At 34.8% G+C, this 57,671-nt stretch carries 49 protein-coding genes (1 of these 49 only partly in view); 20 read left to right on the top strand and 29 right to left on the bottom strand.

From position 1 onward, the window contains the following. Positions 1–63 precede the first annotated feature (63 nt). The 18 genes from Q0893_RS10235 to Q0893_RS10150 all read right to left on the bottom strand — a co-directional run bounded on the left by Q0893_RS10235 (position 64) and on the right by Q0893_RS10150 (position 19,373). Entirely contained in the window at positions 64–1,443 is a 1,380-nt protein-coding gene (locus Q0893_RS10235; RefSeq protein WP_299275120.1) for an endonuclease, read from the bottom strand. A gap of 159 nt (positions 1,444–1,602) precedes the next feature. Beyond that, on the bottom strand, positions 1,603–2,256 hold the full coding sequence (locus tag Q0893_RS10230) for a hypothetical protein (protein WP_299275117.1): 654 nt from the start codon (positions 2,254–2,256) through the stop codon (positions 1,603–1,605). 166 nt (positions 2,257–2,422) lie between these two features. Then, the gene (locus Q0893_RS10225) at positions 2,423–3,019 is read right to left on the bottom strand and encodes a hypothetical protein (protein ID WP_299275114.1); all 597 of its coding nucleotides are present in this window, start codon (positions 3,017–3,019) and stop codon (positions 2,423–2,425) included. Between the two features lie 154 nt (positions 3,020–3,173). Beyond that, positions 3,174–4,625, bottom strand: coding sequence for a thioredoxin-like domain-containing protein (locus tag Q0893_RS10220; RefSeq protein WP_299275111.1), 1,452 nt, complete (start codon positions 4,623–4,625; stop codon positions 3,174–3,176). A gap of 71 nt (positions 4,626–4,696) precedes the next feature. Further along, entirely contained in the window at positions 4,697–5,815 is a 1,119-nt protein-coding gene (locus tag Q0893_RS10215; protein ID WP_299275108.1) for a serine hydrolase, read from the bottom strand. A 239-nt stretch (positions 5,816–6,054) separates the two neighbouring features. Beyond that, a complete protein-coding gene (locus Q0893_RS10210) occupies positions 6,055–6,396 on the bottom strand; it encodes a hypothetical protein (protein ID WP_299275105.1) in 342 nt (113 codons plus the stop codon). Between the two features lie 130 nt (positions 6,397–6,526). Next, positions 6,527–7,645: an aminotransferase class I/II-fold pyridoxal phosphate-dependent enzyme gene (locus Q0893_RS10205; RefSeq protein ID WP_299275102.1), complete on the bottom strand. Its 1,119-nt coding sequence runs from the start codon at positions 7,643–7,645 to the stop codon at positions 6,527–6,529. Between the two features lie 4 nt (positions 7,646–7,649). Next, complete coding sequence (locus Q0893_RS10200) at positions 7,650–8,612, bottom strand: hypothetical protein (protein ID WP_299275099.1); 963 nt, start codon at positions 8,610–8,612, stop codon at positions 7,650–7,652. A gap of 184 nt (positions 8,613–8,796) precedes the next feature. Next, complete coding sequence (locus Q0893_RS10195; protein WP_298902179.1) at positions 8,797–9,255, bottom strand: tellurite resistance TerB family protein; 459 nt, start codon at positions 9,253–9,255, stop codon at positions 8,797–8,799. Positions 9,256–9,498: 243 nt separating this feature from the next. After that, entirely contained in the window at positions 9,499–10,023 is a 525-nt protein-coding gene (locus Q0893_RS10190) for a hypothetical protein (RefSeq protein ID WP_299275096.1), read from the bottom strand. A gap of 133 nt (positions 10,024–10,156) precedes the next feature. Next, positions 10,157–11,125, bottom strand: a complete 969-nt coding sequence (locus Q0893_RS10185; RefSeq protein ID WP_299275093.1) for a hypothetical protein — start codon at positions 11,123–11,125, stop codon at positions 10,157–10,159. Positions 11,126–11,329: 204 nt separating this feature from the next. After that, positions 11,330–12,667 carry a S41 family peptidase gene (locus tag Q0893_RS10180; RefSeq protein WP_299275090.1) on the bottom strand — a complete coding sequence of 446 codons (1,338 nt, stop codon included), beginning with the start codon at positions 12,665–12,667 and terminating at the stop codon, positions 11,330–11,332. A 4-nt stretch (positions 12,668–12,671) separates the two neighbouring features. Further along, positions 12,672–13,112 (bottom strand): MarR family transcriptional regulator, encoded by a 441-nt coding sequence (locus Q0893_RS10175; protein ID WP_298902171.1) that lies wholly within the window; start codon positions 13,110–13,112, stop codon positions 12,672–12,674. An 81-nt stretch (positions 13,113–13,193) separates the two neighbouring features. Then, positions 13,194–14,225 carry a serine hydrolase gene (locus Q0893_RS10170; protein ID WP_299275087.1) on the bottom strand — a complete coding sequence of 344 codons (1,032 nt, stop codon included), beginning with the start codon at positions 14,223–14,225 and terminating at the stop codon, positions 13,194–13,196. Between the two features lie 229 nt (positions 14,226–14,454). Then, a complete protein-coding gene (locus Q0893_RS10165; protein WP_299275084.1) occupies positions 14,455–14,988 on the bottom strand; it encodes a DUF5946 family protein in 534 nt (177 codons plus the stop codon). Between the two features lie 191 nt (positions 14,989–15,179). Continuing rightward, positions 15,180–15,977: an alpha/beta hydrolase-fold protein gene (locus Q0893_RS10160; RefSeq protein ID WP_298902165.1), complete on the bottom strand. Its 798-nt coding sequence runs from the start codon at positions 15,975–15,977 to the stop codon at positions 15,180–15,182. Positions 15,978–16,187: 210 nt separating this feature from the next. Next, a complete protein-coding gene (locus Q0893_RS10155) occupies positions 16,188–17,384 on the bottom strand; it encodes an alkaline phosphatase (RefSeq protein WP_299275080.1) in 1,197 nt (398 codons plus the stop codon). Positions 17,385–17,555: 171 nt separating this feature from the next. Further along, the gene (locus tag Q0893_RS10150; RefSeq protein ID WP_299275077.1) at positions 17,556–19,373 is read right to left on the bottom strand and encodes a hypothetical protein; all 1,818 of its coding nucleotides are present in this window, start codon (positions 19,371–19,373) and stop codon (positions 17,556–17,558) included. A gap of 363 nt (positions 19,374–19,736) precedes the next feature. Here Q0893_RS10150 and Q0893_RS10145 point away from each other — a divergent pair, with 363 nt between their 5' ends. Both Q0893_RS10145 and Q0893_RS10140 read left to right on the top strand, forming a co-directional pair. Next, positions 19,737–21,398, top strand: a complete 1,662-nt coding sequence (locus tag Q0893_RS10145) for a hypothetical protein (protein WP_299275074.1) — start codon at positions 19,737–19,739, stop codon at positions 21,396–21,398. A gap of 57 nt (positions 21,399–21,455) precedes the next feature. After that, a complete protein-coding gene (locus tag Q0893_RS10140; protein ID WP_299275071.1) occupies positions 21,456–22,430 on the top strand; it encodes a T9SS type A sorting domain-containing protein in 975 nt (324 codons plus the stop codon). A 291-nt stretch (positions 22,431–22,721) separates the two neighbouring features. On the opposite strand, the gene Q0893_RS10135 is transcribed toward Q0893_RS10140, so the two are convergent. Together Q0893_RS10135 and Q0893_RS10130 are read right to left on the bottom strand one after the other, a co-directional pair. Beyond that, the gene (locus tag Q0893_RS10135; protein WP_299275068.1) at positions 22,722–23,657 is read right to left on the bottom strand and encodes an endonuclease/exonuclease/phosphatase family protein; all 936 of its coding nucleotides are present in this window, start codon (positions 23,655–23,657) and stop codon (positions 22,722–22,724) included. A gap of 78 nt (positions 23,658–23,735) precedes the next feature. After that, positions 23,736–24,773, bottom strand: coding sequence for a hypothetical protein (locus Q0893_RS10130; protein WP_299275065.1), 1,038 nt, complete (start codon positions 24,771–24,773; stop codon positions 23,736–23,738). A gap of 88 nt (positions 24,774–24,861) precedes the next feature. Between Q0893_RS10130 and Q0893_RS10125 the strand changes: the two genes are divergently transcribed. From Q0893_RS10125 to Q0893_RS10095, 7 genes are all read left to right on the top strand, one after another. After that, the gene (locus tag Q0893_RS10125) at positions 24,862–25,980 is read left to right on the top strand and encodes a DUF2891 domain-containing protein (RefSeq protein WP_299275059.1); all 1,119 of its coding nucleotides are present in this window, start codon (positions 24,862–24,864) and stop codon (positions 25,978–25,980) included. After that, positions 25,973–27,187 (top strand): Nramp family divalent metal transporter, encoded by a 1,215-nt coding sequence (locus tag Q0893_RS10120; protein WP_299275056.1) that lies wholly within the window; start codon positions 25,973–25,975, stop codon positions 27,185–27,187. Before Q0893_RS10125 ends, Q0893_RS10120 begins: the two co-directional genes overlap by 8 nt. After that, a complete protein-coding gene (pxpA, locus tag Q0893_RS10115; RefSeq protein ID WP_299275054.1) occupies positions 27,187–27,921 on the top strand; it encodes a 5-oxoprolinase subunit PxpA in 735 nt (244 codons plus the stop codon). The genes Q0893_RS10120 and pxpA overlap by 1 nt, the downstream gene beginning before the upstream one ends. 6 nt (positions 27,922–27,927) lie before the next feature. After that, a complete protein-coding gene (pxpB, locus tag Q0893_RS10110) occupies positions 27,928–28,662 on the top strand; it encodes a 5-oxoprolinase subunit PxpB (protein ID WP_299275051.1) in 735 nt (244 codons plus the stop codon). Next, positions 28,655–29,503, top strand: coding sequence for a biotin-dependent carboxyltransferase family protein (locus Q0893_RS10105; protein ID WP_299275048.1), 849 nt, complete (start codon positions 28,655–28,657; stop codon positions 29,501–29,503). The genes pxpB and Q0893_RS10105 overlap by 8 nt, the downstream gene beginning before the upstream one ends. A 91-nt stretch (positions 29,504–29,594) precedes the next feature. Further along, the gene (locus Q0893_RS10100; RefSeq protein WP_298902145.1) at positions 29,595–30,110 is read left to right on the top strand and encodes a hypothetical protein; all 516 of its coding nucleotides are present in this window, start codon (positions 29,595–29,597) and stop codon (positions 30,108–30,110) included. A gap of 673 nt (positions 30,111–30,783) precedes the next feature. Beyond that, on the top strand, positions 30,784–31,605 hold the full coding sequence (locus tag Q0893_RS10095; protein ID WP_298902143.1) for a histidine kinase: 822 nt from the start codon (positions 30,784–30,786) through the stop codon (positions 31,603–31,605). Here Q0893_RS10095 and Q0893_RS10090 read toward each other — a convergent pair. The 3 genes from Q0893_RS10090 to panB are packed head-to-tail and all read right to left on the bottom strand — an operon-like array spanning position 31,602 to position 33,639. After that, on the bottom strand, positions 31,602–32,309 hold the full coding sequence (locus Q0893_RS10090) for an RluA family pseudouridine synthase (protein WP_299275044.1): 708 nt from the start codon (positions 32,307–32,309) through the stop codon (positions 31,602–31,604). The genes Q0893_RS10095 and Q0893_RS10090 overlap by 4 nt on opposite strands. 6 nt (positions 32,310–32,315) lie before the next feature. Then, positions 32,316–32,816, bottom strand: a complete 501-nt coding sequence (locus Q0893_RS10085) for a cupin domain-containing protein (RefSeq protein ID WP_299275041.1) — start codon at positions 32,814–32,816, stop codon at positions 32,316–32,318. Between the two features lie 4 nt (positions 32,817–32,820). Continuing rightward, positions 32,821–33,639 (bottom strand): 3-methyl-2-oxobutanoate hydroxymethyltransferase, encoded by an 819-nt coding sequence (gene panB / locus Q0893_RS10080; protein WP_298902140.1) that lies wholly within the window; start codon positions 33,637–33,639, stop codon positions 32,821–32,823. A 105-nt stretch (positions 33,640–33,744) separates the two neighbouring features. On the opposite strand from panB, the gene Q0893_RS10075 reads away from it, so the two are divergent. Next, complete coding sequence (locus Q0893_RS10075) at positions 33,745–34,209, top strand: nuclear transport factor 2 family protein (RefSeq protein WP_299275036.1); 465 nt, start codon at positions 33,745–33,747, stop codon at positions 34,207–34,209. 17 nt (positions 34,210–34,226) lie between these two features. Here Q0893_RS10075 and Q0893_RS10070 read toward each other — a convergent pair whose 3' ends face one another. Together Q0893_RS10070 and Q0893_RS10065 are read right to left on the bottom strand one after the other, a co-directional pair. After that, positions 34,227–35,648 (bottom strand): L-serine ammonia-lyase, encoded by a 1,422-nt coding sequence (locus Q0893_RS10070; RefSeq protein ID WP_298902137.1) that lies wholly within the window; start codon positions 35,646–35,648, stop codon positions 34,227–34,229. A gap of 73 nt (positions 35,649–35,721) precedes the next feature. Further along, on the bottom strand, positions 35,722–36,303 hold the full coding sequence (locus Q0893_RS10065; protein ID WP_298902136.1) for a Crp/Fnr family transcriptional regulator: 582 nt from the start codon (positions 36,301–36,303) through the stop codon (positions 35,722–35,724). A 184-nt stretch (positions 36,304–36,487) separates the two neighbouring features. On the opposite strand from Q0893_RS10065, the gene dnaK reads away from it, so the two are divergent. The 4 genes from dnaK (at position 36,488) to Q0893_RS10045 (ending at position 41,194) form a co-directional block, all read left to right on the top strand. After that, positions 36,488–38,395, top strand: a complete 1,908-nt coding sequence (gene dnaK, locus Q0893_RS10060) for a molecular chaperone DnaK (protein WP_298902134.1) — start codon at positions 36,488–36,490, stop codon at positions 38,393–38,395. Positions 38,396–38,495: 100 nt separating this feature from the next. Next, a complete protein-coding gene (locus Q0893_RS10055; protein ID WP_299275029.1) occupies positions 38,496–39,725 on the top strand; it encodes a class I SAM-dependent rRNA methyltransferase in 1,230 nt (409 codons plus the stop codon). Positions 39,726–39,784: 59 nt separating this feature from the next. Continuing rightward, the gene (locus Q0893_RS10050; protein ID WP_299275026.1) at positions 39,785–40,732 is read left to right on the top strand and encodes a nitronate monooxygenase; all 948 of its coding nucleotides are present in this window, start codon (positions 39,785–39,787) and stop codon (positions 40,730–40,732) included. A gap of 141 nt (positions 40,733–40,873) precedes the next feature. Further along, on the top strand, positions 40,874–41,194 hold the full coding sequence (locus Q0893_RS10045; RefSeq protein ID WP_298902131.1) for a YtxH domain-containing protein: 321 nt from the start codon (positions 40,874–40,876) through the stop codon (positions 41,192–41,194). Between the two features lie 56 nt (positions 41,195–41,250). Here Q0893_RS10045 and Q0893_RS10040 read toward each other — a convergent pair whose 3' ends face one another. Then, entirely contained in the window at positions 41,251–42,111 is an 861-nt protein-coding gene (locus Q0893_RS10040) for a GyrI-like domain-containing protein (RefSeq protein WP_298902130.1), read from the bottom strand. Between the two features lie 156 nt (positions 42,112–42,267). Here Q0893_RS10040 and Q0893_RS10035 point away from each other — a divergent pair, with 156 nt between their 5' ends. From Q0893_RS10035 to Q0893_RS10025, 3 genes are all read left to right on the top strand, one after another. Continuing rightward, positions 42,268–42,615, top strand: coding sequence for a YciI family protein (locus tag Q0893_RS10035; protein ID WP_299275021.1), 348 nt, complete (start codon positions 42,268–42,270; stop codon positions 42,613–42,615). Further along, a complete protein-coding gene (locus tag Q0893_RS10030) occupies positions 42,615–43,859 on the top strand; it encodes a sigma-70 family RNA polymerase sigma factor (protein WP_299275018.1) in 1,245 nt (414 codons plus the stop codon). The genes Q0893_RS10035 and Q0893_RS10030 overlap by 1 nt, the downstream gene beginning before the upstream one ends. A 333-nt stretch (positions 43,860–44,192) precedes the next feature. Continuing rightward, positions 44,193–51,122 (top strand): hypothetical protein, encoded by a 6,930-nt coding sequence (locus Q0893_RS10025; protein WP_299275015.1) that lies wholly within the window; start codon positions 44,193–44,195, stop codon positions 51,120–51,122. A gap of 76 nt (positions 51,123–51,198) precedes the next feature. Here the strand turns inward: Q0893_RS10025 and Q0893_RS10020 are convergent, their stop codons facing one another. After that, positions 51,199–51,831, bottom strand: coding sequence for an esterase (locus Q0893_RS10020; protein WP_299275012.1), 633 nt, complete (start codon positions 51,829–51,831; stop codon positions 51,199–51,201). A 39-nt stretch (positions 51,832–51,870) separates the two neighbouring features. On the opposite strand from Q0893_RS10020, the gene Q0893_RS10015 reads away from it, so the two are divergent. Beyond that, a complete protein-coding gene (locus Q0893_RS10015; protein ID WP_299275009.1) occupies positions 51,871–52,299 on the top strand; it encodes a PaaI family thioesterase in 429 nt (142 codons plus the stop codon). Beyond that, positions 52,299–53,411 (top strand): chorismate-binding protein, encoded by a 1,113-nt coding sequence (locus tag Q0893_RS10010; RefSeq protein ID WP_298902121.1) that lies wholly within the window; start codon positions 52,299–52,301, stop codon positions 53,409–53,411. The genes Q0893_RS10015 and Q0893_RS10010 overlap by 1 nt, the downstream gene beginning before the upstream one ends. On the opposite strand, the gene Q0893_RS10005 is transcribed toward Q0893_RS10010, so the two are convergent. Together Q0893_RS10005 and Q0893_RS10000 are read right to left on the bottom strand one after the other, a co-directional pair. Then, on the bottom strand, positions 53,408–53,758 hold the full coding sequence (locus Q0893_RS10005; RefSeq protein ID WP_298902118.1) for a ribose-5-phosphate isomerase: 351 nt from the start codon (positions 53,756–53,758) through the stop codon (positions 53,408–53,410). The two genes, Q0893_RS10010 and Q0893_RS10005, sit on opposite strands and share 4 nt — an antisense overlap. Before the next feature lie 67 nt (positions 53,759–53,825). Next, on the bottom strand, positions 53,826–57,056 hold the full coding sequence (locus tag Q0893_RS10000; RefSeq protein ID WP_299275004.1) for a S41 family peptidase: 3,231 nt from the start codon (positions 57,054–57,056) through the stop codon (positions 53,826–53,828). A 96-nt stretch (positions 57,057–57,152) separates the two neighbouring features. Here Q0893_RS10000 and menD point away from each other — a divergent pair, with 96 nt between their 5' ends. Next, positions 57,153–57,671, top strand: the start of a protein-coding gene (menD, locus tag Q0893_RS09995; RefSeq protein WP_299275002.1) for a 2-succinyl-5-enolpyruvyl-6-hydroxy-3-cyclohexene-1-carboxylate synthase. Its footprint extends 1,242 nt past the window's final position; the window shows 519 of its 1,761 coding nt (coding positions 1–519); its start codon is at positions 57,153–57,155; its stop codon lies beyond the right edge, outside the window.

Raw genomic sequence — 57,671 nt, 5'->3', positions numbered from 1 at the left:
ATAGCAAATTCCGAAACAATGAATAAAATTTATCGTTGACTAAGAGATGAGATGTTCTAATTTTTAGTCTGTAACATTATCGAGGTATTCCTTCCCGAAATCGGTTCGCAATTCGATCCACATTGGTAAATGGTCAGACATTTTATAAGTACGCCAATCATTAAAAGAGGTCTTGTCTTTTAGCCCATTATTATTTTCGGCTCTATAAGTTGCTTCATCCTCTTTCTTAAATACATGCTCAAAAAAGTCAAATACATTAGCACCCATAACGTCTAATTTGGCGTATTCTGTGTTTCTTTTTGGATTCCAGAAGGCTATTTGGTCATAGGCTCTGTCCTTTTTTACGTTGCTACCAGGAATTGATTTTAAGGCCTCGGGAATTACAAAACCGTTTGACTCTAAAGCCTCCATAGTAGGATGTCCTTTACCAACAATATTGAAATCACCTAAAACACCCATAAACGCTTCTTTATCTTGTTTAAATTCTGTTTTGGCCTTGTTAGCAAGAGCTTTGGTAAGCATTTCTATTTCACTTCTACGCTGTTCTAATTTTCTTTTGCCGTCATCTCCATAATAAATGTGTACTGTACAGAGGTTTAATTTAAGCCATCCTGCTTGAAAGGATATTAGAAATGGTGTTCTAGCAAATTGCCTAAGCGAGTCATCAAAAATATTGTTCATAAAGCGCAGTCTATAATCATCTCCTGAAATAGTATTTGGTATGGTTACGTTGGCTTTTCCTCTTCCTGGGCTGGTGACTACTGTGTTTTTGACTAGTGTTAAATGTGTGCCTTCAGGAAGTTCTAATAGTGTTTTGTTTGGCAAAGGGATTTCTAAATCTGCATCGAGTTTCTTTTGTCCGCCTGACGTTTTCAATCTTGCTCCATAGGTCCCCGAAAGATCGCTACCCGTTGGTAGTTTTAATTTTAACCCTTGTTCTAGTTTTATACGTTCTCCAAAGTGAGCCTTAATTTTGACGCCTTCTTTCAATGTAAGTTCGCCAGCTATATTCTTGAAAAACACTTTTTTGCGGTTGTACAAAAAGACCATCCGTTCTTTGTTTCCTGCGCTACCATCGGTGACATCTGTGGCAATGAATGACCAACTCGGACCGAGAATTCTCAAAAGGTTATCAAAATCATCATAGTCGTCGGTATCAATTCTAATTTCCTGTAAGGCCACTAAATCGAAATGAGATATTATTTCAGCAATGTAATAGACACATTCATAATCGCGCCCGTTATATTTAGAACCACCATACTCCCTTAAATTCCAAGTCGCTATTCTAACAGATTCTGATGGATTATCTCCAACGGAAGACTCCTTAAAATGATCTATGAGCGCTTTTTTGAGATTTTTAATACGTTGAGCAGTGCGCTTTTTCTTAGCTTTTTGTTGACTAGAGTTTGAAGCACTAATTTTGAGTGCAGGATAGAACGGCATAATTACAATGATTTAAGTTGTTTATATTATGCTATTAATTATTCTAATAGGGATATGTATAAAGTTACGATATATTTTAGACACAATTATCTGATTATTAGGATTTTTGTTGTAATGTATTTGCTGGTTTGTTTACGTTTTTACTTTCAAAGCTAATATTTATGTGACTAAGACAAATGTATTTAGTTGCGCATTGTATTTGCAAACTCTTCGACTAGAATTTTTATCAAATTCGATTACAGTGGGAATGGCAGATATTTCCTTTATATCTATAATTTCATTAGTTTTTAATGATTCCACATTTGTCCAAATTGTTAAGTTAGTAGATGGTATCATGAGCATTACGCTTTTAAATACTGCTGTGTTAGCAGATATAATATTGTTTTTTATGGTTGACCCATTAACAATTGCACTTTGATACAAACCCATAGTCATACTAGGCTCATGCGAATAGTTATTTTTAAACGCATATCCAGAGTAAGATGCTGCTTCACTTTCAGTTGGATTGGTTATCGTTATCTCTCCGTTATTTGTAAGTGTATAGAGCTGGTTAGGAAGTGAAGGGGTTTTAGTTTTGGTGAGGACGTCTACAACATCATATCTTGTGGTTTCTTTTGCGGCATAAACGCCAAGAACTTCGTCAAATTCGATTAAATTTGCTTCAAATGGTGTGATGAGTTGCCATACAACCGTTGAAGTTTTTCTTCCAGTATTTTCTACCACTAAGGTAGGTTTCGCAACTACAATCGTAGCATACTTTGACTTAAATATCTCTAAGTCTTTAAGTTCGAAAATGATGTCTAATTGAAACATACAACCTTATAATTTTAATGAAGTAAGATTTTATTGTATTTGTATCAATAGAATCCTCAATTTTTGAGAAATCCTAAAGGTTAGTATTGATTTTTCTAAATTACACTCAATATATTGGTGTGCGTATAGTTGTGTAGGTCTTGTCTAGGATGACCTTGTGCAGTTATTACTCAGTTGTCCATTTACCATTGGAATAAAGTCTAGTTGCCGAATTGGTCCCTGTAAGATCTATTTCAGTTGGTGTTCCAATGATCTGAGAAATCATTGTTGAAGTTTCTATGAGTTGTTGAAACCAAACAAGTATGTTTTCTATTGGAATCATGCTTGCATTTCCTTGAATAGATGTCTTCTTCTCTACGTAAATTGGATCGGATGAGACCCTTCCATCGATACCTGTCGCTGTTTGATTAAGTCCAGGGTGAATATTACCGTAATCATTTTCCATGGTTATGCCAATACTGGGACCTCCAGATATGGGATTTTCTAACACTCCACTTGCATTTAGTGTTGACGTTTGTCCTAAACCAATCTTTACAATGTTAGTTTGTGCTTGAACTCTAATGTCATGTTGGAACGTATTGATTCCAAATAGTTCATATTGAGGTGTCCAACTAAATGTATTTTGAGAAAGATAATTATCAAAGGCATGCCATACTACATTGTATGAATTATCTCCTACTTTCTTAGCAAAACATAGCTTGTAGCCATTTCCTTTTAGACTAGCAAGCTCTTCTGAAGAAATTTTAATCTGAACTGTTTTCATTTTGACTTGAATTAAATAATGTTCTTACTCTGTTGAATTGGCTTTTCAGAATCTGCCGTTGTTTATTAATTAACTTCAATAAATGAAATTGTCTTGTATCATTTTAGCGCAGAATTACTCGATTGTATTTCAGGTATTAATACGGGATATTGTCTTATAAGCTGGTCTTTATTAATTTTATAAGTTCTGTTTCGCTTGGCCTTGGTGCATCGTCATTGATTATTTTTCCGTCTTTTCCAAAAAGCAAGTACCTTGGAATGGTCTTAATTTTATAGGTCTTGTATAGACTCGATTTTTCCCAATTTGAAATGATATAATTATCTTTTTCTTTTGAAAGATTTTCTAATTCGGATGCTCTTACCCAAGCCGCATAATCTTTGTCAATGGAAATCTCAATGATTTTAAGTTTATCTTCATCAAACTTTGATTTTAAATCCTCTAAATGAGGCATTTCTTTTCGGCAGGGCGAACACCAACTAGCCCAGAAATCAACAAGAACTACCTTGCCTTTATAATTTAAAAGAACCTCTTCAAAAGTTAATTCATTTTCATTCACAAGATTGGTTAAAACACCAATATTTCTATCTGTTTTGTTGAGCTTATCGGTGTTTAGTTCTTGTTTATGTAGTACATCCTTCCATTTGTTTTTTAGTTCTTCATTTGTGTTTATAGTATTGAACGTTTTTAGATACTTTTTAAATTTTGATTTCTCAATGAAAAAAATACTCTTGAGGTAAGCATCCAACATAACGTTCTTAGTGTCGTTCCTTAAAAAGGTTTCATTGTTGGCAATGAAGTCGAATAGAACAGAATTTAAAACTCTTTTGTTTTTATTGAAATATTTATAGAGAATTAACGCTCTTAAAAACCCGATGTAATTTATGTTAGTAAATAAGGCTTCATTGTTGAGTTCAACACCTAAGTCATCAATATCGATTTCTGTTTTATGATACCTCGCTTCTCTTAGTTTTGAGGTGGCAAATTTCAATTTTTGAATGATTTTATTTGTTGAGTGAAACGCATTCGAAATACTATTACTTGCCTTTAAGCTATCTAATAGTTTGATTGCATTTTGATAAATTTTATCGTAATCATAACTATTGTTTCGAAAGTTTTGCCCATCATCTACTACTATTGCACTCTTCTCAATGTTGTAAGTGTATAATAAATAATCAAAATTGATTTCGCTCCATGTTTTATCACTATTTGATATACTGAAAACAGGGTACTTTGCTTTTGTGGACTTGTTAATGGATATATCTAGCACATCAATGAGCAGGCTATCTCCTTTTTGAAGTTTTAGTTCATAAAAAAGTGAAATAAATGGATCACCACCTATTATCCTGATTGCATTTTGAGTTGGAATAACAACCGATGTTTTCTGCTCTTTTTTTCCTAGATACAACATATCAGGTTTGTCTTGCAGGTCATCAACAAAAAGATTTATAAAAAATGAGCTTATCGTATCATTTACACTAATAACAACTTCATTTCTTTTTTCAATGGTTTCATTTTTAGCAATTGAAATCTCTGTAATGCTGTTTTTCTGTTCTTCTTGACAAGCTAAAAGGGACAGCAGTAAAAATAATAGTAGTATATTTTTCATCAGTTTGTATGTAATTCGTTTGTTTTTAGTTTTTTGGGTTTGTTGGTAATAAGTACGAACATTAAAGCAATTTATTCTATAAGGCTTAATTTCCGAAGTAGAGCATTCGACCTCAAATCTAAATTTGTATTTCCGAAATTGTAGTTTCTCATTAATATTATGCCATAATTGCTATTTTTTTCATATTCGAAATGGGCAGAATATCCAGCATTCGATCCTCCATGCCCAACTGTATGTATACCTTGGTCTGAATATAAATCAAAGCCAAAACTATAGTTAGATCTTAATCTTGTTGTAGGGGTTTGTGTTGTTTGTAGTACTTCAATACTTTGTTCATTTAAAAGTTTTGAATAGCCCATGCACGCTAGCATAAACTTGACCATATCACTAGGAGTGGAGTAGATTCCACCATTAGGGATTCTGTATCCAACTTCAGTTTGTTCGCGTTTAGGTCTTTCGTAATTTAGTTCGGCAGTTGGTCCGCCAGCCATGCCTTTTGCTAAGTTGTTCTTTTGATTTTCAGGAATATTAAAATATGTATTGTTCATTTCTAAAGGTTTGAAAATCTTGTCTCGGACCAATTCGATATAAGGCTTGTTGGCGGCTTTTGAAAGTGTCAAACCTAAAATAGCAAATCCAATGTTTGAATATCCAAATCTTTCTCCAGGTTTTGAGCGAAAGGAAGTTTCTGGTAATGCTTTAATAAGGTTGTTTTCCCAATCATTAATAGTTCCAAAACGCACGTTTTCATCCCGACTTCTAGATTCTCTATCTATTCCGGAAGTATGCGTTGCCAATTGTTTTATAGTAATAGGCTCGTATTTATCATAGTCAACTAAAGATTTAATTTCTGGTAAATAGTTTTCAACAGGGTCATTTATATCGATGACACCATCTTGCCGGAGCTGAAGCATTAAAAACCCAGCGAATGACTTCGAAATTGAACCTATCCTAAAAAGTGTATTCAAATTTGAGGGTCCATAAGATTCCAATGCCAAAATTGAATCATTATGAATGATTGCAAGTGAAATGCTTCCCTCAATATTATCGTCTTTCAGGTCGTTTTCTACCAATGCTGTAAACTGTGATATGATTTCGGCTTTAGTTGGCTTTAGCTCCTCATTTTTAGTGATAGGTGCATTGCAAGTAAATAGTGTTAGTGTGGCTGCGAATAATAACGTTCTTTTCATTATTTAATTGGTATAAGAGTGATCTTAGGTACTGAAATGAAAAGTTGCCGAAAGGTCATCAATTTCATTACTCTACAAATGTAGAATAAAATATACATTCTACAAATGTAGAGGATGGTTTTTTGTAAACTGACTTTAATGTACGCGTTTATGGTCTGATATGACTGGCCGTTTTGTGTATTATGATATTAGGAGGTAAGTAGTTAATCAGGTACTTCGCTAGCACCCATATTTATGTTTTATTTAATCCATTCAATGTCATGCCCAACATCACCTTCTTCAATTTCTCCAACTTTAAATTTCAAAATTTGAGTAGCCACCTTTTTTACATCAGACTTCCATTTCAACCATTCATTTAATTCCATTCTAGCAACAAAATGGAGTCCGCTTGGTTCAACCGAAGCAAAAATTGACTTTTCGTTGTCGTTGTAACTAAACCAATAAGGGATTCCGTTTTCTCCTTTTCCATCTTTTCCGAATCCAATCCAGCCTTCCATTTTTTCATAAACTAAAGGAACTTTGTCCCAAATCTCTTTGGGTAAATCATATCTGATGTTTAAGTTACATTCTTGAAGTTCCATTTGTTTAAATTACCTGATCTATGTTGTCCATAGGTTTGGACAACTAATTTAGCAAATACAAACCACATAGAAAGCCTTCGAGCGTTTTCATAAGTAGGCGAGTGGTACCAATGAATTAGATGTAACACTGTTAAACATTAAATCGTTCGTTTAGTGCATTACTAAGGATCTCATAACCTTTGATGAGTTCTTTCTTTTCAGCGCCTATACCTATTCTAAAATGCTTATCCATACCATACACATCTCCAGCTAAAATAAAGACTCCTTTTTCCAAACGTAACCAATCTGATAATTCGGTAGAATTAATGGGATATTTATATTTTATAAAAACCATACCACCTGCTTTAGGCGGGACAAACTCTAATGAATCACCATGTTTTTCAGTCCATTCTTGAGTTATTTTAAGATTTTCGTTAAGCATGGAAATATTTCTTCTTAGAACCTCTTTTCTTTTTTCTGGTTGCAATACGATTTCACCAATTTTATGGCTTAATATGCCTGCAGTTATTGATGTGTAATCGTGGTATGCCCATGTGTTTGCTATTAATTTTTCTGGTCCAACAAGCCAACCTAAACGTAAACCTGGAAGTGCATAAGCCTTGGAAAGTCCGCCATTCACCATAACTTTATCATACATGCCATAAAAGCTCGGTTTTTCGACGTTGTCTAGATCGGCTCCTTTATAAACTTCATCACAATAAATCCATGCGTCATACTTTTTTGCAATGTTAACGATGGCTTTCATTTCTTCTAAGCTTAGTACATAGCCAGTTGGATTGTTAGGGTTGCATAAAGCGATCATATTAGTTTTAGAATTCATTTTAGATTCTAATTCCTCTAAATCGGGTTTCCAGTTATGTTCTTCTTTTAAATGAAATTTTTTAGGTGTGCATCCCATTTCTTCAACAATACCCCATATTTGCATGTAGTTTGGCACCATCATTACGACTTCGTCTCCTGGTTTTAAAATGGTATGACAGGCAATAAAATTAGCTTCGGCAGAACCATTGGTTACTAAAATATTATCCTCATTACAATTTGGGTATAGCTTAGAAATGATTTGTCTTAGCGGAATAGAACCATTGGTTTGTCCATACCCTAAAACTGTAGAAGTGATCATTTTTATTTGGTCTGGAGTTAATAGTTCTTCAAGCGTATATGGATGAAATCCACTTTCGGTTAAATTAATTGGAACCGTATTTTCATATAAAGATTGAATGCGTTCAAGGTCAAAAGTTCTAATATTCATGATGTTAAATTTTGTTGTTGTTAATTATGGCTGTGGCAATCATAATGTCTTGCACTGCAACACCAGTTAAATCGGCTACTGTTATTTGGTCGTTATTTTGTCTACCTAATTCTGGGTTTTTTATAAGATGTCCTAATTCAATAAGTTTATCTTTTGGTAAGCAATTGTCTTGTCTTGCTTTAAAAATTTCGCCTCTAGTTTTAGATTGTGCAATGCTATCTGAAACGATAATGTCTGCTTTTTTTATGATAGCAGATTCCAGTTCTATTTTTTCTGGAGTGTCAGCACCTATTGCCGTTATATGTGTGCCTTTTTTTATCTGTGACGCCAGTAATAATGGTTGCGTTGTTGGTGTTGTGGTAATAATAATGTTGCAGCTGTCTGCCAATTCTTGTATGGAAGACGCTATTGTAATGTTATAACCTGAATCTTTAAAATAATTTTTGAATGCATTTACATTTTCTGTTGTTCTACCCCAAACAACTATCTCTTTGCAAGCACTTACTGTATTAAGGTATTTTAATTGAAGTTTAGCCTGTATGCCTGTGCCAATAACTCCGATTTTAGTATGGTGTTTAGGTGCTAAGTGTTTTAAGGTTATCATGCTTGCGATAGCCGTACGAATGTCTGTAAGATGTCCTTCGTCTAACAAAATTGCCTCAAGAACTCCTGTGTGTTGGCTAAAGACTAACATGACACCTTGACTAGATTTTAATCCAAGTCTTGGATTCTCATAAAAACCAGATGCTATTTTTATGACAAAATAGGGCTGATTGAGGATATAACCATATTTAATATGAGACTCGCCTTTAGGATTTTCAAATAGTAGTTCACCTACTGGTGGGACAATAGCTTTATTAGAGGACAGTGCGATAAATCCTTCCTCTATTAAAGGAATTAAATCTAAGGTCTCTAATGTACTTGTTATTTGAGATAAGGATAAAACTAATGGTACTTTTGTAGTCATTCTAATAAAATATTAATTTTATTAGAGTAGCACTATAGTTGTGCAAGAATGAAACTTATTTTCCAAAATCTTCTCTAATGATAAAAATAAGCTCAACACTAAATACAGTGTCTAAAATTCTCCTAGGGCAAATATAATAATATTTTCTGAACGGTTTCTTTTAAAATTAAGATAGGTTATTGTTCTAATCAACAATGACGACATTGCCACGATTCCTAATCAACATCACCTGTATTATTTTCCCAACCAATTCTGGATTAATTTTCATGCGGTCGGCTATAAGTTCTATTACTTTTTCTTCATCTTTTTTAATAATGCCATCGGCTAAGACGATTTCAATAGCCATAGAAAATAATGTGTCTTTATCGCTTTCGTTTATAAATTCAGAGCACGCTTCAACTAAACCAATACCACCAATTTTTAGTTTTGCTTCTACAACAGAGTTATAAAGTGGTGAAATATCTACACCCGAGAATTTTTGCTTATGAACTATCATTCTAGACAGTGCATCGATTTCCACATCGCTTACAACATTATCCGAGGACATACAAGCATATAGAATTCCAATCCAAGCCTCTAAATCTGAATGCGGTTTGTAAATAACGTCTTGTGTCTTTTTTATGAATTGATCAAATAGCCCCATTTTTGTGTATTTATATTTTTGTTAAAAATATGATTTTTATGACTTAAAGTTGCATTATTTACTTGTCGCAAAAATCATTAGCATTATATATTGTAAATATTTCATTTCTCAGAGTGACGCTAATGGTCTCGTATGACCATGAGTTATGAGATTAAAGTTAATGTTTTTCGGATTAACACTAGGATTAGCAATTTCGTATAGAGCTAGACGAAGTTAAAGCCGTCATAATTGGGCTAGACGCTATTATCTGCTAGAATTTTTCCATTCAGATAGTATACGTTTTCGTTTCTTTCGTTTTTTTCCTCTTACACGTTTCAATCTGTCTTTACTAAATAACCATGAAATGTACCTTTCCTTAAATTCGTTGTTATTTAGATAGTTATTTATACCTAAATAATATTCAATTTTATTTGGATTATTTGAGCAATAAGTCAACAAGCAATTCTGAATTTGGGTAACAGTATAGTATGGCATTACTTCAATTCTATCGGCCAAAATAATAGCGATTTCCCCTTTTGTTATATTGCGATTATGACATTCTGATTTAACTTGAGTTCGTGTAGAATCGGTAAAAAAACCTGAAAGTGTAAGCAAAGATTTTTCTCCAAAATTAATTATTCTTTTGGCTTGCACTGTTTTTATTATGTCTTTTGAGGTCTCTGTTTTGGTAATTGCGTTGAGTAATGAATCAATTTCAGATTTGGTTTGCGAAAAAGTCAAATTATGATTCAGAAGTAAAGTCAATAGTATTAATCCAAGTTGTTTCATTTTGTTTAGATTTATTTTCAAATCTATTCCTTGTTTAATTGTTTAGAAACTCTAAATGAGTGAATGGTAATTTTCAATTAGGCAGCGGTCTTCTCTGGAAGTTCTGTTCCTAAATTTTCTTTCCAGATAATTTTTACTTTTTCGTTTGCTTTTGAATCCAATCTATGAGGTCATCTTTATCTAATGTATACCAAGTTGATTGGACAAACTTCTTTTGTGGCGGATTCAAAACAATTAACTCAGTATTTTTGTTTCCAGCAAGTTCTAGTTCGGCTAAAAACCCAACAATATCGGTAGCATTGTTTTCATATAATGTTCTGAGGTATTTCGTTAATCTATATTTTATAGCAGGTTCTATATAAGCTCTTATAGCATAGGTTTTGTATAACTTGATATTTTGATTTTTTTCGTCAAAATAGCTATATGAAGAGAAATTGTGATACTGTTCTGGCGCAGTTTTGGGTGTGCCTTTTAAATGAGTTTCCAACATATAGTTTATAAACTTTGGTTCCCAGAGACTAATCTTGTTGATTTTTATATCGCGTTTATGTTGATACCATTTTCTTGTCCAATCTAGCGTGAAGTTACAAAGGACAATGCCTTCAATATTGACCTTAAATTCATGGTTGCCTTCCTTCATAAATTTAATATATCTCATAGCTCTATGACCTACTAAACTTGCCCCTAAAAAGAAAACATTTTTATTTGGCAACTTATGCTTGACAAAGACTTCACGAATGTGATGATGTGTAGACTGCATTGATGCCTTAGAAAAGTAAAAGTCGAATGGAATTTCGGTAGACACAGATAGCACAGCAAAACCTTTTTCAGAAGCCTGATCATAAATTAGCTTTGCGTTCATGTTTTTTTTGTCGTATCCTGAATCCTCTAGAAAAATGAGTGTGCCTATAATCGTCTTATGTTCTGGAAGCATCAGTGTATAACCGCTTTGGATTAATGGTACGAAATCTGCATCTCCTGGTCCAACTCTCAGACTATCCGTTTTTATTGGCTCGTAATGTTCAATCTGTTTCTGTGAAAAGGATTTTATACTGAAAAGAGCCAGAATGATTAAGAGGAATAGCTGAGAAGGTGTTTTCATTATCGTTTGTTTCAATGAGCAACTAAGATAACAAAAGGGAACGAATCTAAGGACACTCCCCAGATTTTAGCAATCAGTTTATTCGAGTAATGCCTCTGCTGCATAAAAAGAACAACCTGTTATGTCAGCATTTTCTAATATGTAAAGAGGAATCTAATATGGTCATTTTTAATTCCGAACTATTGATAAACCAATAAAGAGTATTTAGTCCTTCACTTTTGCATTTCTATCGGTGCCTCCATTATCATACAAGCCTTGCAGGGCAGTTATGGCGTTCCCTTCGTTCAAAAATCGTATTCTAAAGCTGTCCAGGCCATTTAACATAAATTCATTGTTACTATAAGGAATTAATTCATATTTCGTCCCTCGACCACGTTGATAGAATAATTTACCTTTCTCGAAAGTCACAACACGTGGCCCATAAATTCCAGCGAATTTTTCTAATGTCTTAGCATCTAAGGTCACTGGATTCGTTTTTAACCTTAGTTCGGCGAGTGGCCATTCGTAAAACGCCTTTAGGCCTTCGTCCTTGTTATTTTTACTAAGTAATTCTAGAGCTTCCATATAGGCTACATCTAATGCGTCAATAGCGGGTGTCTCAATATGTGGGCTCACGCCAGTACCTTCCCAATTGGTATTAGTAATGGGGTTAATTGCTCTTCCTGTTGGAACCCAAACCATAAATCTGTCTGTAGCGAGAACAGAACCACCAGGATGTGCTCCACCACCAGTAGTTTCGCCTACCAGAGTAGCACGCTCTAGATGCTTTAAATTATAGCTAAACTCTTCCGCTGCCGAAAAAGTTCCGCCACTAGTTAATACGTAAACGGGAGTATCTGGACTGCGCGTACCGCTCACATGTGGTAGGGTCCAGGTTTGAGAATTTCGATCTGATGGACGCCAATAGAAATTATTCAAATGAACTGGGTTACTTCCAAAGAGGTAACTCGTTATAAGCTGGATCATTGCAGGACTTCCTCCTCCGTTATTCCGAAGGTCGATAATAATCGCATCTGTATTACTCAAAAAGTTCATGGCAGATACTGCCGTTTCTCCAGCATATTCTACATCAGAAAAACTTCGAAGATCCAAATAACCAATATTGCCAGCCATAATTTTCACTTCCTTAAAGCCAAAGTTGTTGCGTTTCATATTGTTGATATAGCGATTCAAATAAGCAATACTATCTTCGGCAGTAACGGTCTGTTGTTGCTCGGCTATTCTCCCTGGAGCAAAAGTGACTCTTATATGTTTATCCTTACTGATTGCCCGAAGATCTGTAGTTAAAGTGTTGGCAAATTCCTGAGGATCTAGGATGGATTTATAATCGCCATCCTTAAGTTTCAATTCAATACTTGAGGCCATTTTCTTGGCAACCTCAGGGAAAACATAGTTTGCGTTTAGTTTACTAGATATAGAGTCAACAACAGTTTGATGCTCTTTGGGTGTTAATGGTTCAGCATTTTGCTGGGCATTTAGCGGAGAGGTGAGTAGTATTGAAAATGTGACTGTGATTGCAGCAAATTTGATTATAGCTTTCATAGTGTTATATTTTTATGCAATTGGTTCTGATTTTACTCAAAATGATTTCCAATTGATTAAGTTCGTTTTTTGATATTCCTTTTAATGATGATTTTCTGTTGTGGTGAATTATGGGAGGAAGCGTTTCCAATACGTCCTTTCCTTTGTTTGTGATTTCTATTTTGTAACGCCTTCTGTCTTCAGGATTCATTGAGCGTTTCAGGTATTTTTTCTGAACCATTGTATTGATCATTCGTGTCATTGATGCGTTGTCTTTAAATACCAGTTCGGCAATTTCGTTTTGAGTTAGGTCTGGATATTTATTTAGAAAGAGGAGTAACATGCCCTGGTCAATGGTCATGTCTTTTATTTTGTTGGAAATGTTCCTCTGTGCAAATTTTCGATATTCCTTAATGCTACTTTCTATGACATGAAATATTGTCTCTGACGGAAGGGGTAAGTCCATATATTATATATTTGATACAAATATAATTGATATATCAATTATATAAAGACGATTTAAGTTTTTTTTAAGTTTATAGTCTCTTTAGTTTTTAGTTTTAATTATTTTTCTAATTCTATTATTTATGATTTCGGATAAGTTCCAATTGTAAAGTTTAGAATCTGTTGTGCTGTAAAATGCTATAACAACGGCATCAATGTCTTTATAATATTTTGCAAAACTCTGGTATCCTGGTACCCAACCTGCATGTTCATACTCATAAATGGACGTGTATATGTCCTTTTCGTCTGGCTTAAATATGGACCCGTCATTTAATGCTCTTAGGAATGTCCCTACATTCTCTGCAGTGGCGAGCATGCCATGCTCATCTTCTTTTAAATCAAAAGGGTGCCCTACATGATAGCCGCTCATAACATGGTCTAAGTTTACATTATTTAAAGAGCTGTAGGTGTTGTTCAGGTTTAGTGGTATTAGAATTTCTTTTTCAATGAATTGAAAGTTATTGTAGCCGAGAGCGTCATCCATTATCTTATTAATTAAAAGGTAATTGGTGTTGCAGTACTCATAGTCTTCATTGGGCTCGAAATTGGCTGGTTTATCCAAAATTAGCTCAAGACTTTCTTCAAAGGTTTGGGATGGAGCCGCCCAAAAATTTGGAGCATCAGTAAAATTAGGAATGCCGCTTCTATGCTGTATCAGTAATCTCAAAGTGATGTTTTCGGTATTTTGAATCCTTCCAACCAAATCGGGAAGATAATCAGCAATTGATTTATCTAATGACAGTTTGCCAGAATTTACCAATTTGGTAACTGCCACAGCATCATATAGTTTACTAATACTTGCAATTTTAAATAGCGCATCTGGTTTGGCAGGTATTTTAGATTCTCGATTATGCCAACCAGAAGCAAAATATTGAGGAGCTTTGTTTGCTTGGTCAACATAAACGATTATTCCATCAAACCCATGATTAATGGCCTCATCTAACTGTTCTTGAATCGTATTTGGTAGAGGAAGAATCCATGCCTTTACTAGTAGCCATGGTACAAAAAACAATGAGGTTATTGTTCCAACAAATAGAACCATTCGAATTATTATTGTTTTTTTTCGTTTATTCATTACGATACGAACTTTTAATGTGTTTGTTAGTTTAAGATTAACATGTGCAAAGTAGCAATCATATCTTAACAATTGAAATTATTAATTTCTGAACTGTTGAAAATTCTTGATAGAATGTAGAATCATAATTTATTTCATCAAATAATCTATATCACTTTTGTGATATTTTATGGTTTTTGAGTACACAAAATAAGTAAATTACTATATACATTATTAGCAACTAGAGTTTTTAGTTTGTGTCTAAAAAATCCTTTGCAATAATATCAACGACTTTATGATGAGCATTCCACTTATTATAAACTTCAGTTGCCCATTTTCGTATTAAGTCTTTAGATATTAATTCATTAGTGGACTTTTCTTTTATATAAGAGCTTGTGATTTTCCCTCGTTTATTAGTTTCTGGTGGAGATAGACGTTCAGTCTGTTTATGACGTTTATACTTATTCAGATAATCACTTAATTTAGGTGATAGCTTGTAAGTCCATTTTATATTATACTTAAAAATTAAATGAAGTCTTGTAAGATGAAAATGATTACTCCATCTACCATGAATTTCAGGATGTTGTAACGTGTGAGCATCAACAATCAGAAACTTATATATATGGTTTTCAGCATTAGCAAAATCAATATCTTGAAATCCAAGATTAAAAATTTCTAGGCACTCATGAATTCCTCTTTGTGTATTTGCTCCACAAAATTGACACTTGCCATTGTCTAAAAGTACTATTCCATTTTTTTTAGCTAAATCGATGTAATCTTGCATTATTCTTTTCGCTTATTGTCAACGTGTTCGTGTATGGTTTACTTCACTTTACTAAGTCGTTATGCTCATACGTTGCGTTGGCTAAAACTAAGTTAACAAAAGAAAACGAACCATAGGGAAATCTCAAGGATTTTTGGAGTACGCACAGAATAAGAATATGAGGCTGTATATGTTGCTGTATACTGTTTTATTTACTGTACATTATAGTTTTTATAAAATTCAGCTAAACCTTGATAAAAGGTTATATATGGAGTGGTCATGTGAATTTGATTCTCGATATAATCATATTTCCATGAAAGTGATTTAGGAGCTTTGTTTTTTAAAATTTCAACAAACTTACCAAGAGCTTCAGTAGCTCTTTCTCCCTCTGCTTCTAGCTTAGTCATAGTTAGATATATAGACGTGTCTAAGGTTGTGTTTTGCTTAAACAAATTTTCATATTTATCTAGTAATTCGGAATTCAAAATCTGTATAACTGGACTCGCTACGATATAATTGTCAAACAATGAGGGCTGTGTGGCTAAATAGTTTAAAACAAATGCCCCAGCCATAGAGTGACCAAAAATAGTTTTTTGGTCATTAGTTCTATATTTGTTTTCAACAAAATCTATCACTTCGTTCTTTATAAATTGCATAAACTTACCTCTTTCGCGAGCTAAATCCCTACCTCTTGTTCCTCTATTATTAGGGATTCCAACGATAATACTCTCGGGAATTTTTTCGTTCTCTTCTAGGATAGTTACTGCAATAGTGGCATGATAGAAATGGTTATTTCCATCTAGAAGATAAATGACAGGGTATTCTTTTTCGGAACTATCATAATTGGAAGGTAAATGAATTAAAATATCGCGTTTTTCGTTTAAGACATCTGATTGAAAGCTATATTTATCACCAATTTGAAAATTAATAGATTCAACATTGAGATTTTGTTGTGCTTGAATTGAAAAAACAAGGAATAATGTTATTAATAGAGAGTAGAATTTTACCATTTTGATTCGTTTAGATTTTGCTCGAAAGTATCACCATTAGATTGAAAATTAATTAGAAATTCTTCAAATTATAACTACTTTAACACTAGTTCTTAATTCTATGTTAAGTGATAACTTAACTAGATATTTGGAATGATATTGATAGAAGATCGCTTTTATCTATTCGAATTATAAATTGGTTGTATGCGCTGTTAGCGGTTGTTTGCTTTCTTAATTTTCCACTTCATCTGTTAAAAAAGCATCTTGAGATATGAGTTTTTTAAGATAATATCCAATTTCCCAATTGCGATGTACATTGCTGAAATATCCCGATCCAGGACCTTTGGCAAATAGAGGTACAACAGCAGCTGTATGATCTTTTGTTGACCATTTTATTTGCAGATTCGGATAAGTGTCGAAATCAGCTACGGCCGCAATACCACCTGTTTCGTGATCTGCTGTAAAAAGAACTAAAGTTTCTCCATTTGTTTTTGAAAAATTTAAAACAAGGGCAAGTGTTTCTTGAATAGATTTCAAGCCATTTAAAACCCTTTTAGAATCATTTTCGTGCGAAGCTGCATCCATTTCTTCACTTTCTAGGAGCAGCACAAATGGCTTATCTTGAGATGACATATAAGTTAATGCCGTTTCAGTTAAGGTTAAGAGATTAGGAGAAGAGTTCATATCCTGAATTTCATCTTCCTTGAAAATTGCGGCTATAGGTTTTAAGAAACTATCGTTAGCAGGAACCTCTAACGACTTATCAAGAATTAGAAATCGCTTTCTTAAAATATCAAGACTTTCACTTTCTTCAGGCACGTCATCCTCACCCACATCTTCGAGTTCGCCAAAAATTAAATCTATTTCACTTGCTGCAATTTGTTTAAGGATACTTCTAGCATCATCCTCATTTCTAATATGTGCCGAAAATGCTGCAGGTGTGCCGTCCCATACATAGGAATCTGTTACTATACCTGTATTATATTGCCAATGTGATGCTAGTTCAAGTATGTTTTGTAAGGGCTTTTGGTCCTTATCGATACCAATATGACCAAAATTTGTTGATGTTCCTGTTGCCATAGCTGTTGCAGATGCTTCCGAATCTGTAAGTGGTCCATAGTAGGATCTTGCATCGTGCCATCCTTTAACGTCAAATTGGTGCCATACGGAAACCGTGTTTTCTAACTGCTGAGTTTGTAAGGCAAGAGATAAATGACTAAAACCCATACCATCTGCGATAAAGATTATAATGTTTTTTGGCTTGTTTTCTTTGTATTCAAAATTCACTTCTCTCTCAACGCGTTCAGGCGAAAACTCAATGTCAAATGAAGGTTTTGAAACTGAAATATTGAAGATGTACATTATACTAAAGAGAAGTCCAAGTAGTATTACTGTTGTTAGAAGGCTGATTTTTTTCCAGTTTTTCATAAATAATAACTTACGAGTTCGTGTATGATTTGTGCGGAATCGCCCGCTGGATTATTCGGCCTAAATTCAGCCGTTTTGATTTATACTTAATATTTTAGTATGGAACAAAACCACAATGTGTTATAGCTATTATTGGCGTGTCCTTTATTATATTATAAAAATATGACTTATTTAAAGAGTATTCAAGAATCCATTAAGATCTTGATCTTTTTCCAGTTGCAATTTTTTCTTTAATCTATATTTTGATTTCAGCACGCTATCTGGCAAAACATTAAGCATCGATGCAATTTCTTTTGTAGAAAGATTCATTCTAAGAAAAGAAGCTAAGCGCATTTCTTTTTCTGTAATATCTTCTGATATGGCTTTAATTTTATTGTCGAAGTTATTATGCACTTCGGAGAAATAAGATTTAAACACTTCCCAATCCTTGTCTTCAGCACTTTCCTTTTTAAGGAGCATTACCAAACGTCTAAACTCTACTTTAAAAAGTTCTGGTGATTTCTTGATCTTTTCTAAGTTTTCTTTAAGCTCTTGAATGAATGTATTTTTTTGAACTAGATGCAGTGTTTGAGAAGTCAGTTCTTTCTTCTTGAATTCAATTTCCTGTTTATAGATAGCTTCTTGCTTTTCACGCTCAATTTTATTTTTTTTAATACGTTGCTTAAACCCAAAATAAAGAAGTGCAGCAATGGCAATAAAAGAAAACATGCCAATACCATATAAGGTTTTTTGAAGATTACTTAATGACACATTTTTTTCTAATAACTCAATCTGATTTTCTCGCTTTTCAGCTTCATATAATTCTCTCATATTTGCAATTTCCTTCTCCTTGTCTTTAGTAAAAATAGAGTCCTTTTTTGTAATATATTCTTCATAAACCTCCACAGCTTCAGAGCTTTTATTATTTATGGCTAATGCTTCAGCATGTAACCTAACACATACTAAATAAGCATCAGAAATTCCTCTTGCCTTTTCTTCATTGTAAATAATAGTCGTTTCTTTTAAAGCCAAATCTTTATCATTCTTATCTATATATACTTGTGCGAGATAACGTCTACTCATATTTTCTAAAATCTTATTGCCTATTTCTTGAGATTTCTTAATTGTCTCTTTAAGGGTTGTAATGGCTTTATCGAAGTCGCCATCTAAATAGTAGGCATGCCCTAAATGCGATTTCCCAGTTAATATACCATTCTGATCGTCTATAGCTTCAAAGATTTGAATACCCTTTGGTAATTCTTCTAAAGCTAACTTATGGTCGCCATTATCGAGTGAAACCATACCTAGACTTATAATTGCAGCACCATACATTCCTTTATCATTTTCTTCTAAAAAACCATTAGCAGCTTCCCGGTAATTCGAAATGGCCAAATCATAATCACCATTTGAAGCATATGCATTTGCTAGTGTAAAAGATAATCCACTTTCCCTGTGAATGTCATTACTAGCTTCTACAAATACTCTAGTATCTAACAATAATTCAATGGATTTTTTAATATTACCAATTCGTCTATACGAACTGGCCAATCGAATTCTACTCATAGCTATTGTACTACTGTCATTTGCATATTCTGCCCAGTAAATGGCCTTTTCATAAGTTGGGATAAGACTATCAATTGTTCCATTTCTAGAATATGCGTAACCAAGCTCTCGTAACAATCTATTTGTTACTAATGGATGATTCTTACCATCAAGCTCTAAGCCGCGTTTTGCATAAGCAATATGATCTTCACTATTACCAACAAAATCTAGCACATTGCATATTTCAAAATACGTTTGCGCCAATATAGAATCATTATCTACTCTAATAGATTCTTTTAATGCATTTTCAAAAAAGGTATTACAATTTGATTTTTGTTCTTTGACACAATCTTTACCTTGATTAATAAATGTCATTTGTTTTTCTGGTAATTCATAAATTACATTTTGAGCATATAAGTTTAGTAACCCGAAAGTGATAAAAAAGAAAATAAAAAGAGGTCTTTGCATAATGGTAATTTCTAGATAACTAAGTTAAACATTATAACTAGTTATTTTACTTCAATTCCGTTGTCTATCTATGTCAAAAAGAAGGTGATCCATGTCGTGTCCATAAAAAATCGAATGTTAAGGTTGTTAATATGTTGATTATCAATAACTTGTATAAGTTAAATAATGTCTCGTCTATACATGTTTCATAACATGTGTCCATACTTTGTCCATGCCGAAAATTAGATTTTAGATGCTTTCATATCTAGTTTTGGAGTATAGAACAATCGATATAATCATTTTTGTGGTGTCTTATTTTGGATAAGGCTGCAGACTTACCAAACTAAGATTACTACAAATTCAATAACCACAAAAACAAATATTATGAAAACAACATTTAACATTGGGTTTCGAAAATTAGTTTATTTAGCCTTTTTATTATTAATCATTGGATGTAGCAAAGATGAAGATGTTATCGAAGGACCAGGACCAGGAGATGGAGAACTACAAGAAACAGCAGGAATTTCTGTTAATGACCTCGAAAGTTATCTTGGGGATATTGGCCTTAAAATTAATACAAGACCGATTGCAAAAAAAGGATATACGCCTGCAACGGTTACACTTGAAACAGATGCAGTTCACGGTAATTATGATCAAGAATTAACTGTTGATCCGTTCACACACGTAGCTCAACTCTCAATTGCCATCGAAGATTTATCGGAAGATGCAGAAAATGAACTTCGAAATGGAATTCCTTTAAGTATTATCGTTAGAGACAGTAATAATCAAGAGCTTATTTCTGAATCTTTTAGCATCGTTAATTTTTTAGAAAACGGTACTTCTATAATCCCTAATACTTCTGATTTGCAATTTTTAGCAGAAGAAATTAGCTTTAAAAATAATATGCCTCATTTTCTTCAAACTGTCGATGCAAACGGAAACTATGGCACTAATGCTGTAGAAAAACCATCGAGTGCTGGTAGTTCTGGTGTTGAACTAAAGGAAGATTTTTCTTCATATAGCTCAAGCTGGACAAACCATCAGTACTATTTTCATAAAATTAATGGTCAAGAAAATGTGTATGCTATAAGTAGTATGCATTCAAGTCGTTATTTAACAATTGGAAATAACTCAAGAGTACTAAGACAATCAAGCGCATTTTCATATCCTACAGTAGACCCAAATGCATTGGAGGCAGATTATATATTTAGAATACAAAAAGAATCGAATGGCCTTTATACTATTAGAGGTATGGCCAATAATATGCCCTTGAGACGATTTAACAATTCTGGTGATATTAGTTGGCATACTAACAATTCTGGAACCATTCAATATTTTAGAATTATAGCATTAAATCTTTTCTGGAACGCCCAACAAGTTGAAACTACAGATTATCTTTCTCCTTTGTTTCCAGAGGTAGATTCAAATTTTGGTTTTAATAGTACTTTGGTAAACTGTACTCAAGGAGGCTTGTCACAGGTTGTTGGGATTAACGAAGTTGAAACTGTGTCAAGTACAGTAGGTTGGGAAGAATCATTGTCTATTAGCTCTCGAGAAGATTTGGAAGTGTCTGTAACCGTAGGTGTAGAGGCAGAGGCAAAGTTTTTTGGTGGTTCTGCCACAGCTAGTGGAGAAACAACAACTTCTTATGGATTTTCGCAGGAAGTTACGGAATCTCAATCGCAGTTCGAAGAAGAGACTGTTGAAGAAACTGTTGAATTTACGTTTGAACGAACAGTAACGGTTCCGCCTTTAAGTGCTTCCTTGGTATATGATGCCTATCAATCGTATTCAAATGTGAGAATACCATTTGTAAAGCAACTAATCATTACTGCTAATCAAATTGATCCTGCTAATGCTAATAATGTGTTAGGACCACTTACTGGTGCTGATTTAGTTACGCAATTAAGGATGAACAACTTTAATGGATTAATTACTGAAGTTGGGTCTAATTTTGTAAGAGTAACGTTAAGGGGAACAAGTATTTTAGATAATATTATTGAAACTCAAAGTGTATTTACACCTGCTGATTTTAACTGTAACTAATATTGCTAATAATAAGAGTAATTGTATTTAGAATTGCCCATTTTAAATTCTAAAAAAATGAAAACAAAAATATATTTAATAATCGTAGCATTATCTATAAGTAATAGTTGGGCGCAATTAAGTGTTACAGCTACTTCTACCGATTTTTCTATCGATTTCGACACCTCAATCAGTGGTGTTAATGAGGGAGCTTATGATGGTACAGGTTTTAACCCTGCTCCAAGCACAGGTGACTTAGACGGAAATGCATGGGAAATAACGGGTTTTAGTCTTGGTAACCAAGCCTATGACGCAACGAGTACAAGTGGAGATATGGCAAGAGGAAGCTCCACAGGAGAGGTTGCGAGCGGAGGTCTATATGCTTTTGAAGTAGCGGCTTCAGATTTTGCATTTGGCATGCAACCTACAGGCTCAGATTTTACACCAGGAACCATTACGTTAAAGGTAACTAACAATACTGGAATCACTATTTCTGATATAGAGATAGCCTATGAAATTTGGAATTTAAATAATGCAGATAGAGCAAACAGTTTAAATTTTTCGTATAGTACTGATGACTTATTCTATACAGATATTGGAGCTTTAGACTATACTTCTCCAGAAGCTCCAAATGCATCGTCTTGGGTTAAAAATGACAGAAGTACTGTAATAACCGGATTAACACTTGATAATGGAGATACCTTATACTTAAGATGGACAGGGAGCGATGAATCGGGAAGTGCCGCTAGAGATGAATTTGCTATTGATGATATTACAGTTAATTTTGCTAACACGCTTAGTATAGACGATTCTAATTTTGAGAAGATCAGTATTTATACCATAAATAACTCAATACTGATTGATGGATTACAAGCAGGCAATACCTTGTTAGACGTATATAATATTTTAGGAAAATTAGTAAATACTAATACTTTTAAAGCCACTGGTGAAATTCAAAAAATTGAATTGTCAGAATCACTTGATCAAGGCATCTACATTGTTCGTTTAAAAACTGAGAAAGGGATATTAAGCAAAAAAATAATAAAGAGATAAAACTGAACAATTAAGAAGTTTCAACCAGCTCTAGAAGGTCAAAAATCAAGTTAGTCGTAAACAAGCCATAGTTCACTATGGCTTTGTTGTTTTCAATCTACCTATCGCTCAATCATCATGAATGCGTAAACGATCTCTAATTTTTAAAATTAGCTTCTATGCTGTATACAGATTGCGTTGGCTAGGACGAAATTAGCAAAAGAAAATGAACCAGACGAAAAACCGTTGGATTTCCCAAATACATAAAGAACAACCAATTAATCATACATGTTGTTAGCCGCTACCATTTACCTATCTTGGATCGGCATCATCTACATAGTTTTTCACGCTAATCTTTATCATGTAGTGGTCAGATAAAAAGCGATCATGTTGTTCTAAATCAGATGAACGCAAGACATACTGCCTACTGTACTTAAATTCTGGTCTTTCCTCCGAGACAAATATTCTGTCAAATGGAGCTTCATTATATTGTTTACTCCAATATGTTGCCGAATCATTGTTGTTTAAATCAATAAATCCACGAGTAACAAACGCTTCTATTGCAGGTTCATCGTTGCGTAAAACGTTTGTATCTCCAAGTAAAATAAGGCTTGGGTCTATGGTGTCCTTGATTTCATCTAACGCATCACATAGCGTTTGAGCTTCTTTTCCTCGTACAATTCTATTTTTAGTTACACCTCCATAATTCGATTTCATATGGAGAGGAACAATTGAAATCGTTCTTTTTTCAGCTTGCTTTTCCCATTCTCCAGCAGAATTGCGACGCCAAGCATCAATTTCAGATGTGAAATGGAGAAGATGTGGTTTGCGGTCCCAGAGATTGTAATCTCCATCTTTATGTTTTACATTTAATGGAAATATATCACCAACAGTGAGTCGCTCAGTATTCCATAATACCGTACAGAGTTGAGAACGATCTCCTGATTTTCGGTTGGGCAGAATAACGTAACTCCATTTTACATTTAGATGCTCTTCAAGTAGAAAACAGACAACGTCTAAATCTGAATTTCTTCGTTCTGTAACGGCTCTACTCTCAATTAATGGTTGATTATCAAATAGACGAACCTCTTCGTCTGATGGGGTCACATAAACCTCTTGGAGTGCAATGAGATCTATTCCAGCCATCTCTATATGATCTGCTAAAGCGTATGCGCTTTGCTTTTTAGTAGCTCTTGATTGTCCTGAAAGGTGTTCAATGTTCCAACTTGCAATTTGTAGAAAACTCATAATATTTTATTTTTAGGATTAATAATTCAGTTGTATTGTAGTTATTAACTCGTGTATAGGGAAGTGTGCGTTAAATTGTTAATTTTCTAAAACCTCAGCACGTTTAATCTCAAAAGGTTTAAACCAATCCCAAACAGCGCCAACGCTAAATTGATTTCCCGAATCCACGAAACGAATATTATAATCGTCATGTCCATGATTGTATTTTACGAAAAACGCTAAATCATTAATTTTAAAGGGATACACGGTTATAAATAGCTCTACGCGCCAAGGTTCAACCGAAGGATGTGGTCGCTCTATAAATTCGGTATTGATTCCAAGAGAATACCTGAATTTTCCAGCGTAAGTATGTATGTATTCGTAATCGAGTTCAAAGCGATGCCTGCCATATATGCCAATATCAAAATCTGAAAACCCGCCCTTGTCTATAAGCCCGAATAGTTTATTGTGAAATAGGGTGTAAGCACCAGAAAAAGAATGAGATATAAAAGGCGTATTGTTTTGACCAAAGCGATTCACTCTAAAATTTAGGCTGAGTTTAGTGAGATTGGTAGAAAAATTACCGTTGGTTCTATTGAGTAACTCAGACAGGTTGTCACTATCAGTAATCGTGGCGTGTAAGGCTGTACAAGCGTCCGACTCGTCAACTAAGGTAGAATCAAAGGTACAACCCGATTGTCCGTTTGAGAAATGGCCACTTTCAACAGCAAACGAGAAAAAATTATTTCGTGGTGTTTTAACCAAACGTTGCCATCCCGCTAAAACCTTATACGATGGCATTTTCACAGGAACAGATTGTTCATCATACATTCTAATATGTGGTTGAAACGTAAAATAAAAGGCGTCACTAGGTTTATGTGCAAAGTTCTGCATCACATAGCGCATATTGTTAGAAATACTATAATATACAGTTGGTTTGGCTTCAAAAAATATGGGCTCGAAGCTCACTAGATTACTCGACCACATGATGCTTGGTTTCTCATGAATAGGGTAGTACTCTTTAAATCCGCTATTAGATATGTTTTGTTTGGTCTTTGCAGAATCTTTTGCTGTTTGAGCAAAGCAATAACTATGAATAAAAAGACTTAGGCAAAAAAATAATGAAAGTTTATGCATGGCAATAAATTTTATACGTCAGAAAGCAAAAATTTATAGGGAGAGATTAAATATACGATTTAATACTTTAAAATCTTAAATTTATAACATGAAAAACTATTACTTACTATTGCTAACTTTCTTCATATGTAGCTGCAATTCTCCAGAAGAAAAGAAAATTACTGAAACTAAAGGTATTCTTGAGGTAAATGAAGTTAAAACCCCTATAATCAATTTAAAAGAAGCAAATATATTAGCGCAATTACCTATTCATTGTGTTCAGATTGAGTATCCAAATAAGCTCAATCAAACCATTGGTAGTGCAGCCGATTTACAATCGCCAAAAGCATTGCATCCTGCGTTTTATGGATGTTTTGATTGGCACTCTGCAGTTCATGGACATTGGAGTTTGGTGAGCTTATTGAGACAGTTTCCTGAGCTCGAAGATGCTGAAAACATTAAAGCGATGCTCCTAGAAAATATATCTGAAGCCAATATTAAAGCAGAAGTAAATTATTTTTTTGGGCAATACAATAGAACCTATGAACGCACCTATGGATGGGCTTGGTTGTTAAAGTTAGCAGAAGAATTACATACATGGGATGATCCTGTAGCAAGGGCCTTGGAGTCTAATCTTCAGCCGTTAACCGATTTAATCGTTACTAAATATTTAGAATTCTTGCCTAAACTCAATTATCCTATTCGCGTTGGCGAGCATCCTAATACTGCATTCGGGCTCTCTTTTGCTTATGACTATGCGAAAACAGTTAATAATGAAAACTTGAAGCGCCTTATAGAGCAGCGCGCCAGAGATTTTTATCGTAACGATACTAATTGTCCCTTAGCTTGGGAGCCCAGCGGTTTTGATTTTTTGTCGCCATGTTTTGAAGAGGCAGCATTAATGAAACGTGTGCTTCCAGAACCAGAATTTGAAGGCTGGATTGATACATTTTTACCAGAATTAAAAGATGAAAACTTCAGTATTGAAACAGGAAAGGTAAGTGATAGAACAGATGGGAAGCTCGTGCATCTTGATGGTGTTAACTTTTCACGTGCTTGGAGTTTAAATGAAATCGCTAGAGGGTTGCAGCAATACAGTCACCTGAAAACTATTGCTAATCAGCATATAAATTACTCTTTACCAAGCATTGTGGGCGACAGCTATGAAGGCGGGCATTGGCTAGGGAGTTTTGCAATTTATGCCTTAAATTCAACAGATCGTGATTAAAAATTGGTTTAAAAATATTGGACCTGGGCCATTGGTTGCGGCGGCATTTATTGGTCCCGGAACTGTGACCGTTTGTACGCTGGCTGGTGTTGACTTTGGGTTTTCATTGCTTTGGGCGATGTTATTGTCGGTGTTTGCAACAATAGTTCTACAGGAAATGTCGGCACGTTTAGGAATTATATCTCAAAAAGGACTTTCTGAAGTGATAAGAACAGAAATTTCGAATCCGTTTTTAAAAACATTAGCGATTATCTTAATTCTATCGGCAATCGTTATTGGAAATGCCGCTTACGAAGCAGGTAACATTAGTGGTAGTGTTTTGGGGCTCGAAGTATTGTTTGGAGATGCGTTTTCAAATTCAAGTACAGTATTTAGTGTTCTTATTGGTGTTATTGCATTTGTTTTATTGTTTATAGGAAATTATAAAGTGCTTGAAAAAGCGTTAGTGTCTTTAGTGATTTTAATGAGTCTAGCATTTTTAATTACTGCAATTTTAACAAAACCTGATATAAGTCAAATATTAAAAGGCTTATTTGTACCTGCTTTTTCTAGCGATAGCATTCTTACGATTGTTGCTTTAGTAGGAACAACGGTTGTGCCATATAACTTATTTCTTCATGCGGCTTTGGTTAAAGAGAAGTGGAAGGATAAATCAGATTTAAAACTGGCAAGGAAGGATACGATTATAGCAATAGTCTTAGGTGGAATAGTGTCTATGAGTATCATTATTTCGGCAGCTGCCATAAAAACATATGAGGTTAATAGTGCAGCAGATTTAGCAAAAGGTTTGGAACCTTTATTTGGTGATTTCGCCTCTTATTTCTTATCTATTGGCCTGTTTGCAGCAGGTATTACAAGTGCTATTACAGCGCCTTTAGCTGCGGCTTATGTCGCTTCAGGATGTTTGGGTTGGGGGTCTAATCTGAAATCGCCAAAGTTTCGTTTGGTTTGGATGTTTATTTTGGGGGTAGGAGTGTTGTTTTCTTCAATTGGCTTTAAGTCTATCGAGATCATAAAATTCGCTCAGGTAGCTAATGGTCTACTGTTGCCCATTATTGCAGGCTTTTTAATTTGGATAATGAATAAATCATCTATTCTTGGAAGATATAAAAACACTACACTTCAGAATGTTTTTGGCTTCGTTATTTTAGCTATAGCTTTATTTTTAGGAGTTAAGAGTATATTAAAAGTGTTTAATCTACTGTAATGATAGAAATTGATATTAATTGCGATTTAGGGGAAGGTGTTGGTAACGAAGCGTTCCTGATGCCCTTTATTTCTTCTTGTAATATTGCTTGTGGCGGTCATGCCGGAAATAAGATGACTATGAGTATAGTGGCTGATTTAGCAGAAAAATATAATGTAAAAATTGGCGCACATCCTTCATTTCCTGATAAAGAGAACTTTGGTAGAAAGTTATTGAATATGTCACCAGAAGCTCTTTATGATACTGTTTATACGCAGATAATGTCATTGAAAACTATTCTTGGAAATAAAGGGCTTAACTTGCATCATGTTAAACCTCATGGCGCTTTGTATAACGCTGCTGTGGTTGATAAATCGGTTGCGCGCACTATCATAAAAGCTGTGAATGATATTGATAGTGGTTTGGTGTTGTACGCGCCTTATCATTCTCTTAGTGCCGAAATAGCTAAGCAAGAAGGTTTGCAAGTGATGTATGAGGCTTTTGTAGACCGAAATTATAATGAGGATTTAACCTTGGTGTCACGTCAGCAAAAAACAGCTTTAATAGATGATGCTGATCACATGTTTGAGCATATGTGTCACATGATTTTAAACGGAAAAATAATGACTGTGACTGGAGTAGAGGTAGAAGTAAAAGCAGATACGTTTTGTATTCATGGCGATCATAAGAATGTGCTAAATAATTTAGAGCATTTAGTTGGTAAATTAAAGGAGAATAATATTGAAATTTCTTAAGCATATTTGACGAATTTTGAACTTACATATCGACGCTTTTCTGAAGACTCAATTTTAGTAGAATGGCCTCCTGAAATCACTAAAAGCATTGTCTATGATGTGCTGTCTTTTAAAAAAATGATCTTAAATTATAATATTAAAGGAATAATTCAAATAAATAATGCATACAACTCGATATTAGTTATTTATGATTTCGCTATTGATAAAATCAATGATGAAATTTCAACGTTGAAATCCTTATACAATACACGAGTATGCATAAATAGACCAACGTTTAAATTGTGGCGAATTCCTGTGTGTTACGATGAAGAGTTTGGCTTAGATTTAGATGTTATTTCTAAACAAAATAAACTGTCAAAATCTGAAGTTGTACGGTTACATTATGAACCAATATATACCATCTTTTTTATTGGGTTTTTACCCGGCTTTTTGTACTTAGGCGGATTGGATAAGCGGCTTCATTTTCCAAGAAGATCAAAACCACGAATACGTCTTAAAAAGGGAGCAGTCGCTATTGGAGGAGGTCAAACAGGAATTTACCCTAATGTAAGTCCGGGAGGATGGCATATTATAGGTAATTCTCCTATAGAGTTTTTTAAGTCAGCCAATGAGAATCCATGTTTTGCCCAGGCAGGAGATCAAGTTCAATTTGTTCCAATACCTAATTCAGAGTATAAGGTATTAGTTGAACAAATAAAAAACGGAACTTACCAATTAGAAAGTGAGGTGTTTGATGGTTGATGTCCTAAAAGCAGGCTTATTTGATACCATACAAGATTTTGGAAGATTTGGAATGCAAGACTATGGTGTTCCATATTCGGGTGTTATGGATACTTATTCAGCAACTCTAGGGAATTCTATATTAGGAAATGAAAAAGGAGCTGCTGTTATGGAATGTACAATTAATGGTCCGCAACTTAAGTTCAATACAGCAACCCTTATTTGTATTACAGGAGCGCTAATGCAGCCCAATTTAAATGGACAAACGGTTAGAAATAACAAGGCTATTTCAGTTAAAGAAAATGACGTATTGCGTTTTGGTAAGTTGCAGTATGGTTGTAGATGTTACATTTCAGTACTTGGCGGATTTCGTACTGAAATCGTTTTGGGAAGTAGAAGTATGTATCAAGGAATTACCTCCAAATTTAAAATAGAAAGAGGAGATAAGTTACCTATTTCTAGTTTCCATAATAGTAATACTGACAGCTTAGTTTCTATTAAAGTTAATGAAAAACACTTTCAAACTCTTGATGTAGATGTATTTATGGGGCCAGAATTTAAACAACTGAGTGTAGCACAACAGAAGCTCCTGTTTCATCAAACTTTTAGTATTTCTACTGAGAGTAATAGAATGGCCTATCAGTTTAATGAATTGTTTGTAAATGATTTAGATGAAATCATAACATCACTTGTTTTGCCAGGAACTGTGCAACTCACGCCATCTGGACAATTAATCACCTTAATGAGAGATGGTCAAACCACTGGTGGATACCCAAGAATTTTACAATTATCAAAAGACGCAATCAATATCCTAGCACAAAAGTCTTTAGGTGACAAGATTCGGTTTAAATGTATAAAATAGTAAGAAAAAACCTAAATTTTAACATAAATAGTGGTTTTGTATTAAGATTTTATATACATTACAATGCAATTAATTCAAAACTAACCAAATTATGAAAAGACTAGGACCAATTATTTTAGGGATTATTATTGGCGCTGCTGCCATGTATTTTTATTTTCATAATAATAAAAATCAAGACGGTATGAGTGATACACCAACACCAAAAGGCATTATTACGCCAAAAGAGATTAAAGTATTAACTGAAGCCTACAACCCTAGGTATGACAGCATTAATAATACTGTTTTTAGAGGCGTACAAAGCGGAGATAACCGATCATCATGGTATTCCTTGGAAGATTTACGCAATTTCCTTACACTTGCAGAAAAACAAGCAGGAGAATTAGGATACACAATGGATGGTGTTAGAATCTATCCTGGTGCATTGCCAGCAGGAATTGAGCGCCCCGGTTATTCAACATTTTTGTTTGTGCCAACAGGTTATTTAACCAAATCTGAAGGAGGCATGGCAAATATGAAACAAGGAGGTGGAAATGGTGACATTCCTGGAGGAAACGGATTGGATATGGGAGGAGAAGGAAGCCCTCCAGGTGCTAATTATCCTCAATAACCAGATTATATTTGAAGGAATTTTTATTTGATAACAGCACAATAATTACCAATGCGGTAGAATTTATTGCAGCGTTGTCTGGCACTTTATATTTAAGAAAGAATAAAAATTCAGTATTAAAGATTTTTGTTATTTATCTATGGCTCACTTTTTTTACAGAATTAGTGGGCCATTATACTTATATAATGCAAAATAACTATAGTTATGATTGGTTTGTAAAAATCAAGAATAGTTACTTTTGTTATAATAGATGGTTGTATAATGTCTATTCTTTTTTGGCGATTGGACTCATAGGGTTGTTTTATTCTAATTTAATGTCCACTAAGCTATTTCAAATAATAATTAGAAGTATTTTTATAGCATACAGCTTATTTGCTTTTGTTTTTTTTACGTTTACTGACGGATTTTTTCTAAGATCATTACCCTATAACTATATTTTTGGAGCGGTCGCTGTTTGTGCATATGTTATCTTGTATTTTATTGAGTTAATGCGCAGCGACGAAATTTTAACTTATTATAAACTCCCATCATTTTATGTGAGTATTGCCTTGTTGTTATGGTATTTATGCGCCACACCATTATTTATATTTGACAGTTATTTTTTAGCTGTAAATACAGATTTTGTATCGTTTAGATACTTGTTATTACTATTTATAAATATATTTACCTATCTATGTTATACATTCGGTTTTTGGTACTCACTCAAGAAGAGCAAGGAATAAACGAGGAGCAAATAGCTCTAATCGCATATGTTATTTTTGCTATATTATTGCTTTCAATAATGGTAATCTTGTTTTTTGTGACCTTTCAGAAACGAAAGAACAAGCTTCTTTTAGATAAAGTTAAACAACAACAGGAGTTTGATGAAGAAATCTCGCGTACACAAACAGAAATTCAAGAACAAACACTAAAACATATTGGATGGGAATTGCACGATAACGTAGGCCAATTACTAGCTTATGCCAGTATGCAACTTAATATGCTTGGCACTAAAGTACCAGACGATGTGAAATCAAAAGTTAATGAAACCTCCGATATTGTAAAAGAAAGTTTGAAAGAAGTAAGGTCATTGTCAAAATCACTTAATAATGAGGTTATATTAAATATTGGATTTGAAGACTCTATCACCAATGAACTTAGTCGTTTAAAACGCATGAAATTTGCTTCAGCCGAGTTGCACGTTAAAGGAGAGCGCCAAGAACTTAAGAATAAAAAACATGAGATTATAATCTTTAGAATTCTTCAAGAATTCTTCTCAAATTCTGTAAAATATTCTGAAGCCGATAACTTAAAGGTGGCTTTAAATTACAAACCAGATCAAGTAGATATTATAGCATCCGATGATGGTAAAGGTTTTGATGTCGATACTGCTGAAAAAGGATCAGGACTTATAAATATGAAAAGTAGAGCAGAACTTATAGGAGCAACATTTAAGATGACATCACAACCAAATGAAGGCGTTGAACTCACTATTAACTATCCCTTCAATAACTAATACTCACAGGCTTGCCATATTGGGTCTTTTGGTAAAGGTGCTACAACATCAATCATATTTTTTGATACAGGGTGAATAAACTCTAAACGCCTTGCATGTAAACTAATGCTAGCATCTTTATTACTACGCCCAAAGCCATATTTTAAATCACCCTTAATAGGTGATCCTACGGATGATAACTGACTCCTAATTTGGTGATGTCTTCCCGTTTCTAACGCAATCTCTAGTAGGTAATAGTTGTCAAGCGTTTTTAATGTTTTGAAATGCAAAACTGCTTTCTTACTGCCTTCAACTTCTTTTGTATACGCTGTCGATTTGTTATTCTTTGGGTTTTTTTTGAGCCAATTAATTAAGGTGCCTTCTGGTTTTTGAGGTAACTGTTTTACAATAGCCCAGTAGGTTTTAGAGGTTTTTTTTTCGGCAAATAATTTATTGAGTCGGGGTAAGGCTTTACTCGTTTTTGAAAACAATACAATGCCAGTCGTTGGCCTATCCAAGCGATGTACTACACCTAAATACACATTACCAGGTTTGTTATATTTATCTTTGATATAGGCTTTTACAACATCACTTAAAGGCATGTCTCCGGTTTTGTCGCCTTGTACAATATCACCAGCACGCTTATTGACAATGATAATATGATTGTCTTCGTACAAAACTTGGAGATTAGTTTTATTTGATACTATTTTTTTTAAATCAGACATGTAAACTTACCTTGTTAAAGATTTTATGACAGTCTCATGCTGTGGAAATAGCTCAGTAAGGCTTTTACAAGATGCTAAAGTGAAATCTCTAAAGTCAAAACCAGGAGCAACTGTGCATCCTAAAAAAGAAAAGCTATTAGGCTTTGAAATTTTTGCCGCAAACCAATAATTTTTAGGTACTACAAATTGAGGTACTTGTCCGTTAAGAAGATCATTGCCAATCATTACGGTAGATAAAACACCGTCTTCAGAAATCATGGTTAACTCTAAAGCATCTCCCATATAGAAATGCCACATTTCATCTTGATTTATCTTGTGAAAGGCCGAAAAATCATCAGATTTAAGTAGATAATAAATTCCTGTACAATAATGTCGTTGGTCTTGAAATACTTGAGGTAAGCAATCTTTAGAAATGACACCCTCACTACGATAGGTTTCCTTATAATAACCACCTTCAGGATGTGGTTTCAATTCTAATGTCTGAACAATAGTATCTAATGAATCCATTAATTTAATATTGCTCTTTGTCATTAGGGAATTTAACGGCTTTTACATCATCAACATATAGACCAATAGCTTTGGTCATGTCTTCATATAAGTTCATATAACGTCGTAGAAAACGCGGATTGAATTCATGTGTCATACCAATCATGTCATGTAATACAAGAACCTGACCATCAACACCAGCGCCAGCACCAATACCAATTACAGGAATAGAGACACTTTCTGCAACTTCTTGAGCTAACTTTGCAGGGATTTTTTCAAGAACAATTCCAAAACATCCTGCCTTTTCCAACATTAAAGCATCATCCTTTAATTGTTTTGCCTCTTGTTCTTCTTTGGCTCTAACAGTATATGTCCCAAATTTATAAATAGATTGTGGCGTTAAACCTAGATGTCCCATCACAGGAATCCCCGCATTTAGAATGCGTTTAATAGATTCTTTAACTTCTTTGCCGCCTTCCATTTTAACAGCATGTCCTCCAGATTCTTTCATGATTCTAATGGCCGAACGGAGCGCTTCTTTTGGATCACTTTGGTAACTTCCAAAAGGCAAATCAACTACAACTAAAGCCCTATCAATTGCCCTTACAACAGAGGAAGCATGATAAATCATTTGATCTAGAGTAATAGGTAAAGTTGTTTCATGTCCCGCCATGACATTACTTGCCGAATCACCAACTAAAATAACATCTACACCAGCTTCATCAACAATTTTAGCCATGGTGTAATCGTAAGCCGTAAGCATTGATATTTTCTCGTTGTTTTGTTTCATGTCAACAAGAGACTTCACAGTAATTCTTTTGTAATCTTTTTTTGCTACAGACATATTGTAAAAATTAATTATCCGTAAAAATACAGAGTTTTGTTAAACTTTATTTATTATGAGTGCTAAAAACGATTTATTTTATAATTTAACTGAAATTTTAAACTCATGAAAAACTCTATCTTTCTAATTGCCTTTTTGGTAACGACATTTTCATTTTCTCAAACATCACAAAGCGATGAAGTTAAAGCAACAGTTGAACGTTTTTTTGAAGGGTTTCACAAAGGTGATACAAGCATGATGAAATCTGTTATGATGCCAAAAGTAACCATGCAAACAGCTTTTATTAATAAAAAAGGTGAAGGCGTCTTTGTTGATGATGGAGGGTCAGATAAGTTGCTAAATGCAATAGCAAACAGGCCTGATGATCAAAAATGGGATGAGCGCTTAACAAAATTTAATATTCAAATTGACGCTAATTTAGCCGTAGCATGGGTAGATTACGAATTTTGGTTCAATGATAAATTTAGTCATTGTGGTGTAAATTCTTTTCATCTCGTAAAAACGGAAGGCAAATGGAAAATTATTTATTTAATCGATTCACGACGAAAGTCAAATTGTCAAAAAGATTAATTTGTTAACAAATTAAATTAACAGTCGGCCATATTAACACGCACGGCTAAGCCGCCTTCACTTGTTTCTTTATATTTTGTATGCATATCTTTAGCGGTTTCCCACATTGTATCTACGACTTTATCTAAAGGGACCTTAACATTATTTGGATCGGTATCTAAAGCTAATTCACAAGCGTTTATAGCTTTAATAGCTCCCATGGCATTTCGCTCTATACAAGGAATTTGAACCAAACCACCAATAGGATCACAAGTGAGCCCTAAATGATGTTCCATAGCAATTTCTGCAGCAACTAAAACTTGTTCTGGACTACCTCCAGAGAGTTCACATAGTGCACCAGCAGCCATAGCAGATGAGACGCCTATTTCAGCCTGACATCCTCCCATGGCAGCACTTATAGTGGCTCCTTTTTTAAAGATGCTTCCAATTTCACCAGCAACCAATAAAAAACGTTTGATGTCTTCAAAATTACCATCGTGGTTTTCAATAACTAAGTAGTACATTAGTACAGCAGGAATAACACCAGCGCTTCCATTAGTAGGAGCAGTAACTACACGACCTAGAGAAGCATTGACTTCATTTACAGCAAGAGCAAAACAACTTACCCATTTAAGGATTTGTCTAAATTTAACCTCTGTATTTCGAATCGCATAAATCCATTCCACAGGATTTGAATAGGGCGTATCTCCTTTTAAACTTTGATGCATGTCATAGGCACGACGCCTAACATTGAGTCCGCCAGGAAGACTACCTTCTGTATGACAACCTGTGTACATACATTCTAACATCGTATCCCAAATTCTTTTAAGCTCGTCATTTATTGCAGTCTCAGATCTAATTGATTTCTCATTTTCTAAAACAACTTCTGAAATGGATTTATTTAAATCGGTGCAAAATTTTAAAAGCTCGGTACCCTTCTCTATTGGGTATGGAAAAGAACATTTTATTTCAAAATTTTTCTTGTGATTTGATCGTTCTTCTTTTACAACAAATCCGCCACCAATTGAATAAAAAGTCGACTTGTAATTTCTTCCATTAATTACAGCGGTAAAGGTAAGTGCATTGGCATGATAAGGCAGAAATTTTCTATTAAAAATAATATTTGTGTTAACATCAAAAGGCAGAGTCGTTTCATTATTAAACACTATGGTATTTGTCTTTTTAATAGCATCAATAATCGTATCAATAGAATCAACAGGAATACGTTCTGGGTCGGCACCACTTAATCCGAGAAGTACCGCATAATCTGTGGCGTGTCCTTTTCCAGTTAAGGATAACGAGCCATAGAGGTCAACATTTATGCTTTCTACGCTATCAAACTTTTTAGCGACCTTAAGTTCTTTAATCCAACGTTCGGCAGCTCGCCATGGTCCCAATGTATGAGAGCTTGAAGGGCCAATACCTATTTTGAGCATGTCAAAGACAGAAATACACTCCATATTATTGATCACATTTTAGTGTGACAAATATAGTTTTTATTAGGATACGTTTTTATATTCCAAAACTATAATTTCAATAGAGCTTTGATCTAATTCTGCTAAGTTGGACAGGGGTTATATTAAGGTAAGATGCAATTTGATATTGCGGCGTTAATTGATCAATATTTGGTATGCGCTCTTTCAGTTTTAAATACCGCTCTTTGGCGTTCATTGTAGAAATTTCTATAAACATACGTTCGCCTGCCATAAATAGAAACTCTAAATAACGCGAATAAAACTTTAGTACTTCTGAGTTGGTGTTGCATAATTTCATAAACGCTTTGTAATTTATTTCATAAATATGGCAATCGGTAAGCGTTTCGTATATGAACTCCGAAGGTTTTTTTGTAAGCATGGATGTGAATGAAGCAAAAAACTCAACAGTTGTAAATAAGGATTTGGTTAATTCTTTTCCGTTTTCCATAATAAGGTAAGAGCGTAATACACCTTTATTTATGAGGTATAACTTTTTACTTACTTCTCCAATGTTTACTAACTTAGTTTTTGCTTTAAACTCTTTTAGCTCTGCTATAGCATATAATTTATCATAAGTTGCCTTAGATAAAGGCGATATTGAACTCATGAAATTGAAATTAACATCGTAATAATCAATCATAGTATAAGGGTTGGTTTAATTATGTCATCTTAAAGATATGTTTTTTTGTTCGTTTGAAATTTTAATGGTTGTGACATCATGTCATATTTTTTGTCATGGCATAATCATTGTCATATAGATAACGACATTAAAATGACATAAACATTTCCGAAGTATTGGAAATAAAAACACTAAATATAAAATTATGAGTAAGATTATTGGAATCGATTTAGGAACTACAAATTCGTGCGTTTCTGTAATGGAAGGAAATGAGCCAGTAGTAATCCCAAACGCTGAAGGTAAAAGAACAACGCCTTCGGTTATCGCCTTTGTAGAAGGTGGAGAAATTAAAGTTGGTGATCCAGCAAAAAGACAAGCAGTAACAAACCCAACAAAAACGGTTTATTCGATTAAACGTTTTATGGGGAATAAATATTCTGAATCTAAAAAAGAAGCAGAACGTGTACCATATAAAGTGGTAAAAGGAGATAATGATACTCCAAGAGTAGATATTGATGGACGTCTTTATACACCACAAGAATTATCAGCTATGATTCTTCAGAAGATGAAGAAAACGGCTGAAGACTATTTAGGTCAAGATGTAAGTGAAGCAGTAATTACTGTACCTGCTTATTTTAATGACTCACAACGTCAAGCAACTAAAGAAGCTGGAGAAATTGCAGGTTTAAAAGTTCGTAGAATTATAAATGAACCAACTGCAGCAGCCTTAGCTTACGGAATGGACAAAAAAGGTGTAGATCAAAAAATCGTTGTATTCGATTTTGGTGGAGGAACACATGATGTATCTATTCTTGAATTAGGAGATGGTGTTTTTGAAGTATTATCTACAGATGGAGATACGCATTTAGGAGGTGATGATGTTGATGAGAAAATCATTAACTGGTTAGCAGAAGAGTTTAATAGCGAAGAAGGGATTGATTTACGTAAAGATCCTATGGCATTACAACGTTTAAAAGAAGCGTCGGAAAAAGCAAAGATTGAATTATCATCGTCTGCACAAACTGAAATTAACTTACCTTATGTAACGGCTACAGCTTCAGGACCAAAACACTTGGTACGTACATTAACACGTTCTAAATTTGAACAATTAATTGACGATTTAGTAAAACGTACTATTGAGCCATGTGAAACTGCCTTAAAAGCAGCCGGTTTATCAAAAAGTGATATTGATGAAGTAATACTAGTAGGTGGTTCTACACGTATTCCCGCAGTTCAAACCGCTGTTGAGAAATTTTTTGGAAAGACACCAAGTAAAGGTGTAAACCCTGATGAAGTTGTTTCTTTAGGTGCTGGAATCCAAGGAGGGGTATTAACTGGAGATGTAAAAGATGTTCTTTTATTAGATGTTACACCATTATCTCTTGGTATCGAAACTATGGGGAATGTAATGACAAAGTTGATTGATGCTAATACCACAATTCCAACTAAGAAATCACAAGTATTCTCTACAGCAGCAGATAATCAGCCATCAGTAGAAATCCATGTATTACAAGGAGAACGTCCTATGGCAGCAGATAATAAAACAATTGGTCGTTTCCATTTAGATGGAATTCCACCAGCACAAAGAGGAACACCTCAAATTGAAGTGATTTTTGATATCGATGCCAATGGTATCATTAAAGTGTCTGCAGAAGACAAAGCAACTGGTAAGAAACAGGATATTCGTATTGAAGCATCTTCAGGATTAACTGAAGAAGAAATTGCTAAAATGAAGCAAGAAGCTGAAGCAAATGCGGATGCAGATGCTAAAGCAGTAGAAAATGCAAAGAAATTGAACGAAGCAGATGCGATGATTTTCCAAACAGAAAATCAACTTAAAGAATTTGGTGATAAATTATCTGATGATAAGAAAAAGCCAATCGAAGAAGCCCTTGAAGAATTGAAGAAGGCTTTCGAAACTAAAGAAATCGATGTTATCGAACCTGCTTTAGAAAAAATCAACGAAGCATGGAAAGTCGCTTCTGAAGAAATGTACAAAGCACAAGCAGAAGCTCAACAAGGTGGAGCCGAAGCACCAGGACCAGATGCTAGTCAAGAGGCTCAGGCTGAAGGAAATGATGTTGAAGACGTAGACTTCGAAGAAGTGAAATAAGAAATCATATCTTAACATTTATAAAAACGCAATCAGAAATGGTTGCGTTTTTTATGCTTAATAGCAACGCTATTCTATAAAAAGAAACTAATTTGCAATTATGAATTTTTCGGCATCCATTGAAAGCTTAAATCAACCTAAACGCCTTGCAGTAAAACTCACTGCAAAAGGCGAAAATTATGTGCAACAATCTCATCCTTGGGTGTTTTCAGATAGTATCGTAAAAATTAATGCAGACGCCAAAACAGGTGATCTTGCAATTATCTTCGGGAAACGAAAAAATGGAATGATAGGTATTGGGCTTTATGATGCCAAATCTCCCATTCGCATTAAAATGATCTATAGCGATAGCAAACCAATGCAAGTTGACACAGACTTTTTTCTTCGGAAAATAGAAAGCGCTTACAAAAAAAGGTTGCCATTACTAAAGACTAACACAACAAGTTACAGACTGCTTTTTGGAGAAAATGATGGGTTTCCTTCATTGATTGCCGACGTGTATAATACAGTTTTGGTAGTTAAACTTTATTCTGAAATATGGCTACCTTATCTTAAAACAATATTAGAGAGTTTAATGAAAATATCAAGCTGCGATACAGCTGTCATAAGATTGAGTCGCGGATTACAAAATTCTGATGAGCATCGTTTAAAAGATGGAGATGTTGTTTATGGGACATTAGAAAATGAGATTGTTAAGTTTGTAGAGCACAATGTTAACTTTTCTGCTAATGTTATCAAAGGACATAAAACAGGTTATTTTTTAGATCATAGGGAAAATAGGAGGCAAGTAGGTCTTTTAAGTAGACATAAGACAGTTTTAGATGTGTTTTCATATGCTGGCGGATTTTCAGTACATGCATTAGCCAATGAAGCAAAGGAAGTGACTAGCTTGGATATAAGTGCCCAAGCGCTAAAGATAGCAGTTCAAAATGGTAAACTTAACCACTATTCTGGAAAGCATATAACCTTGGCAGGTGATGCGTTCAAAATTCTGGAGCAACTCGTTTCAGAAAAAAAGCGTTTTGATGTCGTAGTTATTGATCCTCCTAGTTTCGCGAAACAACAATCTGAAGTACAATTGGCAAAAAAGAAATACGCACAATTGGCAAGATTAGGACAGCAACTAACGGCTAGAGAAGGTTTATTGGTACTGGCATCTTGTTCATCAAGAGTGAGGGCAACCGCGTTTTATGATATAAATGAACATACCTTAAAAGCTACTAACCGATCATTTTCCGTAGTGCAAAAAACACAACATGATATTGACCATCCTATTGGTTTTATTGAAGGGGCCTATTTAAAATGTGGCTATTATAGGTTTATGGATTAAACAACTGTTATGCATGCATAATAAATTTTATTATATTTGCTAAAATCAATTTGATATTCATGGAAACCAAACTCACTAAACTTCTCAATATAAAGCACCCAATTATACAGGCACCAATGTTTCTTGTCTCTAATGTAGCTATGGTTACCGAAGCCATGAATGCTGGTATTGCTGGTTGTATTCCTGCCTTAAATTATAGGACTTTAGATGAACTACGTGAGGCTATTCGAGAATTGAAAGCCAATAAAGTGGAAGGAGGATCTTTCGGATTTAATCTAATTGTTAATAAATCGAATATTAAATATAAAGGGCAATTAGAAGTTTTATGTGAGGAAGGCTGTGATTTTATAATTACCTCTTTGGGTAGCCCAGAAGAAACTATAAACCAAGCCCATGCTGTTGGCATAAAAGTGTTTTGCGATGTAGTGGATTTACATTTCGCAAAGAAGGTAGAAAGTTTAGGTGCAGATGCGGCAATAGCAGTGAATAACGAAGCTGGAGGACATCGTGGTAATTTATCTCCTAAAGAACTTATTAAACTTCTAAATGAAAATTTATCTATTCCAGTAATTTCTGCAGGAGGTGTTGGATGTAAGGCAGATATTGATAAAATGCTAAGTTATGGTTCTGAAGGTGTTTCTGTTGGGAGTCCTTTTATAGCATCATTAGAAGCACAAGTGACTAATGAGTATAAGCAGGCTTGTGTTGATTATGGCGCCGATGACATCATAATGACAGAGCGTATTTCTGGGACACCTTGTACTGTTATTAATACACCTTACGTTCAGAAAATTGGAACAAAAGCAACATGGCTTGAAAATCTTCTAAATAAAAATAGAAAACTCAAAAAGTGGGTGAAAATGGTTCGCTTTTCTATTGGAATGAAAGCTACAGAAAATGCGGCAAAAAAAGCGACATATAAAACCGTTTGGGTTGCAGGACCAAGTATTGAGCATACTAAAGAAATTCTTCCTGTAAAGGCAATCGTGTCAAATTTAGTAAGCTAGATTCCTAGTTTAGATTTAAATTGTCTTCATAAATTATGTTATAATAATGATTTAAACACCTGACTATGAATTTGTTTGTAACAAATTCATGTTTTTTAAGACCTATAGATAAAATCTAGTTTAATCTTAAAAGAAATTATTATGATTCATAAAGGAGCAATTGTACTTGGTATATTACTAGGTGCTACAGCTGGCGTTTTATTGGCACCAGAAAAAGGAAGTGTTACTCGAAATAAACTTAAAAAAGAAGGAAACGACATAAAGGACCAATTATCAAAAGACTTGGCAGAAGTTAAGGGTGATTTATCTAAAGCTGCCGCTTCTGGTAAGGAAAAGTTTAACCAAAAGTTTGAAGACTTTACTTCTAAAACAAGTTATAAAACAGAACAAGCAATTACATTTTTAGAAAAGCAATTGGCTATTTTAAAAGAAAAAAATAAAACATTACAGAAAACAAGTTAAGCACTTACATAAACGAGCCCTAAGTATTTAAATACTTAGGGCTCCTAAATAGTAAACTACTTTATAGGAATATAAAATTCGGTTTTTAATCTGTCTTCGGCTACACGATCAGGATGGCTAATATATCGTTCTCTAACTGGCTCATCACGTAGCTCGTAATCGGTTGTAATTAACCATTCTTCAAACATATAATTATAAACATCGGCAAAATATTTATAACTGCCTTGGTATAAAAAAACGGCAAACGTTCCACCTTTAAGCGTTTTAACTCCAACATCGCCTTCTGCCTTGGCATCTTTATGTATAATTAAACAGGCGTCATAACGTAGTTTGTCTGCAGGTGTAACATTAGGATCATCATAAGGTAAGCCATACATCTGTATGCCCTTTGTAAATAATTTTTGAGTTTTTACTTGTGCCCATAGTTTTGTCCATGCACTGGCATAATCAAGCGTTTGATAAGCACCTTGCATTCTATAATACAGGCAATTATTATCTTCTAAGTTTAAAATTTTTGGTTTTTTAATGTTTAATTCTCGTGTCATAATTGTTGTTTTTTTGATTGTATGAGTTTTGTTTGTTCTATATGAAGAAGGGGATACTCCAAAATAGGATTTAAATTTTTTTGATAAGGACGATGGTGATTCAAAACCAACCTTGTAAGCTATTTCTTCAATGGAAGATTTAGAAAAGCAAAGAAGTTTAGCTGCAGTCTCTATTCGCGTTCTAGAAATATATGTGCCAATTGGTTCCCCTAATAATGCTCTGCTAATACGATGAAAATGAAACGGAGAAAAATTAGAGATTTCTGCGAGTGTTTTAAGGTCAATTTTTTGATCTAAATTGGCATGTATGTATTCTATTATACAATTTAATCGTTCTTCGTAAAATGCTTTGCTGGTTTTTTTCGAGCTCATTGGTGTGATCTTAATAATTCAAAAGTAAAATGAAAATAGAAGAATCACTTTTCCAAACTTGCTCAATACTCAATATTGATTATTTTTATAAAAGTTGTCCTCTTTTAATAATTGAACACGTCTTACTAATATATAAACAATTTAATTTTTAAGATTATGAAAAATTTTATGATGATTTTTATTGGTGCAGATTATGCTGCATTAGGGCTTTCACCTGAAGAACTCCAAAGCCGAATGGGTAAATGGTTTGCTTGGGGAAATAAAATGGAACAAGCTGGAATTCTACGTGGAGGAGAAGCACTTACACCTCAAATTAGACGTATTTCTGGTGAGAATCGAACAGTGACAGATTTAGCTTCCGCAGAAGTTAAAGAAATTGTTGGAGGTTACTACACTGTTGAGGCGAAAGATTTTGATACCGTTCAAGATATCGCTCAAGACTTCCCAGATTATGATTTAGGCGGAACTGTTGAGATTCGTGAAATTATGGTATTTGATCGTTAATGGAACCTAAAAACATAGACCATCTATTTCGTCATCACAGTGGTAAGATGGTCTCTGTTTTGACTCGAGTTTTTGGTCTGAAACATCTTGAGATTATAGAAGATGCTGTTCAAGATACTTTTATTAAGGCCACTTTAAGTTGGCGTAAACAACAACCTGAAAACCCTGAGGCTTGGCTTACCAAGTCTGCTAAAAATAGAGTAATAGATATCTTTAGAAAACTCAATACAGAGCGCAACTTAATTCCTAAGCTTACGCAAGGGACTCAAACAATTGCCATTAATGAATTATTTTTAGATACTGAAATTGAAGATGCGCAGTTGCGAATGATTTTTACAGCATGTCATCCAAAATTGGATGCTCGTGATCGGATTTCCTTTGCTCTAAAAACAGTGTCTGGATTTAGCACGAAAGAAATAGCATCTGCATTATTGACTAAGGAAGATACTATTAAAAAACGTCTTTCTAGAGCCCGAAAAGCAATTCAAAAAGCAGATTTGAAGTTTAATATCCCGAAAGGAGAGATGCTTCATGAGCGTTTAGAAAGTGTTTTGGAAGTTTTATATTTAATATTCAATGAAGGATTCCATTCTAATACAAAAGAACAACTCATTCGAACCGATTTATGTGGTGAAGCCATGCGCTTATGCCAATTACTGTTAAAACGTGAATCTATGCGTTTGCCAAAAGTCTATGCACTCTTTGCAATTATGTGTTTCCATTCATCTAGATTAGATGCAAAACTTAATTCAAATAATGAACTTTTAGACCTAAAACATCAAGATCGAAGTTTGTGGCATTTTCCATTAATAGATCTTGGTAACGCTATGATGAACAAAGCTGTTGAAACCAATACCTTTTCAAGTTATCATTATGAAGCCGCAATCGCTGCAGAACATCTTAGAGCAAAAACTTTCGAAGACACCAATTGGGTGAAAATTTTACGATGGTATGAGGCATTATATAATTTACAGCCAATGCCATCCCATGTACTTACTATGGCTGTTATTTGTGTTCAGAATAATGAGAGTAGTAAGGCTAGTTATTACTTTGACTTGATACATCCCGAAGATTTAGAACAACGTGCCTATTTGTATTATGCAGCTAAGGCCGATTATTATGCCAAAATTTTAAATGAAACAGAAGCTATTAAACACCTTGATATGGCTATTAAACTTGTAACTAATACTTTAGAGGCAGACTACTTGAGGAAAAAGAAATCGGCAATTCTCAAAATTAAATAGTATTAATTTTATGTCCTTTTTACATCCATTTTTGAAACTATATACGCGGTAACAGTATATAAAGTTGTATACGAAAAGAAAAGGAGATCTTTAAGTTCTGTTTTAGAATTCAAATACCATTCCACACCAAAACATTGTATTTCAACGATTTAATTATAAGTATAAAAAGAATACTTTTATATTTAATAGAAATTCCCCTAGACTAGTTTTGTTGAGAAAACTAGATTATTATAATAGCATTTTATCTGAGGTTGATTAATAGCTTATATCAGCCCATTTTCTACACATGTAGTATCTATAATGTTGTGGTTTAACACGTAAACCAATTACATTATGACATTCTTTGCTATTAATTCACTTCGCTATTCTGAAATTAAAAGAATAGGATTTCTCGTAGCTTTTATATTTGGATTTCATCCTATATTTGCTCAAACTGACACACCATGTGAGGGAGCGCAGCGTTGGACTCAAGGATCAACTTGGCTTCCAGATGGCTCTATAGATGATGCACCTAATGCAGCATTTCCTAATGGTATTATAAGATGTGGGAGCTCCGCTGAAACACAATCTCAGGTGATGCCATATAACAATTCAGTATATAATTCATCCCAATTTGAAATCGATATTTCTGGTATTCCATGTGTTGATCCCAGTACTCAAACAACTGTATTTCCTGCTAACCCAACTAATGGAGAACCTATCATTTGGTTAAATTTTGATGTGAGAGCATTTGCTGGTAGTTTCGAGATTCAAATAAATGATAATTCAGGTGATGAAATAGCATGGGTCCTGTATTCGTCTAACGCCCATCAAGCAGGAACAACGTTAGCTGCCAATAATCAAGAATTAAGTGGTGACTGTGGTGACCTTAAAAGAATCGCTTGCGGTGTAGAAAGTTCCAGTACATGGAATACAATACCTATTGAAGGCGAAGATTTTCTTGAACCAGCTAACTTATATTTAGCGATTTGGGATCAAGGTGCCGATGGAGATTTAGCCGTTAATAATTTTAAAGCGAGATTTGGTTGTGGAGACAGTGATCAAGTGATTTGCTCTTTAGGTGTAGAGGACCCAATAGTATCTTGTGCTGAAAACGGAACATATTCTGTTTCTGTTCCTGTTAATGGTGCTAATGGCCAATATACGGCAACAGATCCAAATGCAATTTCTGTTTCAAACGATATTTGTTTAGGGAATCTTGGCGGAGGCGCAATTTCTGGATCTTTTACCTTAACTTATAATCAAGGGACAGATTTTAATATAGATATTTCCCCTGTAATTCCATCTACAAATGGATGTGTTGATCCATTAAATCCAACACAATGTACAGCTAATGTCTCAGGATTGAGCCCTCCTCCTGGTACCGAAGATATTATTGACAATGCTATTGTTTGTTCAGGTGATTCATATGTTTGGCCTGTTGATGGAATCAGTTATACTTTGGGAGATTCTCCTGTTGTATTGGAGCTCACAGATGCTAATGATTGCCCGTATACTGCAACTTTGACTATCACAGAATACGATGTCACACCAGACGATTCAGCTTCAGGAGAGGTTTGTGTTGGTGAGACATTCGAATATGAAGGCAATGATTATGCTGTAGGTTCGCATGATATTCCAAAAACAGATGCCAATGGCTGTCCATATACAACTGTATTAACTGTAACAGCCTATGATGTGACTCCAGACGATGCAGCTTCAGGAGAGGTTTGTGTTGGTGAGACATTCGAATATGAAGGCAATGATTATGCTGTAGGCTCACATGATATTCCACGAACAGATGCCAATGGTTGTCCATACAAAACCATATTAACAGTTACAGCCTATGATGTGACACCAGACGATGCAGCTTCAGGAGAGGTTTGTGTTGGTGAGACCTTCGAATATGAAGGCAATGATTATGCTGTAGGTTCACATGATATTCCAAAAACAGATGCCAATGGCTGTCCATACAAAACTGTATTAACTGTAACAGCCTATGATGTGACTCCAGACGATGCAGCTTCAGGAGAGGTTTGTGTTGGTGAGACCTTCGAATATGAAGGCAATGATTATGCTGTAGGCTCATATGATATCCCACGAACCGATGCTAATGGTTGTCCATACAAAACGGTATTAACAGTTACAGCCTATGATGTCACACCAGATGATGCAGCTTCAGGAGAAGTTTGTGTTGGTGAGACCTTCGAGTATGAAGGCAATGATTATGCTGTAGGTTCGCATGATATTCCACGAACCGATGCTAATGGTTGTCCATACAAAACCGTATTAACAGTTACAGCTTATGACGTCACACCAGATGATACCGCTTCAGGAGAAGTTTGCGAAGGAAATAAGTATACCTATGAAGGATTAGAATATGAAGTAGGTGTTTACGATATTCCAAAAACAGATGCCAATGGCTGTCCATATACAACAGTACTGACCGTAACAACCTTTGATACTACACCAGATGTAGTAGATAATGTAACCATATGCGAAGGAGATTCCTATCTGTGGTCAGTTGATGGCGGTACTTATAGTATTTCAGATTCACCTGTAGAGTTGGATTTGATAGATGCTAACGGCTGTCCTTATTCGGCGACTTTAACTATAACAGAGGATGATGCGCCAGATGCAGGTGAAAATGGAGCGTTAACGGTTTGTGAAGATGTAACTCCAACAAATGAGGAGTTGTTTGAAGCGTTAGAAGGAAATCCGGATGCTGGAGGTGTTTGGAGCGGTCCTGTTAATGGCATGTATACATACACATTTGCTGCTTCAGGTTCATGTCCAGAGGTTTCAGCAACAGTAACTGTAGACACCTATGATGTCACACCAGATGATGCAGCTTCAGGAGAAGTTTGTGTTGGCGAGACATTCGAATATGAAGGCAATGATTATGCAGTAGGCTCATATGATATCCCACGAACCGATGCTAATGGTTGTCCATACAAAACGGTATTAACAGTTACAGCCTATGATGTCACACCAGATGATGCAGCTTCAGGAGAAGTTTGTGTTGGTGAGACCTTCGAGTATGAAGGCAATGATTATGCTGTAGGTTCGCATGATATTCCACGAACCGATGCTAATGGTTGTCCATACAAAACCGTATTAACAGTTACAGCTTATGACGTCACACCAGATGATACAGCTTCAGGAGAAGTTTGCGAAGGAAATAAGTATACCTATGAAGGATTAGAATATGAAGTAGGTGTTTACGATATTCCAAAAACAGATGCCAATGGCTGTCCATATACAACAGTACTGACCGTAACAACCTTTGATACTACACCAGATGTAGTAGATAATGTAACCATATGCGAAGGAGATTCGTATTTGTGGTCGGTTGATGGTGCTACTTATAGTATTTCAGACTCACCTGTAGAGTTGGATTTGATAGATGCTAACGGCTGTCCTTATTCGGCGACTTTAACTATAACAGAGGATGATGCGCCAGATGCAGGTGAAAATGGAGCGTTAACGGTTTGTGAAGATGTAACTCCAACAAATGAGGAGTTGTTTGAAGCGTTAGAAGGAAATCCGGATGCTGGAGGTGTTTGGAGCGGTCCTGTCAATGGCATGTATACATACACATTTGCTGCTTCAGGTTCATGTCCAGAGGTTTCAGCAACAGTAACTGTAGACACCTATGATGTTACACCAGACGATGCAGCTTCAGGAGAAGTTTGTGTTGGCGAGACATTCGAATATGAAGGTAATGATTATGCTGTAGGTTCACATGATATTCCACGAACAGATGCCAATGGTTGTCCATACAAAACCGTATTAACTGTAACAGCCTATGATGTCACGCCAGATGATGCAGCTTCAGGAGAAGTTTGTGTTGGTGAGACCTTCGAATATGAAGGCAATGATTATGCTGTAGGTTCACATGATATTCCAAAAACAGATGTCAATGGCTGCCCTTATACAACAGTACTGACCGTAACCGCTTATGATGTTACACCAGATGATACCGCTTCAGGAGAAGTTTGTGAAGGAAATACCTTTAACTATGAAGGCATTGAATATGGTGTAGGCTCACATGATATTCCAAAAACAGATGCCAATGGTTGTCCATATACAACAGTACTGACCGTAACAACCTTTGATACTACACCAGATGTTGTAAATAATGTAACCATATGTGAAGGAGATTCGTATTTGTGGTCGGTTGATGGTGCTACTTATAGTATTTCAGACTCACCTGTAGAGTTGGATTTGATAGATGCTAACGGCTGTCCTTATTCGGCGACTTTAACTATAACAGAGGATGATGCGCCAGATGCAGGTGAAAATGGAGCGTTAACGGTTTGTGAAGATGTAACTCCAACAAATGAGGAGTTGTTTGAAGCGTTAGAAGGAAATCCGGATGCTGGAGGTGTTTGGAGCGGTCCTGTTAATGGCATGTATACATACACATTTGCTGCTTCAGGTTCATGTCCAGAGGTTTCAGCAACAGTAACTGTAGACACCTATGATGTTACACCAGACGATGCAGCTTCAGGAGAAGTTTGTGAAGGAAATACCTTTAACTATGAAGGTAATGATTATGCTGTGGGCTCACATGATATTCCTAGAACAGATGCCAACGGCTGTCCATATAAAACGGTATTAACTGTAACAACTTATGATGTTACACCAGATGATGCAGCCTCAGGAGAGGTTTGTGTTGGCGAGACATTCGAGTATGAAGGCAATGATTATGCAGTAGGTTCACATGATATTCCGAGAACAGATGCCAACGGCTGTCCATACAAAACGGTATTAACTGTAACAGCATATGATGTAACACCCGATGATACCGCTTCAGGAGAAGTTTGTGAAGGAAATACCTTTAACTATGAAGGCATTGAATATGGTGTAGGAAGTTATGATGTTCCTAAGACCGATAGTAATGGTTGTCCGTACATTACGGTATTAACTATATCGGCTTATGATGTTACAGAAAACATAGAGGATGAAGTTACTATTTGTAAGGAAGACTCTTATACTTGGTCTGTTAATGGTGAGACATATACAGCAGCCGATTCACCAGTAGAGTTAGATTTAGTAGATGCTAATGGTTGTCCTTATTCGGCTACACTTATCATTAATGAAGACACAGCTCCAGACCCTGGTGAAGATGGTGTACTTACAGTTTGCGAAAATGTAACACCAACCAATGAGGAGTTGTTTGAAGCGTTAGAAGGAAACCCGGATACTGGAGGTATATGGAGCGGACCAGTTAATGGAGTTTACAAATATATGTTTGAAGCTTCTGGCTCATGTCCTGAAGTCTACGCAACCGTGACGGTATACGAATATGATGCGACTGAAAATATTGATGAGGTAGTTACCGTATGTTTTGAAGATTCATATTTGTGGGATGTCGATCAGAATAGCTACACGGCGACCGACTCGCCAGTAGAGTTAGAGCTAATTGATGCCAATGGTTGCCCTTATACTGCAACGTTGACTATTTTAGAACATCCTAGAACTGAGAACATAGAAGATGAAGCAAGTATTTGTGGTGATGAAACTTATTTATGGGAAGTAGATGGTAATACATATTCGGCATCCGATTCTCCAGTAGAACTCAATCTGTTTGACGACAATGGTTGTCCGTACACGGCTACTTTAATAATTAATCAAAGTACCGAAGCTAATGCTGGTGAGAATGGAATACTTACTGTTTGTGAAGGTGTGATACCAACATTTGAAGAACTATTTGAAGCCTTAGGCGGAAACCCAGACCCAGGTGGTATTTGGACTGGACCTTTAAATGGAGAGTATACATATACATTTGTGGGGTCAGAATCATGCCCTGGATCTTCAGCAATTGTGAAGGTTTACGAATATCCTAAGAAGAAAAATATTAAGGATGAAGTGACCGTTTGTTATGGTTATGGCTATAGATGGGACGTTGATGGTAATCTGTATTTTGCGGAAGACTCTCCTGTGATTTTAGAATTAGCGAACGAAAATGGATGTTCTTATACGGCTACATTGATAATAGACGAATATCCTGAACCAGAACGCGTACTTCATGAAGTAACAGTTTGTCTTGGAGGATCTTATACATGGCCATTAACAGGTGAAACCTATACAGCTGCGGACTCTCCAATTAAAACTAAGGTTTATGATGAAAATGGTTGTTTATATAAAGCAAGATTAGAAATTACAGAAAATGAAACTGTTATAGGATCGCATCCATATGTTGGTCCAATTTGTTTAGAAGATGGACCTGTGATTTTGTCTGGCGGCCAACCTGCAGGTGGTATTTACTCTGGTATAGGAGTTATAGATAATGAAGATGGGACCTACAGTATAGATCCAAGTGCTCTTGGTACAGGGGTTCATGATATTGAATATGTATTTGCGCTCGGTTCTAAATGCCAAGACAGTGTCAAATTTGAGGTTGAAATTGTAGAGTGCTGTGTTGATGAAACTGCTTATGCTTTTGCACCAAATTCTGGAGCAAATGAATGGTGTTTCATAGAATCTACATCGCTTGTAGATAATAGTAATTGGGGATGGACTAATGGTGGTCTAGATCTTGAGTCTCAAAATGAATTAGGGGATTATAATACTTATACATTTGATTTATATGCTGGATCTGGTAACGATTGTGACCCTAACGACGAAAATTCGCCAGGTGTTCTTGTTGGATATGTTACTGTTGAGCGTTCAGGTGATGAAATTTATGTGACTTACACATTAGATGAAGGTGATGAGAATGTATTTTACAGACTAGACCTTGTTCATGTATATGCGGGTTGTGGACCTTATCCATGTATTGGTTCCCAAACAGGACGACTGTGCGCACCAACAACAGCACCTGGTCAGTATCCTTATTCTGGTGTTTCAAATGATGGAAATTCGGCCACTATTGTTTTCTCTATAGATGATATTCAGATTACTGAATGTCTGGCAAACTTCTATCTAATTGCACATGCCGAAGTTCAAGTTTGTGAAATTCCTAAAGGAGATAAGAAAAAGGATGAACAACGGAGTGTACAAACAGATACGTCTGTAGACTTTAAAGCATATCCAGTGCCTTATACAAAAGAAATTAATATCGCTTATGTTTATGAGTTTGATACAGATGTTTCTATTCAGGTTATGGACGTGCGTGGAATGTTATTAAAGGATATTTCTGTAAAAGATTATATCAAAGGTTATGATGGTATTAGTAAAATAGATTTATCCAATATTAATGATCAGATTCTATTTGTTAAGGTAACAACGAGCAAAGGTACGATGGTAAAGAAAATTATTTCTTCAAATAAGAAATAATACTATAATTGATTTAATAGCAATAATTAATTATTAATTGAGAAAAGTGGCCATTATTAATGGCTGCTTTTTGATTTTAAACCATATTGCATAGAATCGTCGTATTTACTTCATGAATACCTTCAAACGGAATTATATCTAAATTATTAAATAAATTTTGGGCTTTAGATTGCTCTCTTTGCATACGTTCATCATTGAGGTACTCATCGTTAATACCATAGATAAGACTTGTTTTACCAGAGAAAAATTTAAAATCATGAGCTGTTAATTCTTCAGGAATGCCTCCCGAATGCAATATCAAATGAGAACATTGAAGTTGTCTTTTTGCTAAGTATCTCATGGCAACACTAACACCTTGAGAATAGCCCATAACAATTAAATTGATTCTATCTGGTAACTGTTCTTGTTCAAAAATTGAATCAAAATAAGTCATTACATTTTTGGTTTCTAAACTGGTGTTTTCTCGCGTTAACCAACTAGCTCCAACGTGCTTAAATTTTGATGTAATGTAATATTTACTTTGGGCTTGTGGTGCTATAATATAGTTGTCTTTGGTGTCTAAGCCCTTAAAATATTTGAGAAAATAACGGCTTAAATAACCCATGCCATGACATACAAACCATACATTTTTGGTAGAAGAACTTAATGTGTTTAACGTGGAGTAACTATTAGTAATGGCATAAGAAATTTCCTTTTCTGTAGATTTCATTTTGTATTTTTGTTTGCGACTTTAAAAATACAGTATTATATGCAATTATCTAAAGAAGATATTCTGGTAAAGGCCAATGCATCTTGCAAAAACACCTTAATGGAAACACTCAGTATTGAGATTGTTGACTATGGCGATGATTTTTTAATAGCAAGAATGCCAGTAACTCCAAAAGTTCATCAACCGGATGGTGTACTTCATGGTGGTGCAACGGCAGCCTTAGCTGAAAGCGTAGGTAGTTTTGCATCACATATTTTTTTAGATACCGAAAACTTGTTTGTAAGAGGTCTGGAGATAACTGCTAATCATCTTAAAAGTGTTTCAGAAGGTTATGTCTACGCTAAGGCCGTCTTTGTTCATAAGGGAAGAACAACCCAGCTTTTAGATATAAAAATTACAGATGATAATAATAATTTGGTGTCTATTTGTAAGCTGTCTACTATTTCCCTTCCTAAAAGAAATAAATAATGCGTCAAGAAGATTTCTTTTTTCAGATAGAATCTCATTTTAAAAATAAATTACCTTTTGTAGCTTATAAAAAACCTAACGAGAGTATAGTTAAAGGGTGGTTTCAAAATAATGATAACGTACATTATACGTCCAATTTTGATGAAAGCGGATTTGTATTTTCACCTTTTGACTCCAAAAAGCCCACAGTTATTTTTCCAACGGAATCATCAAAAATAATTACTTCTGAAATGGGGTTAACATTAAACGTTGATCATGGCGAAAGCCAACATGATACGGCTACACACTTTAAGGAACATGTCGAATTAGTGCAAAAAGGGGTGGATATTATTCATAAAAGCGAACTAGAAAAAGTGGTCTTATCCAGAGCTGAGGTTGTGCCTATTTCAGATAAAAACCCGCTACAAATATTTAGGAAGTTACTTCATCAGTATTCAGCCGCATTTGTATACATTTGGTATCATCCAAAGGTTGGGTTATGGTTAGGCGCAACACCAGAAACATTATTAAATATTGATGGTTTACGTTTTAAAACCATGTCCTTGGCTGGTACACAATATTATGTAGATACCTTAGATGTTACATGGGATTCTAAGAATATAGATGAACAACGTATCGTTACAGAATTTATAGTTAATGAACTCGAACCCTTTGTAGATCAATTGAACGTATCAAATCCAAAGACAGTCAAAGCAGGAACATTGTTGCATCTGCAATCTCAAATTTCGGGTATACTAAAACCCAATCATCTGAAAAACATTGTTTTATCTTTGCATCCAACACCAGCTGTTTGTGGTTTGCCAAAAGTTGAAGCGAAATATTTTATTCAGAATAACGAAAACTACGACCGCGAATTCTATACAGGGTTTTTAGGAGAACTCAATTTAAAAACCTCGCGAATAAGAAATACCAACAAGCGAAATGTAGAAAACAATGCATATGCTACGATAAAAACAGAAAGTCAGCTTTTTGTTAATCTACGATGTATGCAAATAAAAAACGAACGTGCTTTAATTTACGTTGGAGGAGGTATAACCAAAGATTCTATCCCTCTTGATGAATGGGAAGAAACCGTTAAAAAATCAAAGACAATGATGTCGGTTTTAAATTAATTATACCACACAGCATATTTCTGTCGCCTTAATTCTAAAGCCAAGGTTTCTTCCATTTTTATAGCCTCTGCTCTTGTTGTCATTGGGGCAATATGATTGTATAAACTAGGTCTTAAATAATTGCCGTATTTCTCAACAATATTAGAAGAAAGTTTATGTCCCTTTTTGTTTCTATAGCCTGTTTTGTGTTGTAGAAATCGTTCTTTTGGAGTTTTACTCGTCATACCTACATACAAACATTGTAGTACACCATTAAACTGAGGGTTTGCATTACGAAACCTAGTATTTTCTGTAAACACTCGTTTTGATAATTCGATAACGTAGACGCGATATAGAGTTTTGGGCATTACTATTTTTTATATCTATAACATGAAATTTTCATTTCAATGTATGTTGCTAATCGGTGTTTGATGTTCAGTCAATAGACTTTAATAATTCGATCACTGCTGCTTCAATTTGTTCGTCTTTTCCACCAGTGATATTGTCAAATCCATTTTTAACTAGAATATCTGGCATGAGTTCTTTATTTTCTAAGACGTCACCTTCAATATCTAATACTTGCATATTTGGTATGCCGAATACAATACCATTCTGTATGCGTTCCCACCAAACAAAACTGCAAGTGCCAGGAACGGGCATGCCAACGAGTTTTCCAATTTTTAAGTCTTTATAACCAGCTGGTGTACAATGAGCATCAGAGTAGTTAGACTCTCCCATCAGCATAATACTTGGTTTTGTCCAGCGGCGTTGAGATTCCATACCAATAATTTTACCACCATTTTGAAACTCCATATACTTTTCTCCACTTAAAAACGTAGTAATATCGTCAACCAAGTCTCCACCACCATTAAAACGCGTATCTACTACGAGTGCCTTTTTATTTACTTCATCTCCCATTACGTTTTCCAAAAACTCTCTAAAGCTGCGATCGCTCATACTTCTAATATGCATATAACCAATTTGATTATTTGAGAGTTTATGAACGAGTTCTCTGTTTTTCTTAATCCATCGCTGATATCGCAATTCATTTTCGGCACCTATAGAAATTGGTTTTACACGTTCTTTCCATTTATCTTTTGTTGTAGGGTTATAGTAGGAAATAGTAATCGCTTCTCCTGCTTTGCGGTTTAATAACTTATAATAATTCATGTTATTCGTAATGACCTCTCCATTAATAGCCTGTATAATGACACCAGTTTTTACTTTTTTATCACTATTGACTAACGGACTTCCTTCTATAATTTCCGAAATTTTAAGTCCTTCACCTTTATGATTCTCATCAATAAAAATTCCTAAAGAAGCCGTTTGATCTCCCTTTATATTAGGAGATCTAAAGCGAGCGCCTGTATGAGATGCATTTAATTCTCCCAGTAATTCTCCTAGAATATCTTTAAAATCATAATCATTATTAATATGTGGGACAAACTTTTTGTAATTTTCTGAAAGCGCATCCCAAGGGGCTCCATGTAAATTTGGATCTAAGAATTTTTTCTTTACTTGACGAGACACATGATCCATAAGGTAAAGGCGTTCGGCCGATAGGTTAAATGACATTTCATCATTAATTCCTACTCCTTTACGTTTTCCTGATCCAACATCGACTTTTGCAATTTTACCTCGACTTAATATAAACACCTCCTTAGCCTCTTTTCCAAAAACCATTGAGCCTCCGCGACCAAATTTCCCTAAGGATTTTATTTCTCTTGTTCGAAGATCTAACTTCCACAAATCGGCCTGATTATCAACACGTCCAAGGTATAGTAATGATTTAGAATCTTTTGTTATTAAGGCGTCAGACAAGTTTGTAGAAAACAATGATAATTTCGCTTTTCGTTTATTTAAATTATCAAATTCAATGACAATAGGTTTTAATTTTGGCTTTTTGTCTTTATTAGCCTCAGTTTCATCTTTATCACTTTTATCATTTTCTTTTTTATCCTCTGTTTTTTTGTCATCAATCAAGAACGAAAATTCATCTTTATTTAGCCTAAATTTATCATAAGCTTCTTGTGTTAAGAACACACCATAGACATCCAATTGTGAGGGACCGGTTTTAGCAACACTGTGCATACCGTTTCGGTCTGAAGCCCAATATAAAATCGTTCCATCTAAAGACCATTTTGGAGAAAAATCGCTAAAACCACTTTTAGAAATATTAATAAGTTTACCTGTTCCATCGGCTTTTATAATACCAATTTCACCAAACCAATACTGATCAGGATAGAATGTAATGGCCAGCCATTTCCCATCAGGACTCCATTCGTATTGCTGATCGCCATCAGAATAAGAGAAATGTTTCTCGCCGTTATGTATAACAGTGACTTTTTTCGATTTTAAATTTATGGTTCTCAATTTTGTGCGTTCTTCCAAATATGCAATGTCTTCTCCAGTAGGAGAGAACTTAGGTTGAAAACTTTCGGATGCATTGGCAAGTAAAACATCTTCGTCTAATTCTAAAGCATTTAAAAAATACTTATCGTTATCTGAGGCGATCGTTTGTGTGTAAAGATTCCAACTGTTATTACGTTCTCCCGCATACACAATAGTTCTGCCATCTGGACTAATATCAATACTGCGTTCTTGTTCAGGTGTATTGGTAAGTCGCCTTGTTAAACTTCCGTCAATAGAAGTTACAAACACATCTCCTCTATAAATAAAGATCAACTCTTTACCATTAGGAGATGGCACCATATCTGTCACATTTCCGTTAACAAAAAGAAGCTCATTATCCATTAAAGACTGATCGCCACTTACATCTACAGAAACTTTCTTGGGAGATTCTCCCGGCCTTTGTGTATATATAGTTCCATTAAAACTATAGGCCAAAACGTCATTTTTAGACACCGATAGATGCCTTACGGGATGCATTTTAAATTCTGAAATTTGAGTCGATTGATTTGGATTAGAGAAATTTGACTTATAAACATTGAAGGTTCCATCTTTTTCTGATAAAAAATAATAAGAATCCCCAGTACCAAAAACAGGATTTCTATTTTCGCCTTTAAAGTTTGATAGTTTTGTGTATTGCCCAGATTTACTTTTTATCCATATATCTCTTGTAACAGACGATGTATGATGCTTTCTCCATTGATCTTCATAACCTTTTATTTCCTCAAAAATCATATCACCTTGACTATTGTTTTGAGCCTCATATGCAGGAAAACTAGTAAGTTGCTTCGGTTTGGTAGCATTAAGATTAACGCTATATAATTCACCTAACCTATGAAATAATAGTGAGTTTTGACCATCTAAACGAATGCTATTAAACCATACAGCATCATCCTTTTGAGAGAAATCGGTTGGCATATCATCGGCAGAGTGAAAGGTGAGGCGTTTAACATTTGTACCAGACGAAGACATTACAAATACGTCGAAATTACCATGACGATTAGAGGCAAATGCAATTTGTTTTCCGTCATGAGACCAAACAGGCTTTGTGTCATAGGCACTGTTTGTTGTTAATCGTGTAGCCTTTCCTCCGTTGGTTGGAACAACATAAATATCGGCATTGTATGTAAATGCAATTTGATTTCCGTTAGGAGAAATAGACGTATTACGTAACCATAAATTATCATTTTGCTGTGCAAAACTTATATTAAGCGTAGAAAATGTGACAAGAAGAAAAATGAGGGAATTAATTTTCATGTTTTTTGATTTGATTATAAAGAAGTGAAAGTTAGTAAATTAATTGTTTTAAATCTTATTTTTTTTGACACCTAATTTAAATAACTTTGTGGTTAAATGAAGTACCCTAAAATTCCGCTTGCACAAACTGTGGTACAGTTGTGTAAACTTAAAAATATAAAGCATATAGTAATATCTCCTGGAAGTAGAAATGCACCCTTAACTATTGGTTTTACTAGTGATAATTTCTTTAATTGCTACAGTATTGTAGACGAACGTTGCGCAGCGTTTTTTGCACTTGGTATGGCACAACAAATTGGAGAACCCGTTGTTGTAGTTTGTACATCTGGTAGTGCTCTACTAAATTATTATCCCGCAGTTTCAGAAGCGTTTTACAGCGATATTCCTTTGGTGGTAGTGTCTGCAGATAGACCTAAACACCTGGTTGGTATCGGAGATGGCCAAACTATAAATCAAAAAAACATATACGAAAATCACATTTTATACTCGGCAAATCTTAAACTCGATTTGAAAGATAATAATGAGACGTTAGAAAAAGAAGAACTTCCAATCATTAAGAGTATCGAAAATAAGATTGAACACTTTTTAGGTTTGCAACAAGATATTCAATCTTAT

It is taken from the genome of uncultured Psychroserpens sp., assembly GCF_947494225.1.
Lineage (GTDB): Bacteria > Bacteroidota > Bacteroidia > Flavobacteriales > Flavobacteriaceae > Psychroserpens.
Note: the sequence above shows the minus strand (reverse complement) of the source record. Positions and strands in the feature narration are given on the sequence as shown.

Excerpts from the sequence above, each read along its gene's own strand:
- Q0893_RS10235 (WP_299275120.1), bottom strand. The coding sequence starts at position 1,443 with ATGCCGTTCTATCCTGCACTCAAAATTAGTGCTTCAAACTCTAGTCAA.
- Q0893_RS10230 (WP_299275117.1), bottom strand. The coding sequence starts at position 2,256 with ATGTTTCAATTAGACATCATTTTCGAACTTAAAGACTTAGAGATATTT.
- Q0893_RS10225 (WP_299275114.1), bottom strand. The coding sequence starts at position 3,019 with ATGAAAACAGTTCAGATTAAAATTTCTTCAGAAGAGCTTGCTAGTCTA.
- Q0893_RS10220 (WP_299275111.1), bottom strand. The coding sequence starts at position 4,625 with ATGAAAAATATACTACTATTATTTTTACTGCTGTCCCTTTTAGCTTGT.
- Q0893_RS10215 (WP_299275108.1), bottom strand. The coding sequence starts at position 5,815 with ATGAAAAGAACGTTATTATTCGCAGCCACACTAACACTATTTACTTGC.
- Q0893_RS10210 (WP_299275105.1), bottom strand. The coding sequence starts at position 6,396 with ATGGAACTTCAAGAATGTAACTTAAACATCAGATATGATTTACCCAAA.
- Q0893_RS10205 (WP_299275102.1), bottom strand. The coding sequence starts at position 7,645 with ATGAATATTAGAACTTTTGACCTTGAACGCATTCAATCTTTATATGAA.
- Q0893_RS10200 (WP_299275099.1), bottom strand. The coding sequence starts at position 8,612 with ATGACTACAAAAGTACCATTAGTTTTATCCTTATCTCAAATAACAAGT.
- Q0893_RS10195 (WP_298902179.1), bottom strand. The coding sequence starts at position 9,255 with ATGGGGCTATTTGATCAATTCATAAAAAAGACACAAGACGTTATTTAC.
- Q0893_RS10190 (WP_299275096.1), bottom strand. The coding sequence starts at position 10,023 with ATGAAACAACTTGGATTAATACTATTGACTTTACTTCTGAATCATAAT.
- Q0893_RS10185 (WP_299275093.1), bottom strand. The coding sequence starts at position 11,125 with ATGAAAACACCTTCTCAGCTATTCCTCTTAATCATTCTGGCTCTTTTC.
- Q0893_RS10180 (WP_299275090.1), bottom strand. The coding sequence starts at position 12,667 with ATGAAAGCTATAATCAAATTTGCTGCAATCACAGTCACATTTTCAATA.
- Q0893_RS10175 (WP_298902171.1), bottom strand. The coding sequence starts at position 13,112 with ATGGACTTACCCCTTCCGTCAGAGACAATATTTCATGTCATAGAAAGT.
- Q0893_RS10170 (WP_299275087.1), bottom strand. The coding sequence starts at position 14,225 with ATGAATAAACGAAAAAAAACAATAATAATTCGAATGGTTCTATTTGTT.
- Q0893_RS10165 (WP_299275084.1), bottom strand. The coding sequence starts at position 14,988 with ATGCAAGATTACATCGATTTAGCTAAAAAAAATGGAATAGTACTTTTA.
- Q0893_RS10160 (WP_298902165.1), bottom strand. The coding sequence starts at position 15,977 with ATGGTAAAATTCTACTCTCTATTAATAACATTATTCCTTGTTTTTTCA.
- Q0893_RS10155 (WP_299275080.1), bottom strand. The coding sequence starts at position 17,384 with ATGAAAAACTGGAAAAAAATCAGCCTTCTAACAACAGTAATACTACTT.
- Q0893_RS10150 (WP_299275077.1), bottom strand. The coding sequence starts at position 19,373 with ATGCAAAGACCTCTTTTTATTTTCTTTTTTATCACTTTCGGGTTACTA.
- Q0893_RS10145 (WP_299275074.1), top strand. The coding sequence starts at position 19,737 with ATGAAAACAACATTTAACATTGGGTTTCGAAAATTAGTTTATTTAGCC.
- Q0893_RS10140 (WP_299275071.1), top strand. The coding sequence starts at position 21,456 with ATGAAAACAAAAATATATTTAATAATCGTAGCATTATCTATAAGTAAT.
- Q0893_RS10135 (WP_299275068.1), bottom strand. The coding sequence starts at position 23,657 with ATGAGTTTTCTACAAATTGCAAGTTGGAACATTGAACACCTTTCAGGA.
- Q0893_RS10130 (WP_299275065.1), bottom strand. The coding sequence starts at position 24,773 with ATGCATAAACTTTCATTATTTTTTTGCCTAAGTCTTTTTATTCATAGT.
- Q0893_RS10125 (WP_299275059.1), top strand. The coding sequence starts at position 24,862 with ATGAAAAACTATTACTTACTATTGCTAACTTTCTTCATATGTAGCTGC.
- pxpA (WP_299275054.1), top strand. The coding sequence starts at position 27,187 with ATGATAGAAATTGATATTAATTGCGATTTAGGGGAAGGTGTTGGTAAC.
- Q0893_RS10105 (WP_299275048.1), top strand. The coding sequence starts at position 28,655 with ATGGTTGATGTCCTAAAAGCAGGCTTATTTGATACCATACAAGATTTT.
- Q0893_RS10100 (WP_298902145.1), top strand. The coding sequence starts at position 29,595 with ATGAAAAGACTAGGACCAATTATTTTAGGGATTATTATTGGCGCTGCT.
- Q0893_RS10095 (WP_298902143.1), top strand. The coding sequence starts at position 30,784 with ATGTTATACATTCGGTTTTTGGTACTCACTCAAGAAGAGCAAGGAATA.
- Q0893_RS10090 (WP_299275044.1), bottom strand. The coding sequence starts at position 32,309 with ATGTCTGATTTAAAAAAAATAGTATCAAATAAAACTAATCTCCAAGTT.
- Q0893_RS10085 (WP_299275041.1), bottom strand. The coding sequence starts at position 32,816 with ATGGATTCATTAGATACTATTGTTCAGACATTAGAATTGAAACCACAT.
- panB (WP_298902140.1), bottom strand. The coding sequence starts at position 33,639 with ATGTCTGTAGCAAAAAAAGATTACAAAAGAATTACTGTGAAGTCTCTT.
- Q0893_RS10075 (WP_299275036.1), top strand. The coding sequence starts at position 33,745 with ATGAAAAACTCTATCTTTCTAATTGCCTTTTTGGTAACGACATTTTCA.
- Q0893_RS10070 (WP_298902137.1), bottom strand. The coding sequence starts at position 35,648 with ATGGAGTGTATTTCTGTCTTTGACATGCTCAAAATAGGTATTGGCCCT.
- Q0893_RS10065 (WP_298902136.1), bottom strand. The coding sequence starts at position 36,303 with ATGATTGATTATTACGATGTTAATTTCAATTTCATGAGTTCAATATCG.
- dnaK (WP_298902134.1), top strand. The coding sequence starts at position 36,488 with ATGAGTAAGATTATTGGAATCGATTTAGGAACTACAAATTCGTGCGTT.
- Q0893_RS10055 (WP_299275029.1), top strand. The coding sequence starts at position 38,496 with ATGAATTTTTCGGCATCCATTGAAAGCTTAAATCAACCTAAACGCCTT.
- Q0893_RS10050 (WP_299275026.1), top strand. The coding sequence starts at position 39,785 with ATGGAAACCAAACTCACTAAACTTCTCAATATAAAGCACCCAATTATA.
- Q0893_RS10045 (WP_298902131.1), top strand. The coding sequence starts at position 40,874 with ATGATTCATAAAGGAGCAATTGTACTTGGTATATTACTAGGTGCTACA.
- Q0893_RS10040 (WP_298902130.1), bottom strand. The coding sequence starts at position 42,111 with ATGAGCTCGAAAAAAACCAGCAAAGCATTTTACGAAGAACGATTAAAT.
- Q0893_RS10035 (WP_299275021.1), top strand. The coding sequence starts at position 42,268 with ATGAAAAATTTTATGATGATTTTTATTGGTGCAGATTATGCTGCATTA.
- Q0893_RS10030 (WP_299275018.1), top strand. The coding sequence starts at position 42,615 with ATGGAACCTAAAAACATAGACCATCTATTTCGTCATCACAGTGGTAAG.
- Q0893_RS10025 (WP_299275015.1), top strand. The coding sequence starts at position 44,193 with ATGACATTCTTTGCTATTAATTCACTTCGCTATTCTGAAATTAAAAGA.
- Q0893_RS10020 (WP_299275012.1), bottom strand. The coding sequence starts at position 51,831 with ATGAAATCTACAGAAAAGGAAATTTCTTATGCCATTACTAATAGTTAC.
- Q0893_RS10015 (WP_299275009.1), top strand. The coding sequence starts at position 51,871 with ATGCAATTATCTAAAGAAGATATTCTGGTAAAGGCCAATGCATCTTGC.
- Q0893_RS10010 (WP_298902121.1), top strand. The coding sequence starts at position 52,299 with ATGCGTCAAGAAGATTTCTTTTTTCAGATAGAATCTCATTTTAAAAAT.
- Q0893_RS10005 (WP_298902118.1), bottom strand. The coding sequence starts at position 53,758 with ATGCCCAAAACTCTATATCGCGTCTACGTTATCGAATTATCAAAACGA.
- Q0893_RS10000 (WP_299275004.1), bottom strand. The coding sequence starts at position 57,056 with ATGAAAATTAATTCCCTCATTTTTCTTCTTGTCACATTTTCTACGCTT.